Origin of the sequence: Psychrobacter sp. MES7-P7E, assembly GCF_002863645.1 — a bacterium.
Classification (GTDB): Bacteria; Pseudomonadota; Gammaproteobacteria; order Pseudomonadales; family Moraxellaceae; genus Psychrobacter.
This window is the reverse complement of record NZ_PJBU01000077.1, coordinates 1-57,671: the sequence shown is the minus strand read 5'-3', so window position 1 is coordinate 57,671 and position 57,671 is coordinate 1. Positions and strand designations below refer to the sequence as shown.

Sequence of the window (57,671 nt, the reverse complement as noted above, 5' to 3'; positions counted from 1 at the left end):
GTGATACGAGCGCTACGGTTGTTAGCGAAAGTGAGGCTACACCATCAGAGATCGACGATCAAAACGACTTGATCATGACAACGATTACGCTAGATACCGTCAACAGCCTATTGTTCGCCCCGATCATTAATAGTGGCGCGCTCAGCGAAGAGCAAGTCAGCTGCCTTGAATCGCGCGACAAGGACTTGGGCAAAACGGAAGTTGATAATTTCTATAAGAGTCAGTTTATCGACGCAGAGTTAAAAGAGTTGGATAACTTTTATACGTCAGACGTAGGAAAAAAGATGCTTGCTTTTGGAAATGAGCAATTACGCGTCATGAATGGTGAAGAAGTGGCAACGCCAATGGCTGACCCTACTCCAGAAGAAATGGCTGAAATTCAGACTTTCATGGAATCTCCGCTTGGTGTCAAATATATGGAGATCAACAATGCTGAAGGTGAAGGCAGTGCAATGGAAGTCTTGAATGGCCCTATTGAAGCTGAATTTGAGCGTTGTAACGTCGATTTAGACGGTCCACAGCCTGAACAGCCTGCTTAACGCTAAACTAGCGCTATAGTCATTAATCAATAAATTTATTATCAGAAACATCGTTTTCACTCAAAAAAAGCTACCAACAAAAGGAATGTAACCATGGCAGCACAAAACCAATCAACAAAAGTATTGTCAGGCGCAGGTCTACGCGGGCAAGTCGCTGGTAAAACCTCTCTATCTACCGTTGGCAAATCAGGCTCTGGTCTGACCTATCGCGGTTATGATGTATCAGAGCTGGCGGATAAGTGTATTTTTGAAGAAGTGGCTTATTTGCTACTGTACGGCAACTTGCCTACTCAAAGTGAACTTGATGCTTATCAAGCCAAGCTAAAGAAGCTACGCGGTCTACCACAAGCATTAAAAGATGTGCTTGAGCGTATCCCTGCTAGTGCGCATCCAATGGATGTGCTACGTACGGGTTGCTCTATGCTCGGCAACCTTGAGACTGAGACTGATTTTACTCAGCAAAATGATCAAACTGACCGTATGCTGGCTGCTTTCCCATCGATTATCAACTACTGGTATCGTTTCAGTCATGACGATGTGCGCATCGAAACCGACACGGATGACGCTACCATCGGCGGGCATTTCTTGCATTTGCTCAAAGGCGAAAAACCAAACGAGCTACACGAAAAAGTCATGAACGTCTCACTTATTCTCTATGCAGAGCATGAGTTTAACGCCTCGACCTTTACCGCTCGTGTCTGTGCGTCTACCTTATCTGACATTCACTCTTGTATCACGGGTGCAATCGGTTCCCTACGTGGTCCATTGCATGGCGGTGCGAATGAAGCGGCGATGGATATGATTGAAGGCTTCAGCTCACCTGATGACGCTGAAGAAGAAATGATGGGTATGCTGGCGCGTAAAGATAAAATCATGGGCTTTGGTCATGCGATCTATAGCGAGTCAGACCCGCGTAACGTCGTGATTAAAGGCTGGGCTGAGAAGCTAGCGGCTGACGTTGATGATGAAGTGTTGTACCCAGTATCAGTACGCTGTGAAGAAGTGATGTGGCGTGAGAAAAAACTGTTCTGTAATGCTGACTTTTTCCATGCTTCTGCCTATCACTTTATGGGTATTCCAACCAAGCTATTCACCCCTATCTTTGTCTGTTCACGTCTGACTGGTTGGGCCGCTCACGTGTTTGAGCAACGTGCTAACAACCGTATCATTCGTCCAAGTGCGGAATATACTGGTGAAGAGCTGCGTCCTGTACCAGATATGAGTGCGCGTTAAACGGCTGTTATTTAGCAATTATTAAAATGATTTGTGCTAAGTAATCTTATCAGCTAGCGGCAGTGCTAGCTGATATAGGTATGATGATTGAGCCTTGCTATGAGTTTTTCAGGTTTAATCGTCATACGCTATCTTTTTTATAAACCATGCCCTTTTAATTTTCAATATCGCTTCTTTAGCAAAGCCTACAAAAGCAAACGATGATTTTGCTAAAGGAATGAATTTTTACCCAATATAAACGCTTAACTACTTATTATAATTAGCCAACAGCCAAAGGTGACTTATGGACAACACCCTCGTACAACCCATGAATGACGACTTTAAAAAGCCGCTACCAGATACTGACCTTTATTATTTTGACACCCGCGAAGCTGTCGAGCGTATCGAGGAAGGTGCTTATGACAAGCTACCATTCTGCTCAAAAGTATTGTGTGAAAACTTAGTGCGCCGTTGCCCACCAGAAGAGCTGACCGATGCGCTAAAACAGCATATCGAAGGCAAGCAAGATCTAGATTTTCCTTGGTACCCTGCCCGCGTCGTTTGTCATGATATCTTGGGTCAGACAGCCTTTGTTGATTTGGCAGGCTTGCGTGATGCTATCGCTGAGCAAGGCGGTGATCCGTCCAAGGTAAACCCTATCGTACCCACTCAGCTGATCGTTGATCATTCATTGGCGGTTGAGCACGCAGGATTTGAAGACAATGCATTTGAGAAAAACCGTGCGATTGAAGAGCGCCGTAACGATGACCGTTTTCACTTTATCAACTGGTGCCAGTATGCTTTTGACAATGTCAACGTCGTACCACCAGGCAACGGCATCATGCATCAGATTAACCTAGAGAAAATGTCACCTGTCGTACAGGTCGTGCACAATAAAGAAGGTGAGGAAGTCGCGTTTGCTGACACGTTGGTCGGTACGGATAGTCATACCCCCATGGTTGATGCGCTAGGCGTTATCTCGATCGGTGTGGGCGGCTTAGAGGCCGAAAGCGTGATGCTAGGTAATCCATCATATATGCGCTTGCCTGATTATGTGGGCGTCAAATTAACAGGCAAATTGCAAAAAGGCATCACTGGTACGGATCTCGTACTGGCGATGACTGAGTTCTTACGTGATGCAGGCGTGGTCTCTACTTATATCGAATTCTTCGGTGACGGTGCACGCCAGCTAAGTGTCGGTGACCGCGCCTCTATCTCAAACATGACGCCTGAATATGGCGCAACTGCTGCGATGTTCTATATCGATGAGCAAACCATTGACTATCTGCGTCTGACGGGTCGCTCTGAGGAACAGATTAAACTGGTTGAGCAGTATGCCAAACAAACGGGCCTGTGGGCTGACGGTATGGAAAAAGCCGAATACGCACGCGTCCTTGAGTTTGATTTGTCATCAGTTGGTCGTAACATGGCAGGCCCATCGCGTCCCCATGCGCGTGTATCTACCGATGATTTGGTGGCCAAAGGCATCGCCCACGCGCCTGATCAAAAGCTACCTGAACCAAAAGACGGTCTGATGCCGGATGGCGCGGTTATTATCGCTGCTATTACCAGCTGTACCAATACATCAAACCCTCGCAACATGGTGGCCGCAGGTCTTGTCGCTCGTAACGCCAATGCCAAGGGACTATTACGCAAGCCTTGGGTAAAATCGTCACTCGCACCCGGATCAAAAACGGTCAAGATGTACTTAGAAGAAGCAGGCCTGATGCCAGAGTTGCAAGAGATTGGCTTTGACGTGGTTGGCTTTGCCTGTACGACGTGTAACGGCATGAGCGGTGCACTTGATCCTGACATCGAAAAAGAAATCATCGACAATGATTTGTTCACCACGGCAGTGCTATCTGGTAACCGTAACTTCGACGGTCGTATTCACCCATACGCCAAGCAAGCATTTTTGGCATCGCCGCCACTGGTTATCGCTTATGCCATCGCTGGTAACATTCGTTTTGATATCGAAAAAGACTCATTGGGCAAAGACCAAGACGGCAATGATGTGTATCTAAAAGACATCTGGTTTGATGATGAAGAAGTGGATGCCATTGTTGCTTCTGCTGTTAAGCCTGAGCAGTTTAATGCCGTATATATCCCCATGTTTGATGAGGCCAAAAAAGATACGGGCAAAGCGTTAAGCCCATTGTATGACTGGCGTGAAATGACCACATATATTCGCCGTCCGCCGTATTGGGAAGGTCAAATGGCAGCGATGAACAAACTAAAAGGTATGCGTCCGCTTGCCGTATTAGGTGATAACATCACAACCGATCATATGTCGCCATCAAATGCTATTCTTGGCTCATCAGCAGCTGGCGAGTATTTGGACACTATGGGCTTGCCTGCTGAGGACTACAACTCATACGCGACCCATCGCGGCGACCATTTAACCGCGCAACGTGCCACCTTTGCCAACCCTAAACTATTGAACGAGATGGTACGCGATGAAGATGGTGAAGTTATCCAAGGCTCACTGGCGCGTGTTGAGCCAGAAGGTCAAGTCATGCGCATGTGGGAAGCGATTGAAACCTACATGAACCGTGAGCAGCCGCTGATCATCATCGCAGGTGATGGCTATGGTCAAGGCTCAAGCCGTGACTGGGCTGCCAAAGGCGTGCGTCTCGCTGGCGTAGAAGCAGTCGTCGCTGAGGACTTTGAGCGTATTCATCGTCAAAACTTAGTGGGCATGGGCGCGCTACCTCTACAGTTCGAGGAAGGTACGACTCGCCATACGCTAAATATCGATGGTACGGAAACCTTTGATGTCACAGGTGAAGTCTCGGCTGGCGGGTTGATGACTCTAGTGATTCATCGTACCGATGGTAGTACCACTAAGACGCCTATTATCTGCCGCTTAGATACGGCTGATGAAGTAAAAATGTACAACGCTGGCGGTATGCTACAACGCTTTGCTAAAGAATTTATCGAAGGTACGTTAGATATTGCTTAAGATTATTATGTAGGTTTTAACACGATAAATAGCAGAGTACAAAATTCGCCGATGTTGTATAGCCTTATATGACATCGGTTTTTTCATTGATAGTAATAGATATTTATATGATACTTGATAGAGGTTATTACTAAGAGAAATTCTATGAAACGTATCAGCCTTTCTAAAGCAGAAAAAGACTTTGAAGCGGTTTTAGATACTGTAAATTATAATGATGACCCGATCATTATAAGTCGTCAAAATAATAATGATGCAGTTATCATGTCGCTTGCTCATTACAATGGCTTGATGGAGACACTTTACTTATTAAGGTCACCTGTTAATAGTTCACATTTAGCTGAGTCTATTCAACAGTATAATGCGGGTCAAGTTAGGGTACATGGTCTTAAGAATAATACCTCATATTAAATCAGCTCTCACCTCTTTTATTATGATTTCTGATAAGCTATCTCAGGACTAGATAGTCAACTTGAGTTTGATAAATATGATTTGGAGTAATAATGCATAAAATTAAAGAATTACACATAAAGAACTATAAATCATGCCAAGAAACAAAGATAACTCTTGAAAACTATACGCCTTTGGTTGGATATAATAACGCTGGTAAATCAAATATTCTAAAGTGTGTGGATACTTTAGTACGTGGAAAAGGTCAAAATGAATCAAGCTTTTTTGACAACACAAAACCTATCGAAATTATTGCATTGCTAGAAGGTTTAAGTGACAACTCTCTACAACATTTAAGCCAACAACAAATTACTAGCCTTGAGCCACATATTGAAGAAGGATCATTATATGTTAGATTTTTTCAAGAAAAACCTGGTACTGGAAAAAACTCTGTTGTAATGGGTATACAGAAACCTTCAGAACTACAGCTTGGTGTGTGGATAAATCCTAATGGATTACCACAAGCAATAACCACATTATTTCCTGAGCCAACTTTCATAAATTCGATGGAAGATTCAGCAGAGGACGTTTCTAAGTTCAAAGCCAGCAATACAATAGGCAAGCTCATTGCTCACCTACAAAAAGAAATTATAGATTCTAAAGCAACAGAGATAAATAGCGCTCTTGAAGTAGTGGGGAAAAAACTAAATTTAAATGGTAGTGAAAGACTGGATGAGCTATCTAGTTTTGATTCCTCCATAAATGACAAAATTGGTGATTTCTTTCCGGGATTATCATTAAATATTGATATACCGACTCCAAGTATTGCAGATTTGTTTAAACAAGGAACAATCAAAGTTAGGGAAGTTGGCACAGTAAGACAGTCCGATTTTATCGACATGGGTCACGGTTCACAGCGTGCTATTCAGATGACATTGATACGACATTTAGCAGAAATAACAAAGGATGTAGCCAAGCAAGGAAAGACAAACATACTTCTAATTGATGAACCAGAGTTGTTTTTACACCCACAAGCAGTTGAGCTATTACGATCTTCTCTTAAACTGCTTTCTAACAGAGGGTATCAAATTATATTCTCTACACATTCACCTTATATGATTGAACAATCAGATATACCTATCACGAATATTATTCGGAAGAATCATAATGGGACTATAGTCACTACAAGACTAAAAGAAGCTCTTGAACAAACCTTACTTGATAATGACTCACAAGCTAGACTGCTATTCGATACCTATAATCTTGGACAAATATTATTTTCTGATAAAATTTTAATAGCTGAAGGGGCTACAGAGAAAACAATATTACCAATACTTTTCAATAGTGTAATTGGAAAGACACTAGGTGAGCATAAATTGGCTCTAGTCATTGCAGATGGAGCAGGTAATATTCCAAAAATGATAGAAATACTTGAGAAAATGGGTATTTCTACAAAAGGTTTAGTTGATTTGGACTTTGCCTTTACAGGTGCTGTAGATCAAGGGTTAATAGAAGAAATAGATCAAGGCATAGACTCATGCCTAACTATAATACAGAATATTAGGCCAGTACATGGTTTTAGTTTAAATGGAAGAAGACCATGTAAAGGTAATGGTTTTAAGGCATGTGACGTTTATGAATTAATGGCAGCAGAAAGTAATGCAATTGCTCCTATCAATCATATAAAAGAAAATATGAAAGCTCATTCTATTTGGGTTTGGTCTAAAGGGGCTATAGAACCACACTTATGTTTAGAAACCAAAGAAAATGGAGAATGGCTTCAGTTTAGACAAAAATTAGCTACAGATCCTATTGAAAGTTGTGTACATGATTTAGGCGAGATTAGAGACTTTTTCAATTGGTGTATAAGTTGATAGTTTTAAGAGTAATACTCTTTATTGATATATCTAATAATAGAAAAAAGGACTTCTAATAATGACCCAATCAAACTCTACCTTTGCTCCGCAAATCCCCATCCCCGCAACCTATATGCGCGGCGGTACTTCAAAAGGGACATTCTTTAAATTGTCTGACTTACCTGAGCGTTGCCAAGTTGCTGGCGAGTCACGTGATAACTTCTTATTGCGCGTCGTCGGCAGCCCAGATCCTTACGGCAAGCAAATCGACGGTCTTGGCAATGGTAGCTCTAGTACCTCAAAGACGGTAATTTTATCGGCCTCTGACAGACCAGACCATGATGTGAATTATCTGTTTGGACAAGTTAATATCGCCAAGCCTATGATTGATTGGGCGGGTAACTGTGGCAACTTAACCGCAGCGGTTGGTGCCTGTGCTATTAATATGGGACTGGTTGATGCTGACAAGATTGCTAACAGCATCGATGACAATGCAGATAGCGGTATTTGTGAAGTGCGTATCTGGCAAGAAAATATTAGCAAAACCATTATTGCGCATGTGCCAGTCTATAAAGATGCGAATGATAAAGTACAGGTTCAAGAGACGGGCGACTTTGAATTAGACGGTGTCACCTTCCCAGCGGCTGAGGTTAAAATTGAGTTTATCGATCCGGTTGATGCCACCAGCGATATGTTCCCGACGGGCAATTTGGTCGATGATTTTGATGTGACGGGTTGCGGCCTTGATACTAATAGCGTCAACGCGACCTTTATTAGCGCGGGCATACCGACTATCTTTATGAACGCAGAAGATTTAGGCTTTACCGGTACTGAGTTGCAAGGTGATATCAATAGCGACAGCGAGCTAATTGCCAAGCTTGAAAAAATCCGTGCCATAGGCGGCGTGGCAATGGGACTGTTCAAAGACGTCTCTGAGGCACAAACCAGCCAACACATTCCTAAAATTGCTTGGGTTGGCGTAGCACAGAGCTATACGGCTTCTAGTGGTAAGTTGGTCGATGCAGCCGAGATTGATTTAGTCGTACGTGCCATGAGTATGGGGCAATTGCATCATGCCATGATGGGCACAGCAGCAGTTGCTATTGCCGCCGCCGCAACCACACAAGGCACAATCGTTAACGAGGCTGCTGGCGGTGGTGAGCTGACAGAGGTACGTTTTGGTCATCCATCAGGTACATTGCTGGTCGGTGGTAAGACTGAACAGGTCGATGGACGCTGGCAAGCCAAAAAAGTGTCGATGAGCCGCTCAGCAAGGCGTATTATGGTCGGTGAAGTCTTTGTGCCAGCGGATGCGTTTTAAGCATAGTCATGGCTTATTTTAATTTTTGATAGAGTGTTATGCCAACATCTCCCCAACCCCGCCGTGTGCAATTAGACAAAAAACCGCCAGTCGAGAAAAAAGAACGGCGGGCGCTGCTGTGGGATATCCTCAAAAAACTGGCGGTATTTGCTAAGCCTTATCGCTTGCTTATCATCGCCACCTTAGCGCTGACTGCTCTAGGCTCCTTTACCGCGCAAGTTAATGCCTTTGTACTACGTTATGCCGTTGATACCTTGACCGAAATCGCTACCCTCGCTGAGCCTTGGGAAGCTGGCGTGCGCATGCTGACCATTATCAGTGCGGTACTCTTAACCAAAGAGATATTATCGATATTCATCTCGTTTGGGCAACGCTTCTTCGGCGAAAAGATTCGTATCAATCTATCACGTGATTTATCGCAAAAAATCATTGAGCGCATCTTGACCTATCGGATGGCATTTTATACCAGTAGCGAAAACGACAGCGGCAAGTTGCAAACGCGTATCGATTATGGCGTCAGCAGCTTAACCAGTTTAGTGCAAAACTTTTTTATCGATATGCTACCGCTGTTTGCCAATGCGATCGTGGCGCTTATCATTATGTTTTCGACCAATTTTTGGATAGGCTTGGTCGGTCTTATTATCATTCCCATTTACTTTTTTATCAGTCAAAAACAAGCGCAGCGTCTACAAGGGTTTCGTCGGCAGATGCGCGGCTATAGAGAAGCCAAAAGCGGTTTGGTAATATCTTTGATCAATTCGATCAGCGTGGTGAAATCCTTTGTCCGTGAGTCGATAGAAGCAGAAAAGCACTTAGCCATTCAAAAGGAAATGACCGATAATCAGCTGCGTATTCGCAGTATTGGTTTTGTTTATGATGCCATCAAAACCTTTATCGAACAGATTGGTGTGGTGGTTATCATCTTGCTCACCGCTTATTTTGTCCTACAAGGTGAGATGACCATTGGTATGATTTTGTTTCATGTCATGCTGTTTCAAAATGTCGCCGCCCCTATTCGACAGCTGCATCGCATCTACGACCAGATAAATAATGCATTGACCTATGCCGAAGGGTTTTTTGATATTTTAGAAGATGACAGCCAAGTCGAGAGCATCGCTGGTATCAGTAGCGACAACCTAAAAGGTCATATCGAGCTTAAAAATGTCGACTTTACTTATCCGAATGGGACGCAAGCGCTCAAAGACGTCAGCTTCACTATTAAGCCCAACCGTATCACGGCGCTGGTTGGCCTCTCTGGCGCTGGCAAGAGCACGATTATCAATCTATTGGTCAAGTTCTATGCCCCAGACGCTGGCTCGATATGCCTAGACGGGCATGATTTGGCTGACTGTGATACTCATGAGCTGCGTCAAAACATTGGTCTGGTGCTACAAAGCAATCATATATTTTCGGGCACGATCAGTGAAAATATCCGCTATGGCAATATGAATGCTAGCATTGATGACATCATTGTAGCGGCAAAAAAAGCTTCGATACATGAACAAATCGTCGCCTTGACAGACGGCTACGAGAGTACTGCAAAGTCGTTATCAGGTGGGCAGCAGCAGCGTATCGCGCTGGCAAGGATGTTTTTAAAAGATCCGCCGATTGTGTTTTTGGACGAGCCGACCGCCAGTCTCGATGCTATCGCCAGTCAACAGGTCAAAAAAAGCCTTGATCTGATCAAAAAAGACCGAACCGTTATTATGGTTTCGCACAATATTGCTCAGATTATCGACGCCGATGATCTGGTAGTCATAGAGAATGGCGAAGTGGTTGAGACAGGTACCCATGAGGTACTTTATGCCCAACGCGGCAAATACTTTGAGATATTTAGTGCCATGTCTGATAGCTTAAATTTAGACAAAATCAGCCAGACCCTAAAGGGTTAGGAATGGTTAATGACTGCCTAAATCGTTATAATGCCCCTATTTTACCGCCTATTGCCAGAAGCTTGCCCATTATGAATTGTGAATTTTCTATCAAAACCTTTGACGAGCTGACCTCAGTTGACCTTTACCATATCCTAAAAGCACGCTCGCAGGTTTTTGTCGTCGAACAAAACTGTGCTTATCAAGATATGGATGAAGTCGATTTTGATTGCTTGCATTTGATTGCTCATCAAAACGCAGCGTTAGTGGGCTATTGCCGCATTGTTCCGCCTGAATTCAATAAACTAAAATCCAATCTATCGGTCGCCGACCCTACGATCAAGACCAACCACACTGCCATGCCTGCCATCGGTAGAGTGCTTGTGTTATCAGAGCACAGAGGTGACGGCATAGCACGCCAAATAATGACTCAGGCTATTGCTCATTGCCGCAAAAAATACGGTAAAAAACGCCCGATTATTATCTCGGCACAGGCCTACCTGCTTAGTTTTTATGAGTCTTTGGGTTTTGTACCTGAAGGTGAGCATTATCTTGAAGATAATATCGAGCACGTGAAGATGGTGCTATACGTTGCTAAGAAAAACAAAGTAAGAAAAGAAAGTGTGGATACTGCGTCAACCACGACCAAAGTTTTGAGTTTTCTGCTGTTTATTATAGCAGCGCTGTTTATTTTAGGTCTGCTCTATTTGATGATTTAAACAGCCTACAAAGTTTTACTTCTTAACACAATTCAGTCTGGTTGTTCCATATTGAGTATGCTACTTTTGAATGATAACCGCTTTAAAAGGATGACTACGAGCATGGGTCAACAAAGCGAAAAGTTAGCACACTCAAGGAAGAGGAAACAACCATGTCAAATACCAATTCAGATACAGCCCATTCAAATACAAATGAGGCAACGGTAGAGAGCAATATCCGTCCAGAATATGACGATGAAATCCAAAAAATCGCCGATTATGTGCTCAATTATTCCATAGATAACGAGTCACCAAATCCCACTGATGCATGGCGTACTGCACGCCACTGTCTCATGGATACCATCGGCTGCGGACTACTGGCACTGCGCTTCCCTGAGTGTACCAAGCACTTGGGGCCTGATTGCCCTGATCAAATAACGCCGCATGGCGCTCGCGTCCCTGGCACCTCCTATAGACTAGACCCCATCAAAGCCGCTTTTGACATCGGCTGTATGGTACGCTGGCTTGACTATAATGATACGTGGCTCGCTGCTGAGTGGGGTCATCCGTCTGATAACTTGGGCGGCATCTTGGCGGTCGCCGACTATATCAGTCAAAAAAATATCGGCCAAAGGCAAGCACCTCTAACCATGAGGGCCGTGCTCGAGGCGATGATCATGGCGCATGAAATTCAAGGCGTCATGGCACTCGAAAACTCATTCAATCGCGTGGGTCTTGATCATGTGTTTTTGGTAAAATTAGCCTCAACTGCGGTCGTCGCCAAACTCTATCAGCTGCCACGCGAGCGCATCATGGCCGCCATCTCACAAGCCATTGTCGATGGTCAGGCACTGCGCACCTATCGTCATGCACCCAACGCGGGCAGCCGAAAATCATGGGCGGCAGGTGATGCAACCAGCCGTGCGGTACGTCTGGTAGATATCACCGCACGTGGTGAAATGGGTGTCCCTGGCGCACTAACCGCACCGCAATGGGGGTTTTATGATGTGCTGTTTATCCATACCAATAAAGATCTTGCAACCAAACCCGAAGACGAGCGTCGATTTACCTTTCAGCGTGACTTTGGCAGTTATGTGATGGAGAATATCTTATTTAAAATCAGCTTTCCCGCTGAATTTCATGCGCAGACTGCTTGTGAAGCGGCGGTTATTTTGCATCCACATGTGAGAGGTCGAATTGATGATATTGAAAAAATTGTCCTAACCACGCATGATTCTGCAATTCGCATCATCTCAAAGGAAGGTGCGCTTGCTAACCCAGCTGATCGGGATCACTGCTTACAATATATGGTGGCTGTGCCACTATTGACAGGCGATTTGATGGCGGAGAACTACGAGGATGACTATCATGAAGAGCATTTATCAATCGATGAGCTACGCGAAAAAATGATGGTAGAAGAAGACGCACAGTATTCAAAAGATTACCATGACCCCAGTAAGCGCTCTATTGCCAATGCCATTCAAATATTCTTCAAAGATGGCAGTAGCACAGAAAAAGTCGCCATCGAGTATCCTATCGGTCATAAACGCCGCCGTGCCGAGGGCATTCCTATACTTGAGGCAAAGTTCCGAGCCAGCTTGGCTACTCGCTTTATCGACAGTCGGTGTCAGCAAATCATTGAGCTGTGTGACGATCAAGAAAAATTGGAGCAAACGCCAGTGAATGAGTTTATGGACTTATTTATGGCTTATTAGTGTTTTAACAGGATAGCCATCCTAAACCACCCTATCATTTGTATCATTACCAAGATATTGATTACCAAGGTATCGACTCTCCTGCCCAATCGACAAAACTGCCTGATTGGGCAGCCGTCATCCCTGATAGCACTTCCAATAAACACTCGGCGCTATAGGCTGGCGAGAATAGATGTCCTTCAGCGACATTGCCTTGAAACGGTGCGGACAGTTGGGTATTCACGGTTCCCGGTTGCATAACGACTACGCACACCTCTTTGAGTGATCGGCCCCATTCGATACTCAAGTTTTTCATCCCCATATTGAGCGCCGCCTTGCTCATTCTATAACTATACCAGCCGCCAAGTTGATTGTCCGTGATACTACCGACACGAGCTGATATGGTCGCAAAAATACCTGGATGCTCAGCGCTGCGTTCAGCTTTGGCGAGCAACGGTTTGATATGCTTGGCTATCAGCAAGCTTGCTAGTGCATTGATTTGCATGTTGTGTAAAAAGAACTCCGTTTCAATCTGCCTCAAGGCCTTTTCTGGCTGCGCACTCTTGGTATGTAATAATCCCACGCAGTTGATCACCCAATCTACATGACCCACTGTCTGCTTGATGGTGTCGGCCGCTTTTTTGATGCTGTCTTCATCACTGATATTCATGGGCAACCAGTGTAGATTTTCTGCTTCAAAGTTCGGCTCATTGCGATGATAAGTAGCAAAGACTGTTATGCCGCTTTTATCAACTTGACGATCCGTTTGATCAGCAGCGGTTTCTTGTACCAGCTGCTTGATCATGGCTTGACCGATACCGCCTGTGCCACCGATAATCAGATAGATTTTATTATTCATATCGTTATTCATATGCTACCCTCCCTCTTTTTATACAGCTCTTAGCACGTGTTGGTTTGTTTATTCATTTTGGCTGATTTTACGAGTGTTTGCTATGATAAAAATAATAGACATTATTCTCATTCTATATACGCTACAATAATTTTTAGCGATTAAACCCGCATTTTTTGCTTTCCATTACTTATATTGACGTTCTTATACGGATATCAGCGCCTTATGCTATCACCCCAAGACCAACTGACCGAGCTAGTACGTGCCTTAGAGACTGATCAGCACGTCTTTGCCACTGACCCGTTACTGATCACGGAAAAGCTACAGAGTGAGGATGGCACACCTATCCAAAAGCTGCATCGACGGGCCTCACGCATCGATAGCAATGGGGCGCTTGCGCGTGTACTGGGTAAGATTGATGGCCGCATAAAAGGCATCATGATCGTCATGAGTGTGGTGTGGTGCATCTCGGGATTTTTGGGTCTGTTCACGCTATTGCAGTCTAATGTGGTGAACTTCTTTTATGTATTGGTTTGCTTGCTTGGTTTTCATACTATTATGCTTGGTGGCTGGTTGGTCATGACACTTATCAATCGAGACCAGCAAGCGCCCAGTTGGTTTGCCAGCTTTGTCAGTCCCAGTTACCTCATACGCGGTAAAGACGATGTGACCAAGGCGGCCGTCGATCTGTATGAGCGCCAATTACAGCATAGCGGTATGCGCTGGTATTTGGGCCGGTTTAGCCATCAGTTATGGCTTGCGACGTTGACTGGCATGCTGCTTGCGATTATATTCTTGTTGGTTGTGCGTCAGTATAGCTTTAGCTGGGAGTCGACCCTACTCTCTGATCAGGCGCTGGTGAGCTTAACGCAAATACTCGGCTGGCTACCAGGCATGGTTGGTTTTGATGTGCCAGATAGTACAGCGATTGTACAAAGCAGGTTGGTCACAGAAGCGATGCCATTGTCTGTGGCGCGGCAGTGGGCAGGATTGCTAGTCGGTAGCTTGCTGATGTACGGTATTGTCCCGCGTGCGATAGCGTGGGTATTTTGTGCCTTGATGTTCCGCCGCAAAAAGATGCGCTTAGACATCAAACAACCGTATTACCAAAAGATCATAAATTTTTGGCAGCGTCAGGTGGTTGATGCAGATGACTTTACGGAAGCACCCGCACCTGTCGCGCCCAAAGCGGCGGTAAGTGCAGGCAAGAAACTGGTCGCCTTGCTTGAATATCCTTCAAATCAGGATAAATGGTGGCAGTCAGGGTTGAATGATGACCGTCATGATTTTTCAGAATTAAGTGAGATTGAGGATTTTGGTATCGTCGATGACCGTGATGATATGGCACGGCTCAAACACTACTTAGACGAGCACCCTGTGCAAGTGTTATTGGGAATTCATAGCAAAGCGCTGCCTGACCGCGGTACGCTACGCAAACTTGATCAAATCGCCGCTCATGCAAAAGATGGACTGATTGTACAGCTGCTCAGTGATACCCCCCCTTCTGCTGGCTTGACTGACGCTCGTACGGATGATGAACCAGTAGATAAACAAGCCGTTCGCTATCAGCAGTGGCAAACAGCGCTCTCTGCGCGCAAAATTGGATTGGTGGATATTAATTCTTAAAGTTTTTGAATGCGATACTTAATAATAATTATTTTTATAAAAGGGACAAAATAAACCAGTAATATAGAAGATAGTCATCTCTTGGGTAACAAAGATGTTTTATAGTGGCTAGGAGCCAAATATGTCAACAGACAACACCCTCTTAACATCAGGTGAGTATGGTCAGATATTGGATAATTACAAAGAGGCGTTAAACCAAAGTATCTTAACCGCTGCACCAGAGTCATGGCAGCCAATGCTGGCAAGTATCTTACCTGCTCACTGGCAAGAATGGCTGTTACCGCTGGCTGGTGGCCCATTTTTCTTATTGTTTTTGGCAGAGTGGTTTTATCAGTCTAAGCGTGGGAAAAATGAAAGCTTTAGCTGGCGCCGTGCGATGACCAATTTTAGCTTGGGCGGCTCTTATCTCGGATTTGAATTGATTGTCCAAGCACTTATTGTGCTGCCTATTTGCCTGTGGCTATATCAATACCGACTATTCACTATTGAGGTGACATTGCTGACAGCCATACCCATATTTGTCGCGGTTGAGTTCAGCTATTACTGGTTTCACCGTGCCTCACACCGCATGAATTGGTTTTGGTCAGCGCATGTCGTGCACCATTCAGATGATAAGATGAACCTATCCACCGCCATGCGCCAAAGCCTGCTGTACTCAGTGACAGGTTGGTGGTTATTTTTTGTTCCGCTGATGATATTGGGTGTGCATCCTGTCTGGGTATTTTTCTTTTATGCGTTAGATTTGATTTATCAGTTCTTTATCCATACCGAGACGGTGGGGAAATTTCCAAAATGGGTTGAGTATATCTTTGACACCCCATCCAACCACCGCGCCCATCATGGTACTAATGGCGAATATATTGACCAAAATTATGGCGGCGTTCTTATTATTTTTGATCGCTGGTTTGGCACTTATGTAGAAGAAGACACCGTCAATAATCCTGTCAAATATGGGGCTGTTGGTGAGACCAGTCACGATAATATTATTGGTCTGATATTTGGGGTGTTTTACCGAATGTGGCAGCGGTTTTTTCGTGCCAAGGGCATCAAGAAAAAACTCAAGGTACTGTTACGTCCACCAAGTGCAGTCTAATAGCTTATCCATGACTATGTATATCTACGAATTTTGACTCTATATGCTTTGATCTATGGATTTGACTGTACGTATCCATAACCAATACTTAACCAATACTTAACCAGAGTTGCTCTACAATAGATGGGTACTGTATATTCTAGCCATTAATAAATATAAGACGCTATTATGAATAATGATAAAAATAATCACGAGAACAATAAGCCTGCAGGTCTCTTTGCGGACAAAGCTTATGAGCCAACCCCTGATGTCTCAAGCACTCCTTCAGACAATACCTCAAAATCTACAGTAGCTCAGTCAATAGCTACTCAGGATAATCAACCTGTATCAACCGAAGCATCAGCAACGACAGCACCAGTGTCAAGGGTAACAAAGAAAACCATCGCCAGTGGTGAACCGCTCAAATTGGCCGTTGTTGGTCATACCAATACGGGTAAAACCTCTATACTGCGCACGTTATTGCGAGACGTATATTTTGGCGAAGTCAAAAACGAAGCTGCGACCACGCGTCACGTTGAGCAAGCACAGCTGACAGACAGTCGAACTGGTGAGGTGCTGGTAGCACTATACGATACGCCTGGTCTGGAAGATGCTTCAGGGCTTATGGACTGGCTAGAGGACAACACTGCCAGTCGCCGTGATGGTATTGAACGTCTGCAACAGTTTTTGGCGGCGGATGTCGCTCAAGGTTCAGACAGCTATGACTTGCCCTATGATTATAGTCAAGAAGCCAAAGTAATTCGTCAGCTGCTGACAAGTGATATGGCCATTTACGTGGTAGATGCTCGTGAGCCTGTATTGGGTAAATATAAAGACGAGCTAGCGATTTTGTCTTGGGCTGCGATTCCTGTGATGCCTGTCTTTAATTTTACCGACAGTCAGAATGCCAATATCGACGACTGGCAAACGATGCTGGCAAGACGCAATCTGCATATTTCAACGCGTTTCGATTCGGTCGCGTTTGAGTTTGAAGATGAGATGCGTCTATGGAAAAACCTAGCCACTATGCTCACCCACTCTGAGATGCTTGAGCAGCTGATGCAACGTCGAACGGAGGATTGGGCGCAGCTGTATGACGAGGCCAATATCATCATCGCTGATTTTTTATTGAATGTTGCTGCCTTTGTACGCGAGATCAACGAAGATGACGACCCACTTCCTGTCTTAGAACAAATGCAAGAAGCGGTTAGGCAAAGTGAGCGTGCGATGCAGCATAACTTACTTAACCTTTATAAGTTTTATGACAATGCCGTCGCTGCAACGCCGCTTGAACTACAAGCCTATCAACAAGATCCTTTTGACCCTGAACTACTCAAAAGCTACGGCATTCGTACCACTTCTGGGGCAGCAGCTGGTGCGCTTCTAGGACTAGGTATCGATGCAGCAGCCCTAGGTACGACTCTGGGATTGGGTGCCGCTATAGGTGGTATTGCAGGCGGGCTGCTATCGAATACCAGCAGTATTGCCGATAGGATTACTGGGGTAAAACGCTTGTATATTGATCCTGCAACGTTAACATTGCTAGCCACGCGAGCATTAGACTTGCTTACGGCCTTACGTCATCGTGGTCATGCTGCTACAGACGCCACTCAGTTATTATATAAGGGCGAAAACAGCAGTCTTGGAACGTCGCGAACTGACGACAGTAGCCATGCAGATGAAGACAATAATCCAATTACGGTATGGCCAGCACACAAACTACCAAGTGAGCTCAAAAAAGCGCGTGGTAAACCACAATGGTCGTCGCTTAGCAGCGGTAAGTCCGAACAAGCTCAGTTATTACGCACAGACATGGCATGGTCGCTGTCAGGTAAACTACAGTCGTATAAGCGTGAGTCATAAATTACTAGCGAACTATCTATGCACCCTATGCACTTAACAACGCACTTAATGCATCAGTACCGCGTACATCTGTCTGTTGCAGGTAAATCGGATACAGCGGGTACTTGGTAAAGCTTTGTTCGATATCCTGCAGCAAATGCTGCTGACGCTCAGCACGGCGTCGCCAAAACTCATCCGACTGCGCAGTTGATATCAACTGATTGATGACGATTGCTGCTGGCATGAGCTTACTATCTTCCAATTGCTCGATAGCGCGTTTGGTCTCAGCCAATGGCAAGACATCAGCGGTCATCACCAACACAATCGCTGTTTGTGTACGGTCATGTAGTAGCAACCCTGCTTGGCGGAACAATTGCTTGCGCTTTTCTAATACGGATACAGCTTGCTCCCAGCGATCTGATTTTTTTACTGCAAATGGATTGGCCACGTCGTTCTTTTCCGTGCTCTGTTTCTGATTGTGACTGTCCAAATGCGTCGCCACCGAACGTAGTTTGGCCTGTCGTCGCTGCTGTGCAAGCAGCCCATCCGTCCACGCCCCCATCATTTCTGGTAATACCAATAATCGCAAAGTATGACCTGTCGGTGCGGTATCAAAGATGATGTGTTCATACCCAGCATCTGCCGCTTCGACTAAATGGTGACACATGGATTCGAGCATCGCGGCTTCTTGAGCGCCAGGTGCCGACTTAGATAGCCTCAGATGCTCACGAATTTTTGGCATCATATCTGGGTTGGCATAAGCTTTAATCGTATTTTCGACTTGAGCGAAGTGCTCATCGACAATCACATCAGGATTTAACTCAATCGCATCTAGATAAGGTGATATTACCGTTTTATCATTATTGAGTCTTACATTTAATACATCACCCAAACTATGTGCTGGATCGGTTGAGACAATTAAGGTTTTTTGCTGCTGGCTTGCATAGTAGCTGGCTAGGGCTGCTGCAGTGGTGGTCTTCCCTACACCGCCTTTTCCACCGATAAATATAATCGGTTGTGTCGCCAGCTGCTCTACCAAGCCATGTAAAGGGTGTAATGCCATATCGTTATCTCGTCTCTTGTCTCATTGTGCAATCAATGCTTAGCTTCTTTTTATATAGTCAATCCACTACTGTTAGCAGCACCCAACGTGGTCAAATGGACATCTATCCATTCCCATACGTGTATGCCACTCATGAAAGTTTTCTAAAAACAGAGGTTGCAACTCTAATGTATAAAAGCTGGCGGGATTATCAATACCCAAGCTCTCAGCAAACATGAGCAACATAAAAAAATCTTCTTCATCACGTGCGGCGCGTGCCATCGTCTGACGATAAGGCGCATGATAAAACTCATTTAATCCACTCTTAAACCGTTGCCACCATGGTTGAGTGTTTTCTAGTGGTTGAACGTTTACTATATTATTTGATGTGTTTTCATTTTCCATAATATGCTCGTATTTTACTTAATTCTTATGATCTATCATGCCTATATGATACAAAAAACGCCAGCAATTGCTGCTAGCGTTTTTTATTAAACAGACACTCAATATGGTTTAACGTTTAAACCTCACCGCTTTTACCTTTATGTAGTGACCACTCTTTTCTTAGTACAGACAAACTCTCAAACGTCACCAAAATGGTCGCGATTAAGATAATAATATCCATAATAATAAGTAGCCAATTACCATCAGTAAAGAAGGTTTTGAGCTGAATCAATAGTGCAAAAACAGTCATAACCAACAAGAACGACAATGGTGCTAAGGTGTACCAAACTGGCTTACCCTTACGTAACAAGATAATGGTAACGATCATCAAGGTTAAAGCAGCCATTAACTGGTTGGTTGTACCAAATAGCGGCCAAATGATCATACCGCCCGCGCCATCGATACCACCAGCACCGAACGCTAATAACAAACAGCTTCCGACAGCAAGTAACGTTGCAACGACACTCTTATTGAGTACGGGCAAATTATAAAATTCACCAAATTCTTGGAAGATGTAACGTTGTAAACGTACGCCAGTATCCATCGTCGTACCAGCAAACAATGCAGCCATTACTGTAAGCATGGTCTGTGATAGCACCATATCGATACCAACGCCTGCATTCAAGATGGTTGCACCGCCATCGATAAATGCACCGATAGAGCCATCACCGAACTTTTGATAGACCGCTTGCCAATCACCAAGAGTCGCAAAACCTGCGGTTGCTGCAAGGATTGCCCCAAGTGCTAGCATGCCCTCACCCAATGCACCGAAGTAACCAACGAAACGAACGTCTTCTTCTTTATCAATCTGCTTAGAAGTAGTCCCTGTGGCGACTAAACCATGGAAACCTGATATGGCACCACAAGCAATTGTCACAAACAACAATGGCAGCAGTGACGGTGTATCGGCTGGTAATGCAGTGTTAACCGCTGGCGCAACAATATTAGGCGTGCCAATAAAAATAGCGGCATACAGTAGAATCAAACCGACAAATAACTGTAAGCCATTAATATAATCACGAGGTTGAAGCAGCATCCATACGGGCAACAACGACGCAATCGCCGCATAGGCGAACAAGATCAAGATCCATACTGCGTTATCAGGCAAACCCATGATGGTTTCAGGTAACACAATCGGGAACATAGGGCCAAGATAAATAAGCCCGTACAAGGCTGTTACCCCGATAATGGACACCCAGACCAAATTCATATTGTAGCGATAGATACACTGCCCGATGATAAAGGCAACCACTAAGGCACCCCAAACTGGCAATACCGCAGATGGCGTCTTGATCATCATATTGGCAATAGCTACACCAAATACAGCATTGACCATCAGTAGTAATAAGAAGATAACAACCATCATCAAGCTGCGGACACGTGTGCCCATGACAGTACCAGCAATAGAGCCAATCGACTGACCTCTATTACGCATACTTGCCCAAATAGCAGACATATCATGTACGCCAGCCATAAAGATAGTACCTACCACTACCCAAATAATGGCAGGTACCCAGCCCCAAATAACCGCAATGGCAGGACCGATAATTGGTGCAGCCCCTGCCACTGACGTGAAGTGATGCCCCCACAATACATACTTATTGGTGGGAACATAATCGATCCCATCTTTCATCGTATGTGCGGGTGTAGGACGGCTGTTGTCCAGTGCTAAAATTTTGGTGGCGATAAATTTTGAATAAAAAACGTAGCCGCAGAGCATAGCGGCAACGGCGAATAGTAGTACAATAGCACTATTCATCTCATCTCTCCCTAGACAAGTAGTCAATAGCCTTATAAGTTCAAGCTTTTTGAATTAAAATATGAAAAATATGCTAAATTAGTGTGCGATGAGTGACTCAGCTCATCTATCGTTTAGGTAAATTCTAGCAATTTGCAAAATTATTACCAATCAACAAAGTCATTTATCTTATAACTAGGGCATGTCACTAATCAGCATTTGGTTTGATGAGCCTGAGACTGAAACTTTGTTTGAATAATAACCGATTTGGTGATAAATGTAACGCAAGTAAGACATAAAAAACAACAAATAAAGGAAGTGCAATGGCACATTATTTTGGATTCGTACCCTCAGATAAACTAAAAGCTTTAATCAGTGAGGCCGAACAAGTCGTTGCTTCAAATGAGAATGTAGAGTACTACCCTTATCGCGATGCCCTTACGCATCAGACAGCGCGTGATCTTACTGATAATTTATTGGTTGGTTTGGTAGATATTATTCCGAACCCTGAGCGCCAAGCCTCTATGCGTAAAATTGTTGGAACGATTGAACGCGCGACAGACACTCTGCTCAACATCTTACTGGGTAAAGAAAACAACAAAGACGTGTTACCAAGTTTTCATTTTCTAAGAGATCACGCAACTTTTATTGATAACGAAGGCGTTAAACGTGTCGGCTTTAAACTATCAGAAAAAGATGCCAATACCATCACTGAAGGTTTTGCTGCTATCACGCCAGAACATGTGGATAGAGTCAAATTTAAAACAGCACTCGAAACCATGAACGAAGAAACATTGACCCACTTCATCAGTCGTTATGCCGAGACATTAAAGCTAGGCATGATAAAACGTAAGTCAGTTCCAGTTGCGAAATCAGCAATTGATAAAGGCATGAGTATGGCACTTAATAAGCTATTACCTGACCTACCAAATGACTCATTGAATAGATTGGCCAATTATTACCGTCCATTTATTATAGAAAAGCCAGAATAACCCAAAAAGTTGGATTAATTTTGTCCCAAAGGTCATATGACGTTGGGCAAATTCACTAAAATTTGCTAAAATAAGCGGCACTTTTTACCAAAGGCGCACCCGATGACCCAAATCAGTAACCAAGAAATTGAAAAAACCTTACGCAACTCAGAGTGCCTTATCAGCAGTATCGAAGTAGCTGCTGCTTATGAGCGTTTGGCCGCTCAGCTCAATCTACATTATGCTGGTCTAAACCCAATTGTTATGGTCGTGATGAACGGCGGATTGATTCCAGCTGGTCAACTACTGACTCATCTTACGTTCTACCATCGCATGCACTATATTCATGCGACTCGTTATCGTGATAACGAAGGTACTAATGAGCTTGATTGGAAATTCAAGCCTGATGTTAGTATCGAAGGTGAGCACGTATTGTTAATCGACGACATCTTTGACGAAGGTATTACCCTAAAAGCAGTTGTTGAAGAATTAAGCAAAGAAAAGCCTCTATCACTTGAGTCTTGTGTCTTGCTTAACAAACAACATGATCGCAAAGTTGCAGATTTTGATGTAGATTTTGTGGGTATTGATGTTGCAGATCGCTATGTTTACGGTTGTGGTATGGATTTCCATGGTTACTTGCGTCACCTGCCAGGTATCTATGCAATCAAAGAAGACAAAGTTTAATTCTAAACTTAATTGATTGAAATAGTTAAGTCCTAAAAAAGCATCCAAATTGGATGCTTTTTTATTGCGCTGACTTATTGCGCCGACAACAACTTGAATGAATCGTTAAAACTGTAATGCCAAACCAGTATGCCGCTCAGTTGGTGTTTGAACTGCTTTTTCTAAAGCGTGCTTGGTACTATATATCGTTACCTGCTTCTTAGCACGAGTCACTGCTGTATAGAGAAGCTCTTTGCTCAGTAACCGTGCATGGCTGTTATCAAAAGTAATAGCAACATGATCAAATTCGGATCCTTGTGACTTATGAATGGTCATTGCATACGCGGTGGCTATCACCTCTTCATTGAGCAAGTTAACAGCTATCCCTTGTGTCTTATTTTCAAAGAATACCTCTAATTGGCTCCTTTCATCTGATGTTTGTAAGCAGAAACCAATATCCCCATTAAATAGCCCAAGCTCATAGTTATTTTGTAGCACCATAACAGGACGTCCATGGAACCATGTGTTTTGACCCAATGGTAACTTTAGCTCAGCGAGATGCCATTGAGTAAGATAGTTATTGATATAGTGGTCGCCCCACTCACCATTATGGCCAGCAGTGAGGATTCTAAATTGATTAAATACCTCCATTAACGAAGAGGTAGTATTTTTAACTGATTCTGGCACGGATTTTTCTATTGGATTTTTTAGTAAATTTTTAATTTTAATTACGTATGATTGGTAATTACTGGAGATTCTTGAAATAATTTTATTTTTGCTTAGGCTATTTTCTATCTTGTTATTTGATACGGACTCTGCTTGTAACGTATTAACATATTGAAAACTCAAAGCAGCGTCTTGCCTTAATAATTGCCAAATAGCTTGAAGATTTGTCTCTGCTTTATTGATTTGAGTGGCCAGTTTACCGATACCTGACTCGGCGCTAAATCGGCGGCTCTCTGTTAGCTCTGCGTGTATGGGTTGCAATAGTGGAATACGGCATAGATCAGCCAATACTGCTCCTGCATCGACGGCTGCTAACTGATTAGCATCGCCTAATAATATCAGCCTAGCACCTGGCTTTACAGCGCTCACAAGGTAATTGGCCAACTCGACTCCGAGCATAGATGCCTCATCAACGATGATAATATCTTCACCGAGTGGGTTGTTGGCATCGTAGCGCGGTCTACCCGTTCGACCGATACCTAGTAGACGATGGATGGTTTTTGCCTCTTGCAACTGCAACTCTACATTTGCGTCATCTAAAGCCGCCTGTAGAGATTCTTGCATACGTTGGGCAGCCTTACCCGTCGGTGCGGCCAATGCCAAACTGGCACTGTCCGTACTGAATCGAATATGCTCAGCCCCATCCCCCCCACTCTCTGTCGCTTGCTGCAGCGCAATGACCAATTGAGCCACGGTATATGTTTTACCTGTGCCTGGACCACCAGTAATAATACTAAACGCATTATTATTAGCGACATTGATTGCCTTCACTTGGTGCTCATGAAGGTTTTCAGGTATTGCTATCTGTAAAGGACTTACTTGCTGATTTAAGATATTGTTGATATTTTTTGCTAAATTAAACTCTGCTTGCCAAGCACGGTGTAACCAAAATGTGATTTTTGAACTTCGAGTTTGTTCACTTTTAGCTATGTTGTAAATAATCGGTTGATTATTTTTGCTTAGGCTATTTTGATAGTTGTTATAATTAGTATTTGCCTCAACGTTAGCAAATAAAGCATGCTCATGGATTGAATGAACGAAAGTATTTAAGTCGCTATTTTTCAAGCGATGATATAACGTAGTTATCGCATTAAAACGTTTGATCAACGTCTCTTTTTCATGATTACTCAGTGCTAGCTGCGCCCACAGGTAATCTCGCTGACCAAACAAAGTATCTAGTAATACAAATAGCGATATCTCCGTTGTAGTATCATCGTCTAGTTGCGTGTTTGGTTGCGTGTCTATTTGCGTTTTTATCTGAGTATCAATCAGCGCAAAAATTGGTGTTGCTAGTATCTCTAATAATTGCTGCTGCCATGCATATAATGTGACTATTTCCCCATTAATCTGACCTTGCATGGGAGCTTCATGATCGGCCGTATCGACAGTTAATACAGTATGCCCCTCTTCCAAATGAGCCGCTAAAATAACGAATAGAGCAGTAAATAAGTCATTGTTTTCCGACTTATTGATTCTTTTGCTCTCATCATTCATATTTGCATCTTTCGCGTCATATGCTACATGTGTTTGCTGACGACGCAGCAAAATATAATCGCTGATGTTACTGGCCCAGCTCTCTTGTAAGCTAATGGCTGACTTGCTCTTATTGTTATTATTACTCATCGTATATTTATCTCTTTTTAATCTGATTAACTGCTATAACAATTTTTATCTATCTAGTTGATATATAAGGTTTATTAATCCGGCAGGCCAAATAGTGCGTCTAAACCTTTAATAAAATCGATAGGAATATCCCAAGTAACCAGTCCATAACAACTTTTATCGCTCAAGTTATCGTGATTAGACTGAACCACATCTTGCGATGTAGGCATAGTAGCTGCTTGAGCATTCGGGTCATACACACCGCGTAAAAACACGTACTCTACAGCGCCTAAGTACTTATCTTCGTTACCCGTATAATCACTAATTCTCATGGCAAGGAACCGATGTAATGCCACTTGATAAATTGCTGCTTGTAACCAGTAGCCTGCTTTGGACATTGCTTTCTTGAGGGTATCTTCATTGTAATCGCTTAGGCTATTTCCTAGAAAGTTACTCTTATAGTCGACCACATAATACTTGCCAGCATGCTCATACACCAAGTCAATCTCACCACGCAAATAACGATACAGATGCGCTTTATTTTTTGGCACTAGAGTGACGTGTTTATCTGTCTCATCAGGTAAATACTGTTGGAAAAGTTGACTGATATCCTGTGCTTTAAAACTCTCTGACAACCCCATGTTGAACTCTAACTCGGCAAATCGCTTACCTTTATCAAGAGCAATCAAAGGTTGATTAGAAGCCAACAGTGGCGCATGCAGCACCTCTTCAATCCAATTAACTAATGACTCATGCTTGGTTGTATCTATTGACTCAAGATCAAACCCATCACTATCTCTTTGTTTCTTGCCTTGTGATCTGCGGCTCTGCTGTTCCGCACTGCTATATATCAGCGGCAATTGATAGCTACTAATCGCTCTATCAATAACCTGAGGCCACTGAGCCTTATTGGTAAAGTCTATTTGTTCAAATATCTCATGCAAAAACGTACCAGCATTGGCACCCTTTACAAAGGTAAAGCGGATATCCTCTTCTGACTTGAAGCTCAGTTCACCGTCTTGTTCGAGAGACTCTTTGCTATTCAGTGAAGAAAGGTCTGAAACTGAAGACTCTGTCATATCAATGTCTATCGCATCATCAATACGCTCATCCACTATCGCCATTGCTTGTGTAGACTCATCTAGCTGACGCGCCAGAGCGGTAAAACTGGTCTTGGCCCAGCCATAAAAATAATTAGTTTTCATAATCTCGGCAAAGGGCGCGTACTCAATAGCCTCTGTTGTAGGCTTATGAGCATTTGATTTGGTTGCGGCTAGCTGAGCACTGTCATTTACGCCTGCTGAGTTAGCATTGTTGTTTGCGTAATTATTGTCATAAAACTCATTAACCTTATGCCCTCTGAGCATGCCTATGGTACCTTTTAGTCTATCAGGTAATTCAAACTTTGCTTCTGGCGATTCAAACCAATAGAACACTGGTTTTAGCTCAAACCCTGTCTTGTTACTCGGATCTCGCAGCACAACATAAAGCTGCTCACTGGCTCGAGTAAATGCCACATAGCCAAGCCGTCTTATCTCATCAAAACCTTCTTGTGTTTCGATATCGGTGTAGTAACTCTCAACCGTAGCAGAGCCTTGTAATGGTGAGAAGCGGCGCTGATTACCCGATTGATTATCTGTCGACTGCTGTACTTCTATCGACTGCCGCACTAGCGCTGAAGGCGCTTGTTGCGCGTTATATAGATACAGCCCATAGTCTTCCTTATTACCAGACTTCCTACTGGCGTCACCCATTCCCAATACGTAGACAATAGGGAACTCAAGCCCTTTTGACTTATGAATGGTCATCAGTTGCACACCAGACTCTGTCGGTAGCGGATATTGCTTAGCCCAATCACTATTAGGCGCTGCATCTATATGCTGCCTAAACCACGCCAGCAACTCATACTCACCCATGCCTAGACCATACTGCGCCAAAATGTCCATCACATGACGCAAGTCCATGATATGACGGTCACCTTCTGGATGAGCGGCTAGGGCCTGCCAAACGCCTTGCGGCTGCACAGGACTTTTATCTAATAAATGATGTAGCGCTGATAAGATGCCAAAGTGCTGCCAACGCTGTGCCCCTTCTTTTAGATAAGTAATAAAGTCTTGATAGCTTTTTTTAATATCAGTAGCTTCATTCGCTGAGAAGTCTTTCGAATTAGACTTATTTGAATGGGCGCTTGGTGCACTGCTACCTTCGGTAATGCCTGACTCATGATCCGTCATCATGGCTTTGATGTTTTTGATACTCAGTCCATATAGATGACTGGTCAATACCCGATTAATCATGTCATGACGATACGGGTATAGCATGGCACTCAGCAATGCTGCCACATCTTCTGCCATAATAGTCTCAAAGATGCTGACGTCACTGGTGGTCAAAGTCGGCACATTCAGTTTTACCAGCTCGTCTTCGACCCTTTTCAGATCTTTTTTGGCACGTGCCAACACCCCAATATCACTCGGCTGAATCGGTTTACCTTTAAGTGTCTGACCACTATTAAGCAAAGTGGCTATATGGCGAGCTGTTATTTCATGCTCATCATAATCAAATTCTTTGTCCTTGTCATAAGGCAGGTGCAATAGGCTCACTGGCTGAGCAGAAAGCACTTCTGTCACTAGCACATCATCCAGCCTATCTAACGCATTAAACCAAGACAGCTCATATTCCGGTTTTGCTGCTTTGATATGCTGGTAGTGAATCCCAGTACCTAGCTGCGACAGCTTATTCTCAGCAGTTGTTGCACTCGACATACCAAACCAACAGTTCAATGCGTTAATCACACCGGCATTAGAACGTCGGTTGATATCAAGCGTCCAAAGGGCGCTTTTATCAAACTGGGCTTTCATATAGTTATAGTTGGCCACATCACCGCCACGAAACCCATAAATAGCCTGTTTGGGATCACCAACCAATAACAGAAACTCATGATTGGCTTTCTTAATGGTTGATTGCTTGTCACTGTCCGACTGTTTACGCTTGTTCTTTGGCAAATAAATGCTTTCAATCATAATGGCTTGCTCGCCATTGATATCTTGCGACTCATCAATCAATGCCACTGGGTAGTGATGACGAATATAACGCGCCAGCTTATCCCCTTGACGACCAGTTAATGCTTGGTTTAAGCGTACCATCTGCAAGCTAAAAGTCGTCTCGCCACGCTCTTCCAAAATTACTGGCAGTCTATTACGCACAGCCAGCACAATATGACGGTTAAGATTGGCCAATACCAACAATATATGCTGATTTAAACTATCAAGCATGTCTAAGAGGGCCATTAACTTACTAATGGTTTCTAACTCAAAAAGCGTCTGATGCTCTTTTTCTTTATTCTTATTAAAGTTCTTGATTTTGCCATCTTCATCTGGATATCTAGAATCCTGCAATGATGTCAGAATCTTGTTTTCGCTCTCATTTAAATAGCTATTAAATGTCAGCTGATACTCTGATATCTTTTGATGCACTTCAATAAGGGCATCAAACTGTTTGGTTAAATTAGAACCACCACGAAACCCTTGAGACTTTCTATAGTCAGGATTCAAATAAGGCTGGATATCAGCTAAATCTAACTGAGAAAACTCATTGATTAGCTTTTCGTATGCATCAAAATCAAAGCTTTTCTCATGCCTTATCTCATCAATCGGTGCAGAGATAAAGTTGAGTGAGCGCGTCACATATTTCTTATGATCGCCAACTGCAGTCAGCTTATCTTGCTGATCCATTAGCGCGTAAAGTTTAGGCTGCTCATAATATAATCGGCTCTGAAACTGACGCAGCTCATCATGGATAATACTGTCAGTCACCTGTTCAATACTGCTGTCTTCAATAATCCCCATGCCCTGCTGGTGACCAGTCTCGCTACTGTACTCCGTCAACCATTTTTGCGCCAAACTATCGAGCGTACCTACAAACAGCTTATCCAATGTAGTGAGTACCAGTGCGGTACGTCTGATAGCTTCAGCCATTGGGTAACTGTACAAATGATCTAGCAAATAACCGACGAGATGCAGGTTGATAGGATCTTGCATAATACCGTCTAAGCGCACATATTTGGCCTGATTAACCAGCCAATCTTCACGGTCTTTTTTTGCTTGTTTACGTTTCTCAGCCGCCACTTGCTTATCAGCAGCAAGGTCTTGATTTAAATCATCAATGCCTGTCTCAGCGTTTGCATCTACATCTGAACTACTGCCTACTTGTGCGTCTTTATTACTCTCAGGCATAACCTGTAGTATGTTGGGATACAAACGCTCTTTATTGCCAGTATCAGCACTTAGGCTATTGACCCATTGTAATAGCTGATAAAAATCCACCAAACGATCATGAATACGCTGACGCATTTCGGCAGCGGCAGCTCGAGTAAAGGTTGTGGCAATGATCTGCTCTGGCGCACGTCGCGCTTCGATCAGTAGGCGTAGTACAATACCGGTCAACGTCCAAGTCTTACCCGTGCCCGCTGAGGCTTCAATTAGGTGCTTGCCCGTTAGGTCAACATCGACTGCTGGTATGACATCGGCTTTACGTTCAGGTATAGCAGACAAACAAGGCAGCTCATCTGAATATTCATCAAATAAATTCGGTTGTGTAGACAAGTCAATGGTATTGGTTGGATCGCTAATGTCTGTCATATGGGCGCATACTTTTAATTATTATTTATTAGAACAAAATAGCAAAAACTAATTAGAGGCTGTTCTAGATAATGGGCTAACCATCTAAGTTAGTTAACGCGTTAAACATCGGCTCATACAATGGCTGGGCTAATGTAGTCAACGCTGATGATAACGCCTTAAACGCATCTTGGTCACGTAGCACGTACTGCCAAATAGCATGCTGCGAGCAAGTATCGTATACCGTGTCTGAGTTATAGTTAGGTCTTAACCAGTCGGAGAAGTCGGCACGTTTTGGCCAGTATCGGTTGCCGTCATCTTCTTCATGCTTTAGATACTTATCAAGGTAATTAAATGCATATTCTGGTAATAATGTAATGGGCACTTGACCCGTTAATTTGCCAAAAACAGTCCATTTTATCAGCTCAATTACTGCATCTTCATACACAATCGGGGTTAGTTTAAATGCGATGACCTTGTCATACTTTTTGACTTGTGAGCTAGGCTTATTAAAACGCCAAATACTCACGCCATCATTTAATTCCACTTGCTGAGCGGTGGTACGTCTGGCCACTTGCCAATACAAATGTGACAACCAAAACTTGAGTAAATGCCTAGGGCTGGCAGAATTGGGCAATATATTTAACCACTGCTTGGGGGATTGCTTAGCATAAGGCACGCCCGCCTGAATAATTGATATGGGTGCCAATATTGGTACTAATCCCTTCATTTTAATAGTTTTTGGCAATAGCTTAAGCAGTGTTTCCATACCGTCTATATTCGTCTGGTGCTTTGACTCGTTGTCAGTGTTATTCAGTATATTTTTTAGCTCTATCTGGACAGGATATTCGGCAGTTGGCGTCAGTAGCTGTAATACACTGCTGCTATCTGCCTTACTCTCGTTGAGAATACTGCTTTCGTCAAAGCCATTAGCAATTAGCTGCTCTTTGAACTCCAAACACTGCTGTTGCAGTTTCTTCTGTTGATTGGGTAATGTAGTTTGGCGAGCGACTCCAGCGGGCATGATTTTTTGATACATCAGGATTGGCGTAGTGGTTTCAGCAGTTGTATCACCGCCATTGGCCTTAGTCTCATCGGCGACCAATTGCTTAATCAAATGATCTTTGATTTGATAGGTAGTTAAACTGTTTAGAAATAGCGGCTCTTGATGCGACAGTGCTTCTTCACCTTGTACCACATGCACCTTTTGAGACCGTAAGAACGCTTTGGCAGGATGGCGTACTTGGTAAGCCAATACCCCTTCAATGTCTATCTCTCCAATATTAAATACGCTATCAGATAAATTCTGGATGAGCGCCTCTGTCATGCTACTCACATTGCTAATATCAACAACCTTATCTAGCGCTAGCATATCAGCCAATGCAGACAAGGTTTTATTGTCCACTTGACCTAATTGTCCCAAGCCTTGACCTAGCACCTGAGCAATTGACTCATACTGTGCTCTTGTGGGTAAGCCAACCAGTTGCATAGGCTCACTAGCCACTCGCCCTTTCAATGTATCAAACACCGCTTGCCAAAGCGGCGCAGGTGGAAACTGTTTTTTCTGAGCCAGTTTGGTTTTACGCATCGCTGTATTTAATAAAGCATCCAGTTCATCAATCATATCAACAGGGCTTGCATCCTGAGCATTGATATTAACGTTGGCATTAGCATTGTCATCAATATCAGGAGACGCTTGCTCAGAAACATCATTGCCTTCGATTGCAGTTTCAAACAGACTCTCATGAAAAGGCAGTGCAGGATGCTCAGTCACTAGCCACTGCTTAATCAATTTAGGTAAGTAACGCTTGAGACTCTCGGTGGTGGGATCAATATTCTCAGGTAATGTCTCCAGCGAGTTCACCTGCCACTGCACCTCACCTTGCAAGAACTGCAATAGCTCGCTCACTGGGTTGGCTGGCAGATGCTCATGAGTGTCCGTCAAGCTTTGGCCGTTATAGAACATCCAACATGCACTGCGCGCACACAGTAGCGCATCTAAAAATGCGCCATTGTCATCATCTTCACTAACTCTGTCACCGCGGCGTGCATTGGTCGCTTTCATCAAATCATAGCGGTTGTCACGATCACGCCCAGGAAACTCAGAGAGATCCATATTGAGCATCACCACTAGCTCAAACGGTACGTTTCTTAGTGCACCGAATCGTCCAAAAGTAATAACCCCCGTCGGCTCCGCACTAACCTGCTGACTTTCAAGCTCGTTTTCGATACTGTCTAGCATAAAGCTCAGCTTGAGTGGCAATTGCTCCACACCTGCTAGCTTCTGCTCCACTTCTCTGTTGTCGACATCACCACTAGCGTACTGCCTATAGTGACGATTGGCTCGCAGACTTGATTTAAAGCCATTCATTGCGTTGTAGATGGCGCGCATGGTACGCGTTTGGTCCACATCACCAAAGTAGCGATGGATAACTTGTGTCTCAATCTGATCGAGCCAATCTTCCGCTTTCATTTTTTGTGTATGATCATCACGTCGTGCGACCAAGCCAGTATAAATGCGGCAAAGCGCTTCAACAATCAACGCATCATTTAGGCTAACTTGTGGTAACGGCAAGGTCATTTCTGGTAACGCAGTGCTTGGCCATTCATCGTCATTTAGATCATATAAGCAATCGCTCAACTCAGCCTCTGGCATGACCAGACCTAGGGTCAATCTGTCTAATGCCTGTGCAAAGCTAAAGCGATAGTCGTAATCATTACTGTCCAACGTTTGTTTAAGATGCAGCTCGTCAAAACCGCGAATAAAGCCCGCCTCTACCAATAAATCACAGCCACGACTCATCTGCTCATGAGTCAGTCCAAAGCTTTCAAACAAGGGCGGTAACATCAACCAGTCTAAGACTTCAGCTGCTTCAAAACGGGCACTATGGCTACCCAATAGTTTGTAAAAACCGATAATCGCTTCCCATAACTGGCGAATGTCAGCGTCAACAACACCAGTCACTTTAGCAGGCAAAGTCAAACCGTCTTGACCCTTACCATTGACGAAGATAGACCCAATCAATGCATGATGACGTTCAACATCGGGTAGCAGTACAACAATGTCGGAGATATGACGTTTCTTTTCACCTAGTTTGATAGGTTCATTTAGCCAAAGACCAATCATAATACGTAATACTTCAAGCTGACGCTGCAAACTATGACACGAATGAATGCTTAGGCTATTATCTTGGGAAGAGATTGCCCAAAAACGGTCTTTCTCAAAGCGCTTATTCTCTAACGCTTCATCTTCATACCAAGCCGTTTCTGGCTTAGCTTCATCAAAGCTTGGCTCTAGTTGCTTACTTACCGCTTGTGAGACTGTAGCAGCCGTTGCTTGCTGAGTAGATTGCTCATCAAGCATCAACACATCATTTTGCAAACGTTTTAATAAACTTGGACTATTTTGAGTATTACTAGCATCATCAATATACTCAGCAGCAACCTCATGATTAGAACCAATGCTCAGTGTATCGTCGAAATTATCTTGCCATTCAACCAGTGCATCGTCGTACTGCTCATTACCTGATAAATTGGCAAGCATCGCAAACGCATCGCGCGACTGCTTACCGAGACGCGATAGCAAACTATGACCATAATCACGCAAAAACACACTCTCAGGGTTGATAATCTGCTGGCGTTGTAACCATGATTTATCCACGATATCTGCCCAAAACAGCTTTGATGGATTGTAATGTAATAGCGTGATATTCATGTATTGCGACAGACTCTGTAGAAAGTCTAACTCGGTCTGTGGCAGTTGCTGGATGGTAAATATACGCAATACTTTGGGTAACTGATCACGCTCGTTCGCCTTGTTGCCTTTTAAAGCTGACCAAAACGCACGCTCTAGTGCTACACGGTGTAGATGGACATCGGCAAACAAATGCGACCACAAGAATCGTTGGGCAATTTCTAACTCAACATAATGGCCGACCAACCACTCAGGCGTGCCGCGCGCATACTTATCAAAGCGCAGGGATAAGGCGTCTTTATCTGCTATCAACTCACTTACGTTCAACGGCTTGTTTTGCGACCATAATGCCAACCAATCCTCACGGTGAGTCAAATAGCGGTTAAACACCCTAGCCAAATCACTTGCCAGCTGCCAAATACGCGCATCTTGTTGCACCTTATCCTGTTGTAAACTGTCCTGTTGAGCAATTACCTGTGGGTCGTCAATCAAAGACGCTAGCAACGGATGCACTGGATGCTTTTCATCTGCAACGATTGTTTCTTGGTAGTAAGTCAAATAACCAAACAATCGCCACTGCATTACTGTCGGTGATAACACCGCCACTTCGGGCACGTTTAGAGTTGTCGCTTCAGGGTTTTGCGCCAGTAAGTATGCATTATGGCGGGTCAATACATCTTGCATCAGCGTCCATTGATACTGGCCCCAAAATTTAGTACGCACCAAGGTACTAATACCAGCACGGCTAGCAATAGTTTTATCCAACCAATCACCCAATACCATTGACGGTACAATGACAATAAAAGGCTCAAAAACAGGCTGATCCTTGGACTGGTACTGTACAAGCAATTGATCAACGAGGTTTTCGGTACGGTGCGACTGAATAATAGTGAACATAGACAATAATCTGATTGAAATAAGGGTTAGATATTAGGATTAATAAAAAAGGCTTCACTTATAAATGATGCAGCTGATAAAAATAGTGATAATAGTACTACGCATAATAAAGATAAGATGAGATGTCTGTATCCAATGTCAAAAACGCCATAAAACGTCTAGACAAAACAAAAATCGATACTCATCAATCCATGTTTGATGGTCGTTACTATGATGCATTTCTGCTAGCATGAGGGCCAGAAACAAAAACAATCATAGTAGCAAATTCTACATATCCATTGATAACGTTGACTTGCCAAATTTGCTATCAGTGTGCCATTGATGGTTATCGTTTACTAGTGTAAATGCCGATATTATAATAAGCTTGCGACATTTAGTGTCGTTTTATACTATCATTCATATTTACAATGAAATAATCTCATTGCGGTTTTTAAATTGGCCTTTACAACCTGTATCTAAATAACACTTTCTATTGACGGGATTACTTAATATTATGCCACTGCGTCCCATTGATGCCATTTTTGTCCATCCAAAACAACGCTTATACGTCGTGTATTATCGCGGTGAGTTGTGGCAACTGCCACGTATGAAAATCGATGACAGATCATGGCAAAACAGACGACCATATACGGATGATAGCAGCTCACTTTATTTGAGCATCCATCAAGCTATCAGCGACCCTGTCCTTGCGCAGAAATTGAGAACGCTAGATCTACCTGTAGCAGTACGTGGTAGCACGTTGCCACGTTTTGAAGCATGGTGGGAGGCACATGGGTTTAGATGGTTAAAAGACAGATTGTTGACCGGTGAATCGCCGTTAGCAGCGCATCAAACTACTACACCCGCTGCCAAGGTATTAAACGACCAACCTGATTCTCTAATAAATCGCCAAACCAATGGCCATACTGATGAAAGTGGTGAAGTTAATGAAGAACAAGTATCTACCCCTTCTGCAGACACGGATATCTTTGCAGACATGTTGGCTGAATTAACCGATGAAGTACTAGAACAAAAGCTTTAAAAACTAGATACCACCCTGTATATAAACGTTGCTATGAATCAACTAATAATAAAAGAGCAGTAATATATGAAAGACTACAAACTACTGCTGGCTGGGCTAATTTTGCTACTGCTCACAATCTTTATCGCGGTCTTTATTTGGTTGTGGACCAGTAATCGAAAAAACACAGACCCATTGCCAATCATGGCAAGTGAAAGTGAAGCAGACCCTAGTACGAAAGGGAATGAATCAAGAGAGATTGCTGACAGTGTTTTATACATTCGAGCAGAGGAGAAGTTACAGATACCATTGGACGATATCATTGTGAGCTTTGAATCTCGTTATCCGCACGTGCAAGTGTTAGCGAGCTATGTCCCCTCTAACGACCTTCTTACAGTACCAAGTAATGGTTCTACCAAAGACAAACTCTCTGACTTCGTTTTTGATACAGATATGATTATTACCAATGACGACAGCCTATCTACAGAACGGGTATCACTCCTACAGTCAGAATTGCAACAGGCACAAGATAGAAATGGTCAAAGTCAGCAAAGTATCGAGGGTTCTGGTACAAATGATGCAGCTGATAAAAATAGTGATAATAGTACGCATAATAAAGATAAAAAGATACACACTCTAAATCCCTTTAACTATGCGCTAAAAGATGAACAAGCGCTTGAAGGTGTCATCCTGACAGACGATACAACTGCTATTAACTTCCGTAATTTTTTACTATCGAGCACAGGTCAAGATATACTAAAAAAATATGATTATGAGAACATTAGTGGTTATAAGAACAGTGTAAATGACTTATTTAAACCAAACTCACAGGCGAAAAATGCATCAGGTGATCATGCTGTAGATGTCACTGACGCGCTTAGCAATGGTGAGTAAGGATAAATTGTCTTTATTAATCTTTTGTTGATTGCTTTTATGACTGCTTTTTTCTACAATGTCACTCCATAATGCGCCTATAGCTCAACAGGATAGAGCAGTTGCCTCCTAAGCGATCGATCCGAGTTCGAGTCTTGGTGGGCGCACCAATTAAGATATGAGTAGTACCAATAAACCCTTGTAAGCCTTACGCTACAAGGGTTTTTTATTGCGTGTCTATAATACACCCTGACCTTCCATACCTTAATGATAGAGGCATCGACTAACACCTCTTAGAATACCTTTAAAATATCTGAAATTATCAAGGCGTTGACTAACTCACCACCAAAACAAGCGACCATACAGACCCTATAGTTTTATATTAATGCATAGATAAAAAAATCACCCTAACTTTTCAAGTTAAGGTGATTTTTTATGGTGTTTGCAATATCGATAATAGCTAACTATCTAATCTCTAACTTAGAAAGAAGTACGGCGATAGTTACGATATTCAGGTAACCAAAAGTTCGCTTTTAATCGGCGTTGTAAATTCTCCGATGTGATAGGTAGTGCTAGCTTATCTTGAGCCGCTTGTAATGCCACTGCATACGCTATCTTTTCACTGATCTCTCTAATAACCTTGATCGGCGGTAAGATGGCACCAGGTGCTTTTTCGTATTCCATTGATATATCTGCAAGGGCTTGGCTTGCTGCCGTTAGCATATTATCGCTGATACCTGTCGCACGTGCTGCTAAAACACCTAGACCAATACCAGGGAAAATATAGCTGTTATTACACTGAGAAACCTCAAAAGACTGACCGTTATAAGTGGTATGAGGAAACGGACTACCCGTCGCAACAATTGCCTTACCTTTACTCCAATTCATGACTTCTTGCGGCGTTGCTTCCACACGAGACGTTGGATTTGAAAGTGGTAGTACAATTGGGTGCTCAGTATTAGCACATAGCGACTCGATCACTTCTTGGGTGAACAGACCTTTTTGTCCGCTAACACCAAATAATACGGTGATTTTTGCTTGTTTAACCACTTGCGCTAAGCCGAGTTTCTTACTTTTATCCCAGCTGGCAATAGCTGATTCCTTTTGTACTAATGGTTCTTGGAATTTTTGCAGTTCTGTCATGCCATCTGTTAGCAGGCCATAACGATCAACCATGAATACTTGACTACGAGCTTGCTCTTCAGTCAATCCTTCACGTTGCATTTGGCGAATAATATGCTCAGCAATACCGCAACCTGCAGATCCTGCGCCTAAAAATGCGATATTCTGTTGGCTAAGTTTTTGACCTTTATTTAGACACGCTGCAATCAGAGTACCAACCGATACCGCAGCAGTCCCTTGAATATCATCATTAAAGCAGCACAGCTGATCACGATATTTATTCAATAATGGTGTCGCGTTTTCCTGAGCAAAATCTTCAAATTGCAATAACACTTCTGGCCAACGACGCTTAACGGCTTGAATAAATAAATCCACAAATTCATTATATTCATCGCCAGAGATGCGCGGATTCCTCCAGCCCATATACATAGGATCGTCAAGCAGCTGTTGGTTATTGGTGCCGACATCCAGCAAAATAGGTAGACAATAAGCTGGGCTAATACCACCACAAGCCGTATATAAAGACAACTTACCGATTGGAATGCCCATACCGCCAATACCCTGATCTCCTAGGCCCAATATACGTTCACCGTCAGTAACAACAATCACTTTGACGTTTTGTTTGGTGGCATTTTGTAGCATGTCGTCGATTTTGTGACGCTCAGGATATGAGATAAACAAACCACGTTTACGACGATAAATTTGCGAGAACTTTTCGCACGCCTGACCAACGGTTGGGGTATAAATGAGCGGCATGACTTCTTCGATATGCTGCTCAATTAGATGATGAAATAAGGTTTCATTGGTATCTTGGATGTTACGCAAGTAAATATGCTTATCCATCGCATCAGTGAATGAGCTTAGTTGATGATAAGCACGTAATGATTGCTCCTCAATCGTTTCAATATTATGAGGTAATAGCCCCGTTAAATTAAAGCTACTACGTTCTTCTGATGAAAAAGCACTACCTTTATTCAATAAAGGTGTCTCTAAAAGAGCGGGTCCAGCAACAGGAATATATAAAGGACGCTTATTTGACATAATGTAATCTTCTTATTAAAGGCATATGAGTGAAAGCCATACTGAGTGAAAGCTATGCTAGTGCTGCATTATACATAGCATCGACTGGTATTTAACAATAGATAACAAAATCATTTTGAATAAATGTGCTTCTGAACTCGAGGCTGCTGATACATTTACCGAGAAATAATAAAAAAGCACTACCAATCGGCAGTGCTTCTGAGGATGTATTGAACAATTTATAATAGACAAATACTGAACTATTCAGCAACTTAGCAACTGATAAATAATCAGCCCATGGCCAGTTTTAAATATCAGTTATAGAGTTCAATTATAAACAACACGAGCAATTGCGTTTGGTTTTCGACATTTTACCAATACCCGGATTAAAGGTATTGGTTGGGTCTAGACTTTTATAAAAGTTCTGTAAATCAGGTTCCGCTTCGTATAGGTGTCCGACATTATGCTCAGCAGGATATTTGGCTCCGCGTGCGCTCAGTAGCTCTAGCATCATTTTTTTAACAAGATGTGCATCACTACCCTTCTTCAGAATATAGTCTTGATGAAATACATAACAAAAGAAGTGTCCATAATAGAGTTTCTTCTCTAAGTGTTGTTCAATGTCTTCAGGTAACGTTTCAAGCCATTCTAATTCGTTACGTGGTATGGCAATATCTAATGCCAATATATCGCCGACGTCTTTTTCATGTATGACTTCATAACGTAATGCAGCACCTGCAGCGGCAAAGCGATGTAAAAAGGCGCTTTCTGATTCTTCTTGACTACATTCAAAATAGTTACCCGTATTTGAAGCGTCGAAAAACACCTTCAGAAAATCCTGTGCTTCTGCTATGCCGTCATCACTCATTTTTAAGATGAGATGATGCTCATATTGGTCGCGATACTCTAGCATTCGCTTCGGTAAATGCTTTGGAAATATATTGGCGACGAACTGCATAACTTTGTCAGTAAAGTGCTTTGGCATCCATGACCATTTATGGAACTTTGCGTCCATAGCGCCTTTGATAGAAAATAGTCTAGGTAAGGCGTTGGTACCGAGATGCTTAATACTCAGGAACGTGTCTTTTCCGTATTTAGCGGATACATCGAATATATCACGATGCATGTACTCACCCACTTCAGGGATATTATCAAAGTTTGATAATATTTGCCTTCTGAGCTGTGCAAGCTCACTCACACTGTTGGTACCTATATAAAAGGTTTTCTCTTTTACAGCCGTTGGATAGGTATCAAGACGTACTGCAAACACGGCAAGCTTGCCAGCGCAGCCACTGGCTTCATAAAGTCTTCGCCTATCCGCATTAAAGCGGCTTGGTGTGCTTGCATCAACATCTTTTACTCTAGCGATGTACTCTTTGTCAGATGCGAGCTTGCCAGTGTCAGGTAATGCTCTTTTATCAAAATTACCTGTTTGCAGATTAGTGAGTATTTCTTCTGGAGTGTCGCCTAATTCTACATCTAGGTGATTAACTAATACTAGCTGACCGTGCTTGTCTATTTGGGCAAACAAAGCAAGCTCGGTATAAGCAGGACCTCTTTTAACCAGTGCCCCACCAGAATTATTAGAGACACCGCCAATAATTGACGCACCCAACGTCGATGAACCGATGACCGAGTGAGGCGCTCTATTTACGGCTTTAAGCTGACTTTGCAATTGATGCAACGTGGCGCCAGGTAAGCTAATCACTTGCTCGTTATCATTCACCAAATACAACTGATTCATTGCAAGGGTATTGATCACAACCACTGGTCTATCGTAATCATTACCGCTCGGGGTTGAGCCTTCCGTCAGCCCTGTTTTTGCTGCTTGCATGATAATAATGCAGTCGCCTTCCACACATATTTCTAGACTACGCCAAATCTCCAGCAGCGTTTGCGGAAACAAAACAGCCAAAGCGCTGCCGCCGCCAGAACGCCACCCCATTCTATAGTGTTCGTTTTTTTCCGGATCAGCCTGTACATTGCCGGCTCCCAGTAAATGGGTTAGCTTGTCTAACACTTGCTCAGGATGGAGTGTGTCTTGATGCGCTATATTTGATGAGAAAAGGTTTGATGAAGCTCTATTTAATGACGGCATATGACGCTCTTTATTTGGTGATTGTGTGTCACTCATGATGCTAAAGGCCCTTGAAAACCAAAAATATAAACGGCAGCCATAACGATAATCCCGCAGAACAACACATAATAGATGGTAGGTAAAATAGTACGCCTAAGTGTGGCGCCCTCCATACCGAGTAGGCCCACCGTTGCTGATGCAGCCACCACATTATGTACTGCAATCATATTACCAGCAGCCGCACCAACTGCTTGAGCCGCGATGATTAGAGAAGGTGAAATATGTAAGCTCATGGCGGCTTCGTATTGGAATTGACTGAACATCATGTTGGATACGGTATTAGAGCCCGCGATAAAGGCACCTAACGCACCAATGGTTGCACTGATTAAGGGGAAAACACTACCAAAAGTACCCGCAAACAACTCTGCACTGGCGACAGGCATACTCGCCACATCTGATAAGTTTACGCCTGAATTAATAAAAATTCTAACCATTGGAATCGTAAAAATAAGGACAAATCCGGCCCCTAGTACAGTTTTACCTGATTCTTTAAAGGCATTGTTTAGTGCATTGACAGGTTTGTTCGTTTGAAAGGCCGCAGCAACCAAGGCGCTGATTAATAACAAGCCGCCTGGTAAGTATAAAGGACTAAAACTGGCACTGATATCTGCCTCACTTAAAATCGAGGTTAGGTCTACTGTCGCGCTGTTCAGCAAAGACTGAAAGCCTGTTAATACTCTAGAACACACCAATAAAAGGGCAACCAATAAATAAGGGAACCATGCCATGACCGTGGACATCTTTTTATCACTCAACGCAGGAGTGATGTCTTCTTTGCTAACTATTAGCTTACCAAGCCATTCACTTGGCCAGCTTTTTTTCGGTTCAAAATCCCATGTGGTTTTTGGTACTAAAAATCCACGTTTTGCCGCATTAACAACGATAGTGATACTGACCAAACCGCCGACCAATGATGGAAACTCTGGCCCTAAAAAAATACCTGTTAGGGTATAAGGGACTGTGAATGCCAAACCCGCAAAAATAGCAAATGGCCAAATAGCGAAGCCTTCTCTCCAGCTTTTATTTTTACCAAAAAAGCGCGTGAGCATCATCACCATAAAAAGTGGCATAAATGTACCAATGACACCATGCATAACGGCTACTTGGCTGGTAATCAGTTGTAAAAAATCGCCCCACTCTAGTCCTTGTTGTGCCAATTGGGTGCTAATGGCTACTGTATCTAATCCCTTGTTTACTCCAATAACGATAGGCGTACCGACTGCACCAAATGACACAGGCGTACTTTGTATCATCATTCCCATCAACACAGCACCCAGCGCTGGAAATCCTATCGCGACGAGTAAAGGCGCGGCAATAGCGGCCGCTGTACCAAAGCCAGCCGCTCCCTCAAGAAAGCAGCCAAAGCACCAAGCAATAATAATGGCTTGCACCCGCCTATCTGGCGATACATTGGTAAAGCCAGATCGAATAACGGCAATAGCACCCGTATGCTTTAACGTATTCAATAAGAAAATAGCGCCGAATACGATCCACAATACTGAAACCGTAATGACCATTCCTTGAATAATCGATGAAGACACGCGATTAAGCGTCATATCCCATACAAAGAGGGCAAGCGCGGCAGTAACCGCCAGAACGATTGGCATGGTTCTTTTGGCTGACCATTGCAAGCCTATCAAAAAAATACCACAGAGAACGATTGGCAGTAATGCCAACAGTCCATATATTGTTTGATTCAAAATCATAGTCCTTTTTTTATCGTGTAATCTTCCTTGAACAACTTCATTTAAGCATTTGTTTTTATAACTTCACGCTGTCGGTCAGACGAAGCCGAAGACAATCTCTGTCAGTGACATGATTAATAGAATGGTTAAATAAACAAATCCTCAAAATTCCCTAAAATATTCTACGCCTTGTCGATACATTGATATATTGCATCAAAGGATAATGTTATTTTCTTTTTTTGCTATAATCCAAAAGCTATTACACCAATTGGGGAACAAGTATGGGCAAAGCTGACGATATGGTTTTATTCGTCCAAGTGGTTGATGAAGGGTCATTTTCTCGGGTCGCTGAAAAGCTGTCATTAACTAATTCAGTGGTAAGCAAACGCATTGCAAGATTAGAAGAGAGCTTAAACGCACAGCTGCTTTATAGGACAACCAGAAAGTTAAGCTTAACCGATGCAGGAAGGACGCTTTATAACAAAGCTAAAATCGCTAAATTTGCCTTTCAAGAAGCTGAAAATGCCGTAACAGGCTATGGTGAGGACATGAAAGGCAACATACGTATAACTATGCCAGCGGTCTCTGCAAATCTAATATTGAGCGAATCCATTGCCGAATTCTGTAAACAACACCCAGAAATATCAGTAGATTTACAGATTACCAATCGATTGGTTGATTTGATAGAAGAAGGGTTTGATCTGGCGATAAGGACAGCAGAGCTTGAAGACTCATCACTCATTGCAAGACGTCTTATAGATAGCCAGTGGGTCATATGTGCGACACCAGACTATTTAGAGCGACATGGCACACCTCAAACCCCTGAACAATTACGGAGTCATGAGTGTTTGGTCTATAAGTTTGATCATACGGCGAATGGTATATGGCCGCTATATATAGATGGCACGGAGCAACTGCTTCCTGTACAGGGTCGGTTTCATAGCAATCATCTTAATGCGATTAAACAAGCGACTCTCAGCGACCTAGGTATCGCCTTTTTACCACAAGCACTTGTTTATGAAGAAATGCAGCAAAACACGCTCACTCAGATTTTGCAGCGCTTTACGCGAAAGAAAATGGGCATGTATGCGGTTTACCCCAAAGCACGGCAACCGGACCAAAAGTTGAAACTGCTTGTAGCGCATCTGCGAGAATCATTACATCAAAAACAGGCTTACTACTGCTAATAACCTTTAGACAGATCAATAGGCTTGTCCACTCTAGCTGCTTCTCCGCTAATGCAATCCTGACGCGCATAGCACAGTGGGAAAATGGCGCATGATACCAGTGTAAACCTTAAAATTCAGTAACGGATTCATACGTAAGAATGATAATAGGGATAATAGCCTTCCTTACATATCGAATGCGTTAAATGCGATTTTCATCGTACATCACTGCTTACGTCCTCCTTTACAACCTCGTCGACAATATTTTGACATCAACAGTCATTAAAAATGCCATTATGATATTAAATTAGCCTTCAGTCATTATAAAATCATTAGGTATGAAGCTAGCAATACAGTCAGCAAGTTATTGAATTATTTGATAATATAATAAGTCAAGTAGTATAAACTTATCTGATACTTGCATCGCGATATTTTTAGGTTCTCTTAAATGTTTTTATAAAAATGCAGGTTGAATAATAAGGTAAAACCATCTAATAATAGATCTATAGGTTCTAGACATTTATCTAGCAACTTATATCCACTACTATTAGGAAATAAATACAATGACGTATAAAAATGTAACTGTCGCGGGAAGCGGCATCCTAGGCTATCAAATTGCTTTTCAGGCCGCATTTCATGGTTTTAATGTCAGTGTCTATGACATCAATGATGAGGTTTTAGAAAAAGCAAAGTCAAAATTTCAATTGATGTGCAAGGCTTTTCGAAAGGATTTGAGGGCAACTCAAGAGCAGTTGGATAAGGCTTTTGACAATCTCAGCTACACTTCAGACTTAGCAGAAGCGGTCAAAGATGCTGACCTAATGATTGAAGCCATTCCCGAGATTCCTGAAATTAAAATCGAATTTTATGAAAAACTTGCCAAACTAGCGCCAGAGAAAACCATCTTTGCGACCAATACCTCTACCTTACTTCCTAGTCAGTTTGCAGAATCAACGGGACGACCTGCGCAGTTTTTAGCGCTACACTTTGCCAATAAAATTTGGATGCATAATGTCGCCGAAATCATGGGGCATCCTGGGACAGATCCTAACGTATTTGATGAGGTTGTTGCTTTTGCTACTGCCATCGGTATGGTGGCAATGCCGCTGGATAAGGAGCAACCCGGCTATATTATGAACAGTTTGTTGGCGCCTTTTATAGATGCAGCTTTGCAATTGGTTGCAAAAGAGGTCGCCGATCCACATACGATAGATAAAACGTGGATGATAGTAACTGGCGCACCGTCAGGTCCCTTTGCCATATTGGATACTATCGGTATCAATACTGCCTACAACATCACGAAGCTATCTGCTGAAAAAACTCAAAACCCTGTAAGGTTTAAGGCTGCTCAATATTTAAAAGAGCAATTAATCGATCAAAACAAACTAGGATTCGCGACTGGTGAAGGATTTTATACGTATCCAAACCCAGCCTTTATGCGCCCTGAGTTTTTAAAATAATAAATAGCTTTCAAACTGGCTCCAAAACACAAAAGGCCATTCAAGCTGTATATTGCATCGCTTGAATGGCCTTGTCAGTCGCGCATTTTATCTAACTAAATATCTTGATATTAGGGTTTACTTTCGGCGATGACTATCCAAACCTATCTACGTTATGTTTGTTCACTAAAAAGAAAAGTCATATCGCGTCAATGCAACGATCTCAATTGGCACTGCATACTTCCAAGGCATACCGCCCGTACAATAGAACTGGCCATCTTCAAAAGCCACAATGCGAGATGTGAAGTCATTACATACCTGATCTTCTATAGCGTTCTCATCACTCTCGTCACTCACAGCACACCATATACTTTGATAACCTTCCTCAAGCATTGAACGAGTTAATTCGCTTCCAACAGTTACTGTATCCATGTTGTTACTCCTATTCAATGACAATGATTAGTAAGCTAAACAAGTGGCTTCATAACAACAATTACTTGAGCATCTTCGAACCTGTTATATCTATCGTTGAAAAATATTGGTGACTAGACAGATGAGCTTATAAATAGATAGTACAGATGTATTGTCAACTAGAACAAGAAGTTGTAGATAGGTGGTAGATTTTCATGCATAGGCTGTAAAACTAATCTGCATGCAGAGTATAACAGTCATTATATTGATAGTGAGTTATAGCCCCACATCATCATGAGTAAGTGCCACTCTCTTTACTGAGACAGCATATTCCCATAGCTCACCTTTATCACAAACGAACTGATCGTTATTAAAGGCTACAATAGGGACCAATAATTCATAGTAACCATTATCTATGGTTGCGATAGCATAATCATCGCTAACGTTGCTGACAGCACACCATACATAGTTGCTGACATTTCCCAAGATGGCTTTGGTTAATTCACTGCCTTGTAATTCAGCAATCATCTTCAGGCTCCAATATCTATCAAGTTAAACTATTACTTTATAGATAAATTCGGTTTTTGCAATATATCTGTATAACCCATAAGTTCTCGAAATACGCTTACCTCACTTCAAGCAGATTTTTTATAGTTAGAATTTATGCTCAAACTATTCAAAGATATTTTTAATCTTATGCTCGATATACTGTCTTTTCGGTACGATAAACAGGCTTTCATTGGTGCTATAAAAGACTGCTTAATCGATGCTCGTTAACGCTTTACTAACATCTAAGAAATTGACAGCAGGGGTCAGCTTATACTACCATTGATAATTACTTTCATTCATCTTACTGATGTACCAATAATATTCATTCAGGAGCAATCCCATGCAGTGGACTAAACCAGCTTTTCAAGACATCCGTATTGGTTTCGAAATCACGATGTATTTCGAAGCCCGTTAAAATTTACGAGCACTAAACCCATTAAAAGCCCTAGATGACTAGGGCTTTTATTTTTTTGGAAATATTGATTTATGTATATTCACGTTTTAGGCTCAGCTGCTGGTGGTGGTTTTCCGCAGTGGAATTGCAATTGCGCTAACTGCCATGGTGTGCGTCAAGGCACGATTCAGGCAAAGACCCGTACCCAATCCTCAATCGCCATATCAGAAAATGGTATAGATTGGATCTTATTCAATGCGTCCCCTGATATTCGCCAACAGTTATTTGAATTTAAGGCAGCTCAGCCCGCACGTAACTTAAGAGACACAGGTATCACAGATGTGGTGTTGATGGACAGTCAACTTGACCATACGACCGGCCTGTTGACCCTACGTGAAGGCTGTCCAATGCCTGTTTGGTGTACGGACATGGTGCATCAAGACCTCAGCACAGGTTTTCCACTGTTTAATATGTTAAAGCACTGGAATGGGGGTCTACAATATAATCAAATCGATCCAAAACAGAGCTTTCAAATTGACGGCTACAGCAATTTAGAGCTGACGCCTTTGGTGATTAGAAGCTCTGCACCGCCCTACTCTCCGCATCGTAATGACCCACATGATGGCGACAATATTGCCCTGATTGTAAAAGACTTAAAAACACAAAAACAACTCTTTTATGCGCCAGGTCTCGGTAAAATTGATGATCAAGTGATGCAGATTATGAAAAGCTCTGATTGCGTGATGATTGACGGTACGCTATGGACGGACAATGAAATGCAAGAGTGCGGCGTCGGTACGAAGACCGGCCAAGACATGGGACATTTGCATATCAGTGGTGAAGATGGCTCATTGCATTATCTAGACCAGTTAGATAACGCTCGTAAGGTGCTAATCCATATCAATAATACCAACCCGATATTGAATGAACAGTCTGAACAGGCTGCGACATTAAAACAACATAGTGTTGAAGTAGCATTTGATGGTATGCAGATTGAGCTTTAAGACAAACGGTAAGGCAAGATAGCAATCGTAAGGTGAGAACAATGCAAGAAGAAAACACAGCGCTAAGCCCAGAAGCGTTTGAACAAGCGATTATGGCTAAGGGTCAGTATTATCATATTTATCATCCCTTTCATATCATGATGCATGAAGGCAAAGCGACCCAGCAGCAAATCCAAGCGTGGGTCGCCAACCGATTTTATTATCAGATCAACATCCCATTGAAAGACGCAGCCATTATGGCAAACTGTCCTGATCAGCGCGTACGTCAAGAATGGATCCAGCGTATGATTGATCAAGATGGCGTATATCCTGACGGCGGTGGTCGTGAAGCATGGTTGGGTCTGGCAGAGGCAGTTGGTTTGACCCGTGAGCAAGTGATTTCTGAAGATCTAGTGCTACCGGGTGTGCGTTTTGCCGTGGATGCCTATGTGAACTTTGCGCGGCGCACCTCATGGCGAGAAGCCGCCAGTAGCTCACTGACCGAGCTGTTTGCCCCGCAGATTCACCAGTCACGTTTAGAGTCTTGGCCCAAGCACTACCCTTGGATAAAGGAGCAAGGCTATACCTATTTCCGCTCACGCTTGAGTCAAGCGCGCCGCGATGTTGAGCATGGTCTGACCATCACACTCGACTCATTCAAAACCGCCGAGCAACAAGAGCGTATGCTTGAGATCCTACAGTTTAAGCTCGATATCTTATGGACGATCTTGGATGCATTGAGCTTGGCCTATGTGCATAATCAAGCCCCTTATCAAAGCGTTACCACTGACAATGTTTGGCATAAAGGATTATTCAAATGAGTATACCTGCTAGCTTACCTGAGCTGGATCAATCCATCGTACCGGTATGGCGTCACGGTTATCGTTTTCAGTTTGAGCCTGCGCAAAACGCCTATGTCCTACTTTACCCTGAAGGCATGATTAAGCTCAATGACAGTGCCAGCATCATTGGGCAACATATTGATGGTCAAGCGTCCATTGCTGATATTATCCAAAAGGTACAAGCTATGTTTGGCGATATTCCCGAAATCGAACAAGACATCATTGAATATATGCTGGTCGCCCAGCGTGAACATTGGATTGATTTAGTATGACTGCGCCAGTCGGGCTACCGCTATGGCTGCTTGCTGAGCTGACCTATCGCTGCCCCTTACAATGCCCTTATTGCTCAAACCCTATCGATTACGCTCAGTATAAAGAGGAGCTAACGACAGAGGAATGGTTTGATGTGTTTGATCAGGCGCGGCAAATGGGCGCGGTGCAGCTTGGTTTTTCTGGCGGCGAGCCACTGGTTCGTCAAGACTTAGAAGAATTGGTCGCTTATGCGCACAATCAAGGTTTTTATACTAACTTGATCACGTCGGGTATGGGATTGACCGAAGCTCGGATTGCGCATTTAAAAGAAGCAGGTCTTCAGCACATTCAAATCAGCTTTCAAGCCAGTGATCCAACGGTCAACAATGCCTTAGCAGGTTCAAAGCATGCCTTTGAGCAAAAATATGAGATGTCACGTCTGGTCAAACAGTACGATTACCCGATGGTACTTAACTTTGTCATTCATCGGCAAAACATCGATCAGATTGACCAGATTATTGACCTCTGCTTAGAGCTGGAAGCCGACACGGTCGAGCTGGCTATTTGTCAGTTTTATGGTTGGGCGTTTGAGAACATAGAGGGTTTGCTACCAACCAAAGCGCAAGTGGTCCGAGCTGAACGCATTACCAATGAATACCGTAAGCAGATTGAAGAACGTGGTATCAAGTGCAAACTTATTTTTGTGGTGCCTGATTATTATGAAGAACGTCCAAAGCCCTGTATGGATGGCTGGGGCAAGATTTTCTTAACAGTGGCCCCAGACGGTACAGCTCTACCTTGCCATGCTGCCAGACAAATGCCAATACAGTTTCCTAATGTACGACATACACCACTGTCAGATATTTGGTATGACTCTGCGAGCTTCAATCAGTTTCGCGGTGATGACTGGATGCCCGATATCTGCCAAAACTGCCCAGACAAAGAACGCGATTATGGCGGCTGTCGTTGCCAAGCCTTTATGCTGACGGGCGATGCCAAAAACGCCGATCCTGTGTGTGGCAAATCGCCTTATCATTATCTAATCGAGGAGGCACGTATCAATAGTGAAACGCCTGTACCTTTTGAAGATTTACTGTTTAGAAATCCAAAAAATTCTAAATCACTGAGTAACAAACAGCTGAATGAAGAGCAATTGATTCCTACTCGTACGGTAACGGATTAACTATGAACGCTCAGCCTGTGATATTTGATGGACATAATGATCTGTTGACTCGCCTTTGGCTAAGTTCAGCTGCCGATCCGGTACATGACTTTATTTATGGCACGTTACCGGGACATTTGGATTTACAACGCTGCAAAGAAGCGAATTGGATGGGCGGATTATTTTCTATATTTTTACCGCCCTACGCTTATGTGAAAAACAACCAACCTGACAAATTAGCCAACCCATCACATTCAGATTTTACTCCGCAAGAAATCGTCGATATCTGTTGTGAACAATTGAAACTAGCCCAGCAACTACAGGCAAGATCTGATGGTCAAATCCAGATTTGCACCTCGTTAGAACAAATTCAGGCCTGTCAGCAGAATAAGCAACTGGGCATCGTTTTGCATTTGGAAGGTGCTGAGTTTTTAGCCATACAGCCTGACCTGCTGGATGTGTTTTATGAGGCAGGACTCAGAAGCATTGGCCCACTATGGAATAGAAAGAGCCTCTTCGGTGATGGCTTAAATGCGTCTTTTCCGCATTCTCCCGATACAGGATCTGGGCTCACGACTCAAGGTAAAGACCTCATTCTTAAGTGCAGTGAAAAGCATATGCTGATCGATGTGTCGCATATGAATGAGCGTGCTTTTTGGGATACGCTAGAGATTGCCTGCCAGCCGATTGTTGCGACACATTCAAATGCACATACTCTCTGTCAGCAAGCACGGAACTTGACCGATCAACAGCTGGCTGCTATTAAACAAAGCGATGGTATGGTTGGGGTGAATTTCGATGTGGCGTTTCTTCGTGCAGATGGGCAACGTAATACGCAAACATCACTCGATGTGATTGTCGACCATCTTGATTATCTGATCGACCATCTAGGCGAAGATCACGTTGGGTTTGGCTCTGATTTCGATGGTTGCCTACTACCTGATGAGTTATCTGATATCAGTCAAATCTCTATGTTGATTGAGCGAATGCAGCAACGGCACTTCTCTGATCAACTGATTGAAAAGATAACGTCAAAAAACTGGTTTACGGTGCTTGATAAGGTATGGCAATAATTATAATAGCCATCCAGCAATTACTGTCTAGTGACTGTTGTTTTGCTCGTCTGATTAAATAGGGTAACCATTAATTTTTGTTTTACCTTAACACCTGCTCTACCCGTTCAATCAAGTATTCTTTGACCGCATTAAACAATGGATCGATTAATCGCCGTTCTGGACAAATCAAATATAGTGGATAGTTGGCCACTTGCCAGCCGTCCAACTCTACCTCAACCAGTCTCCCTGCCTTCAAATCGCCGGCTATATCTAACTGAGACTTTAATGCGATGCCTTTACCCGCCACTGCCCAGCGGCGCACAACGTCACCGTCTTTACTTCTGCGATTGCCATCCACGGCCACACGTTTAGTCTTTCCCGCTTTCTCAAAAGTCCACTCGCTCAAATACTTTTCATCATGCCCCAAACGTAAGCAATTATGCTGCGATAAATCTTCCGGCATTTTTGGCATACCAATATCCTTATCAATTTTGCTCAAATACTCCTTTGACGCACACAATATAGGGCGATTATTCAATACAATAGGTAGTGCGACCAGTGATGAATCTTTGGGCGCGCCGTAACGTAGTGCCAAATCAATCTGCTGACCGTACAAGTCCACATAGCTGTCTGACATATGTAGCTGCACCGTCACTTTTGGGTGAATGTCTATAAAATCGTCCAACCAAGGCAAAATTAAGTTTCGTCCCAAATCTGATGATGCCGACAGCCGAATGGTACCCGTCAGCTCAGCATCATTGTCATGTAGTCCTGCATAAGCGTTGTCTAAAATAGCCACCGCATCTCGGCAATGCTTTAAATATTGCTCACCCTTGCTAGTTAGACGCAGCCTACGAGTAGAGCGAACAAATAATACCGTCTCAATTTCCGCTTCTAATCGCTTGACCGCTGCACTCACAACTGCAGGCGACAGATCTAAGTGCCGAGCACAGGCAGATAGGCTACCTAAGCGAGCGGTCTCAATAAAAATACGTAAATCCTGCAAATTTTTCATCGTCATGCCTTCGTTCAATTAGCGTCTAACTTAGCAAACACCATCACTTGCTGCTGCTAGCCTCATCATTATATAAAAATTATTGAAACTATTTCTCTAAACCTGCTGATTATCAAAATCATTAATTATAGTAGCATGCACCTATAAGGTTCACTCACACATTTGGAGATACACGATGGATACTATAATACGGCCTACGAGCACACAGGACACTCAACACTATAGCGACCATGATGGAGATACTCAACAGAGCGCACTACAGCAGGCACGCAACTTACCACTACCGTCAAAATCAGATATGCTGAGACGTGCAGCATCGGTAGAGCATTTCTGGCATCAAAACAGCCAGTTACTGGAGCATGCATGGGCAGAATGGGAAACCACTGAGCATGACTTGCCTGTACTTGATGACTCATTATTTGATCCAACTCTACGTGATGTAGTGACGCAAGCATGGCGCACTCCTTCTACGGAGACGGCTGTTAAAAACTTATGGCAAGAGATACTACCTGACGTATACCAAGGGCAACTCTTTGACCCAGCACAACTATCAACGCTGCGCCGTTATCTGCAAGCAATCGCAGACGCTAACATTCCTATACGTCCTCCTTACGGTATCGCATTGAACAGTAATGGGGCTATGCTAGATGCGCGCTCGTCAGGCTATTTGGCCACCCCTAATTTTCAGGCGTTTTATCATAGAGTCATGAATCAATATATGCGCCCTATCGCTCGGTTGTTATTTGCCAATGTTTATGGCTATGACACTCAGACCTTTGGGTTCTCAATTCAATACCAGCCGGCAGGCGACACATCGCTACAACTTCATACTGATGCTTCAGCGGTGACTATGAATATTAACCTAAATTTGCCAGGCGAAGACTTTACTGGGTCAGAAGTTGACTTTGTCGATCGCCATTTAGGGCAAACCAGACGTGCCATCTTTAAACCTGGTATGGCGATTATTCATAGAGGCTCGGTGCCTCATGCCGCACATCCAATCACCAGTGGCAAACGTACCAATATGGTGCTTTGGCTGTATGGTGATAATATGCAAGTACCACGAGGAGTTGGGCTTAATAGTCATATTGATGCCAATCAACGTTGGACTGCTACGCACAGTCAGCCTGATAATTTCGCGCCGTTTTAACAGCGGTACGCTATCGTTAGGTCAGACACAGCATAAAAAGTTAAGACAAGCATAAACATCCAAATCAGTGAGCACCTCTGCGAAAATGCGTACTTAAATCAGTAGTAGCTAATAATTGATATGTTATAATGTTTCGTTTTAACTATACAAAGGCTATTGTATGGCGACACCTTTTCAACGGTTGCAAGCGATCGACGCACTTCGAGGGCTTGTGATGCTCATCATGATGGTGGATCATGTTCGAGAGACCTTTTACTTACACCATCAAGTTCCTGATCCAATGCTGATACCAGGAACGGATGAACCACTATTTTTCAGCCGAATGATTGCCCATTTATGTGCGCCTGTCTTTGTGTTACTGACGGGACTGTCTGCTTATTTGTACCAACACAAACACAATAGTATTCAAATGACCCGCGAATTTTTAATCAAACGCGGGCTTTTTTTGGTGTTTTTGGAGCTGATTGTCATTAATTTTGCTTGGACAGCACAATTTCCACCTGACGTGGTGTATCTCCAAGTGATATGGGCGATTGGATTCAGTATGATTGCGCTCTCAGCGGTTATTGGTCTGCCTAAGAAGTGGCTGTGGCTACTGAGCTTAGTGATTATATTTGGGCACAATTTATTAGATACCGTCTCCTTTGCCGACATTCCTATGATGCATCAACTGTGGCTGATACTTCATGAACGCGGCTGGATTGAGTTTGGTGAGGTGATTCGTTTCAGAACCTCTTATCCTGTACTGCCTTGGATTGGCGTTATCATACTAGGCTATTGTATCGGTACATCTGTATTCGGTGACTCTACGTCTGTGCGAAAGAGAAATCGTACGTTACTTACATTTGGCATGGTGAGTATCGCGTTATTTGTAGTACTGCGACTGGCCAATATATACGGCGATCAAGCATGGCTGATGATGCCGACTCTGAGTGAAACCTTCATGAGCTTTATGAATCTCACCAAATATCCACCATCGTTACTCTTTATATTGTGGAATGTAGGCATAGGACTGGTCTTATTAGTAATGCTCCAAAAGATTGAAACCAAATCATGGATAAAACCACTGGTAGTCATTGGTTCTGTACCAATGTTTTTTTATATCGTACATCTCTATGTATTGAAACTGCTGTATGTATTTGCCGTTCAACAGTTCGGTATGACGCATGGAGAATATTTTGGTGTAAATGACGTCAGTACACTTTGGTTCATTGCGATTGCACTGAGCATTTTACTGTATTCTTTAATGCGTGCTTTTGCTAAATTCAAACATGGCAACAAACACATTACTATCCTCAAATATTTATAGCGATAGCTCCCAACGATATAGCGACTATATAAAAGAACAACAATTCTATAAGCAGGCTTGGCCATCCTATATTGGGTGTATCACGCCTGTTTATAAGCTGTTTAAATCAATCAGCTCAACCATCTGTATTAGATGTTTGTAGACAAGTAAAATACTTCCAAACAACTCAAAAAACATCTCCTACCTTAGCACAATCTACTTTTCCTAAAATATATCGAAAACATTCTTCCATTACAAAATGTTTTGGTTAGGATCAAGCTTATCACCGACTTGAGTATAGTGATAAATAACCTTTTAATGAATTAAAAACGTCATATTATCAAAATAATATTGAAAGTGTTTACTCTTACAGCTACTGGTTCCGATGTATGAACTTTACTATTATGAGTCATCACTAGGACGGGCTAATCAGTTAACTTGATGAACAATAAGGATTGAGTAGCACCGTTTGTTAAATCCGTTTGTATTACCAGCTGACTAAAAAACTGAAACTTACTTTACTTAAGGACAATCATGAAAACCATTAATGAAGCACTAAACTGGCGTTACAGCACCAAAGTATTTGATGCCAATAAAAAGATATCTGCTGAAGATTTTGAGCAGATTAAAGACATGCTACAGATGAGTCCATCAAGTACCAATATTCAACCATGGAGCTTTGTCATTGCAGATGATGATGCAGGCAAAGCACGCATTGCCAAAAGCACGCAAGGCGCCTTTCATTTTAATACACCTAAAGTCTTAGATGCCTCACATGTGGTGGTTTTCTGTACTCGTATCCATGCCGACGATGAGTATATGCAGGCGGTGTTAGAAAAAGAAGATCAAGATGGTCGCTATGCGCAGCCAGAGTTTAAAACGCAGATGCACCAAGCACGCCAATTATTTTTAGACATTCATCGTTACGATGTCAAAGATGAGGCACATTGGCTTGCCAAACAGGTATATCTAAATATGGGCGCGGTATTATTGGGCAGCGGTCTCTTAGGTATTGATACTGTTCCTATGGAAGGCGTTGATTTACAGGCGCTTGATACGGAGTTCGACTTACGTAGCAAAGGATATTCTGCTGTAGCAGTGGTATCGTTTGGCTATCGCAGCGATGAAGACTTTAATGCCAAAATACCTAAATCACGCTTAAGTGAAGAGACTATTTTTATCAAGGCTTAAGCAATCATTAAGCGAAGTCTAGACATTATCAGATGGTCAGTAATCATCATTGTAACGTTGCTATTGACCGTTTGAGTTTCTGCTATAGATTTTCTGACGTTTTTTAATAAAATTTCTTATTGATCTATTGTATTGTTTTTAAAATAGTATAAATAAACATTCCGATCGATCCATCCATTACTTGCTACCAGTAGTGTGAACGCTTTATTTCTTCAGCGAGAAAATCAATAAACTTTCTTTGTAGTGGTGTCACCTGCTTTCGATTGGCATAAACCACATAAACACCCAAAGTTTTAGGTTTCCATTCAGGCAATAACTCAATAAGTTGGCCAGAGGCAATCAAAGATTTGACTGCGCCAGATGGCTGTAAACTAATCCCATGTCCACGCAACGTGGCAGAGAGCAAGACTTCAGAAATATTGGCGCTGATATTGCCAGAGATAGGAACAGACTCTGGACCATTTGGCCCATCAAACACCCATGCCGACCGTCCAAAATACGCAAACGATAGACAGTTGTGATGTACAAGCGACTGTACATCTGTAGGTCTGCCACGCTTTTGTAAATACTCAGGGGCAGCGCATACGACAGAGTGGCACTCACCGATACGTCTGGCAACGACATTTGGCTCCAAGTCATTGGTGATACGAATCGCCAAGTCAATACGGGCATCAACTAAATTGACCGAATCATCAGTGGTAAGAATATCAATTGCTGTTTGCGGCCAGTGAGAAACAAAGCGACCAACCACATCCATCAGAAGGCTATCAATTAGCGAAAAGCTGGCCGTGATTCTCAACTGTCCTTTTAGCTCCAAAGTATTTTGATTGCGTATCTGATCCAACGAGTCGGTTAATCCAAGTAACTGATACGCCACCTCAAGGGTCTGCTCACCAGGTGCAGTGAGGCTTAGACTTCTAGTCGTGCGATGTAATAAGCGCATATCCATCCAACCCTCAAGCTCTGTCAGATAGCGCGTTACCTTAGCTCTAGACATGTCTAAATTGTCCGCGGCACGGCTCAAGCTACCTTGTTCAACGATCGTAACAAACACCTGCAACGCGGTCAGCCTGTCCATCTCTCCATCCTTATTTGCGCGAAAACTGAAACAGTAAATGCCGAATTATAGCGTATTTAAACGAAATACAATCGAATAGAATAGCCATTAACAACGAATACCGCTATTAACGCGGTCTATTTACTCAAACGAAAATATAGGTGAACTATGAAAAAATTAATGACAGCTTCTATGGCGGCCAGTGTGCTACTGCTCGCAACCCAAGTAAACGCAGCCGATCTACAACTGCAAGCATATAAACCAGATCAAAATGCTATTTTCCCAGTGACCTCTGTGCTGGCAAGTGGCGAGAAAGATGCTATCTTGTTCGATGCACAGTTTGGTGTCAAAGATGGTGAAGCTTTGGTTGATATGATCAAAAAAAGTAATAAAGACCTAAAAATGATTTATATCACGGCAGGCGATCCAGATTACTATTTCGGTCTTCAGCCTTTAGTCAAAGCCTTCCCTAATGTGAAGGTTATGTCTAGCCCTTCTATTATTAAACACATTGAGGCGACTAAAGATGCAAAATTAAAGCATTGGGGTCCAATCCTTGGCAAGCATGCGCCTACCAAGATCACAGTACCGCAAACCCTTGATCAGTCTACACTGACCCTAGAAGGTCACAAAATTGAAATCAAGGAGATGGGAACCCATCAAGCATACATGTGGGTACCAAAGTCAAAAACTGTTTTCGGCGGTGTGTCGGTAACATCAGGTATGCATGTGTGGACTGCGGATACCCAAACTAAAGAAGCTCGTAGCGAGTGGATGCAATCGTTAGAACAAATGAAGCAATTAAAGCCAAACCTTGTGATACCAGGTCACTATTCAGGCAACCTACTCAAAAAAGACTATGCTGTTGATTTCACCCTCAGCTATCTAAAAACCTTTGAGCAAGCACTAGATGAGGCAAAAAAGCAAGACTCCAAGCAGTCAGAAAAAGTAATTTCTACCATGAAATCGGCTTATCCAGCGTTGCCCGGAGGAAGTGATTTAGAGTTGAGCAGTCAAGTCAATACAGGTGAGATAGAGTGGTAAATACAGGACAACTATTAAGTAAAAAACACTAATACTTTACTAAACCCACTAACCAGATATTAGTAGCAAAGTACTGGCGTATGCTGGGTCAATCAGCATACGCCAGTACTTTTAATGATAAATGAGAACAACTGATGACAATACAGTATCGTCGTGCTACGCCTGAAGACTTTGCAGCCATTGTTGACCTTTTTGTCGTCAATATGAATTTGAGTGTATTTACTACTGCAACAGATAAGCAGGTTCTAAAGCAACTGGCTACCCTATTTCTAGCTAAAGACTGTCATCATGCTACTTTTATACAAGTTGCAGAATATGGTGACATTATTTGCGGTGTGGTGATAGGGATCACTAGACAAGATCCACATAAAGCTTTGTCATTCGATGATAAGCCCATTATTGATCAGATAGAAAACAAGCTGCGTTTATCTGATCAAGGTCGACAGGTATTAAGTGATTTACAGAAAAAAGAATCGGCTGGCGCGAAACAAAAGAAAGTCGATTTTGATA

At 43.0% G+C, this 57,671-nt stretch carries 43 protein-coding genes and 1 tRNA gene (1 of these 44 running past the window's edge); 30 read left to right on the top strand and 14 right to left on the bottom strand.

What is annotated here, in order from left to right:
- From CXF62_RS04680 to CXF62_RS04640, 9 genes are all read left to right on the top strand, one after another.
- Positions 1-539: the 3' portion of a DUF2059 domain-containing protein gene (locus CXF62_RS04680; RefSeq protein ID WP_102093101.1), read on the top strand. 118 nt of this gene lie to the left of the window's left edge; the window shows 539 of its 657 coding nt (coding positions 119-657); the start codon falls outside the window, past its left edge; its stop codon occupies positions 537-539.
- A gap of 93 nt (positions 540-632) precedes the next feature.
- Positions 633-1,772 carry a bifunctional 2-methylcitrate synthase/citrate synthase gene (prpC, locus tag CXF62_RS04675; protein WP_102093100.1) on the top strand — a complete coding sequence of 380 codons (1,140 nt, stop codon included), beginning with the start codon at positions 633-635 and terminating at the stop codon, positions 1,770-1,772.
- 307 nt (positions 1,773-2,079) lie between these two features.
- Positions 2,080-4,713 carry a Fe/S-dependent 2-methylisocitrate dehydratase AcnD gene (acnD, locus tag CXF62_RS04670; RefSeq protein ID WP_185156597.1) on the top strand — a complete coding sequence of 878 codons (2,634 nt, stop codon included), beginning with the start codon at positions 2,080-2,082 and terminating at the stop codon, positions 4,711-4,713.
- Positions 4,714-4,857: 144 nt separating this feature from the next.
- Entirely contained in the window at positions 4,858-5,121 is a 264-nt protein-coding gene (locus tag CXF62_RS04665) for a type II toxin-antitoxin system Phd/YefM family antitoxin (protein WP_102093098.1), read from the top strand.
- A gap of 92 nt (positions 5,122-5,213) precedes the next feature.
- Positions 5,214-6,974, top strand: a complete 1,761-nt coding sequence (locus tag CXF62_RS04660) for an ATP-dependent nuclease (protein ID WP_102093097.1) — start codon at positions 5,214-5,216, stop codon at positions 6,972-6,974.
- A gap of 61 nt (positions 6,975-7,035) precedes the next feature.
- Positions 7,036-8,277, top strand: a complete 1,242-nt coding sequence (prpF, locus tag CXF62_RS04655) for a 2-methylaconitate cis-trans isomerase PrpF (protein WP_102093096.1) — start codon at positions 7,036-7,038, stop codon at positions 8,275-8,277.
- A 38-nt stretch (positions 8,278-8,315) separates the two neighbouring features.
- Positions 8,316-10,169, top strand: coding sequence for an ABC transporter ATP-binding protein (locus tag CXF62_RS04650; protein WP_102093095.1), 1,854 nt, complete (start codon positions 8,316-8,318; stop codon positions 10,167-10,169).
- A gap of 71 nt (positions 10,170-10,240) precedes the next feature.
- A complete protein-coding gene (locus CXF62_RS04645) occupies positions 10,241-10,867 on the top strand; it encodes a GNAT family N-acetyltransferase (protein ID WP_102093118.1) in 627 nt (208 codons plus the stop codon).
- 152 nt (positions 10,868-11,019) lie between these two features.
- Complete coding sequence (locus tag CXF62_RS04640) at positions 11,020-12,561, top strand: bifunctional 2-methylcitrate dehydratase/aconitate hydratase (protein ID WP_102093094.1); 1,542 nt, start codon at positions 11,020-11,022, stop codon at positions 12,559-12,561.
- Between the two features lie 61 nt (positions 12,562-12,622).
- On the opposite strand, the gene CXF62_RS04635 is transcribed toward CXF62_RS04640, so the two are convergent.
- Positions 12,623-13,411, bottom strand: a complete 789-nt coding sequence (locus tag CXF62_RS04635; protein ID WP_228153166.1) for an SDR family oxidoreductase — start codon at positions 13,409-13,411, stop codon at positions 12,623-12,625.
- 204 nt (positions 13,412-13,615) lie between these two features.
- Here CXF62_RS04635 and CXF62_RS04630 point away from each other — a divergent pair, with 204 nt between their 5' ends.
- The 3 genes from CXF62_RS04630 to CXF62_RS04620 all read left to right on the top strand — a co-directional run bounded on the left by CXF62_RS04630 (position 13,616) and on the right by CXF62_RS04620 (position 17,951).
- Entirely contained in the window at positions 13,616-15,016 is a 1,401-nt protein-coding gene (locus CXF62_RS04630; RefSeq protein ID WP_102093093.1) for a DUF2868 domain-containing protein, read from the top strand.
- Positions 15,017-15,137: 121 nt separating this feature from the next.
- Entirely contained in the window at positions 15,138-16,109 is a 972-nt protein-coding gene (locus tag CXF62_RS04625; protein WP_102093092.1) for a sterol desaturase family protein, read from the top strand.
- 168 nt (positions 16,110-16,277) lie between these two features.
- Positions 16,278-17,951: a DUF3482 domain-containing protein gene (locus tag CXF62_RS04620; RefSeq protein ID WP_102093091.1), complete on the top strand. Its 1,674-nt coding sequence runs from the start codon at positions 16,278-16,280 to the stop codon at positions 17,949-17,951.
- 25 nt (positions 17,952-17,976) lie between these two features.
- On the opposite strand, the gene CXF62_RS04615 is transcribed toward CXF62_RS04620, so the two are convergent.
- The 3 genes from CXF62_RS04615 to CXF62_RS04605 form a co-directional block, all read right to left on the bottom strand.
- The gene (locus tag CXF62_RS04615; protein ID WP_102093090.1) at positions 17,977-18,993 is read right to left on the bottom strand and encodes an ArsA family ATPase; all 1,017 of its coding nucleotides are present in this window, start codon (positions 18,991-18,993) and stop codon (positions 17,977-17,979) included.
- Positions 18,994-19,065: 72 nt separating this feature from the next.
- Positions 19,066-19,377 (bottom strand): cory-CC-star protein, encoded by a 312-nt coding sequence (locus CXF62_RS04610; RefSeq protein ID WP_101205857.1) that lies wholly within the window; start codon positions 19,375-19,377, stop codon positions 19,066-19,068.
- Positions 19,378-19,492: 115 nt separating this feature from the next.
- Positions 19,493-21,175: a carbon starvation CstA family protein gene (locus tag CXF62_RS04605; protein ID WP_102093089.1), complete on the bottom strand. Its 1,683-nt coding sequence runs from the start codon at positions 21,173-21,175 to the stop codon at positions 19,493-19,495.
- A 302-nt stretch (positions 21,176-21,477) separates the two neighbouring features.
- Between CXF62_RS04605 and CXF62_RS04600 the strand changes: the two genes are divergently transcribed.
- Both CXF62_RS04600 and CXF62_RS04595 read left to right on the top strand, forming a co-directional pair.
- Positions 21,478-22,146 (top strand): hypothetical protein, encoded by a 669-nt coding sequence (locus CXF62_RS04600; RefSeq protein WP_102093088.1) that lies wholly within the window; start codon positions 21,478-21,480, stop codon positions 22,144-22,146.
- Positions 22,147-22,248: 102 nt separating this feature from the next.
- The gene (locus CXF62_RS04595) at positions 22,249-22,812 is read left to right on the top strand and encodes a hypoxanthine-guanine phosphoribosyltransferase (protein ID WP_057760160.1); all 564 of its coding nucleotides are present in this window, start codon (positions 22,249-22,251) and stop codon (positions 22,810-22,812) included.
- 105 nt (positions 22,813-22,917) lie between these two features.
- Here the strand turns inward: CXF62_RS04595 and recD are convergent, their stop codons facing one another.
- The 3 genes from recD to CXF62_RS04580 all read right to left on the bottom strand — a co-directional run bounded on the left by recD (position 22,918) and on the right by CXF62_RS04580 (position 34,326).
- Complete coding sequence (recD, locus tag CXF62_RS04590) at positions 22,918-25,140, bottom strand: exodeoxyribonuclease V subunit alpha (RefSeq protein ID WP_102093087.1); 2,223 nt, start codon at positions 25,138-25,140, stop codon at positions 22,918-22,920.
- Between the two features lie 74 nt (positions 25,141-25,214).
- On the bottom strand, positions 25,215-29,756 hold the full coding sequence (locus CXF62_RS04585; RefSeq protein WP_102093086.1) for a UvrD-helicase domain-containing protein: 4,542 nt from the start codon (positions 29,754-29,756) through the stop codon (positions 25,215-25,217).
- 76 nt (positions 29,757-29,832) lie between these two features.
- Positions 29,833-34,326: an exodeoxyribonuclease V subunit gamma gene (locus CXF62_RS04580; protein WP_102093085.1), complete on the bottom strand. Its 4,494-nt coding sequence runs from the start codon at positions 34,324-34,326 to the stop codon at positions 29,833-29,835.
- A gap of 493 nt (positions 34,327-34,819) precedes the next feature.
- Here CXF62_RS04580 and CXF62_RS04575 point away from each other — a divergent pair, with 493 nt between their 5' ends.
- The 3 genes from CXF62_RS04575 to CXF62_RS04565 all read left to right on the top strand — a co-directional run bounded on the left by CXF62_RS04575 (position 34,820) and on the right by CXF62_RS04565 (position 36,369).
- Positions 34,820-35,347 (top strand): hypothetical protein, encoded by a 528-nt coding sequence (locus tag CXF62_RS04575; protein ID WP_102093084.1) that lies wholly within the window; start codon positions 34,820-34,822, stop codon positions 35,345-35,347.
- 66 nt (positions 35,348-35,413) lie between these two features.
- Entirely contained in the window at positions 35,414-36,220 is an 807-nt protein-coding gene (locus CXF62_RS04570) for a hypothetical protein (RefSeq protein WP_102093083.1), read from the top strand.
- 73 nt (positions 36,221-36,293) lie between these two features.
- Positions 36,294-36,369 (top strand) — tRNA-Arg (locus CXF62_RS04565).
- 310 nt (positions 36,370-36,679) lie between these two features.
- Here CXF62_RS04565 and CXF62_RS04560 read toward each other — a convergent pair.
- The 3 genes from CXF62_RS04560 to CXF62_RS04550 form a co-directional block, all read right to left on the bottom strand.
- Positions 36,680-38,362, bottom strand: coding sequence for an NAD-dependent malic enzyme (locus tag CXF62_RS04560; RefSeq protein WP_101205849.1), 1,683 nt, complete (start codon positions 38,360-38,362; stop codon positions 36,680-36,682).
- Between the two features lie 310 nt (positions 38,363-38,672).
- Entirely contained in the window at positions 38,673-40,439 is a 1,767-nt protein-coding gene (gene dld, locus CXF62_RS04555) for a D-lactate dehydrogenase (RefSeq protein WP_102093116.1), read from the bottom strand.
- 32 nt (positions 40,440-40,471) lie between these two features.
- Entirely contained in the window at positions 40,472-42,178 is a 1,707-nt protein-coding gene (locus tag CXF62_RS04550) for an L-lactate permease (protein ID WP_102093115.1), read from the bottom strand.
- A 266-nt stretch (positions 42,179-42,444) separates the two neighbouring features.
- Here CXF62_RS04550 and CXF62_RS04545 point away from each other — a divergent pair, with 266 nt between their 5' ends.
- Both CXF62_RS04545 and CXF62_RS04540 read left to right on the top strand, forming a co-directional pair.
- The gene (locus CXF62_RS04545) at positions 42,445-43,350 is read left to right on the top strand and encodes a LysR family transcriptional regulator (RefSeq protein WP_057760117.1); all 906 of its coding nucleotides are present in this window, start codon (positions 42,445-42,447) and stop codon (positions 43,348-43,350) included.
- A gap of 542 nt (positions 43,351-43,892) precedes the next feature.
- Positions 43,893-44,789 carry a 3-hydroxyacyl-CoA dehydrogenase gene (locus tag CXF62_RS04540; protein ID WP_101205846.1) on the top strand — a complete coding sequence of 299 codons (897 nt, stop codon included), beginning with the start codon at positions 43,893-43,895 and terminating at the stop codon, positions 44,787-44,789.
- A gap of 165 nt (positions 44,790-44,954) precedes the next feature.
- Here the strand turns inward: CXF62_RS04540 and CXF62_RS04535 are convergent, their stop codons facing one another.
- Complete coding sequence (locus tag CXF62_RS04535; protein WP_101205845.1) at positions 44,955-45,200, bottom strand: hypothetical protein; 246 nt, start codon at positions 45,198-45,200, stop codon at positions 44,955-44,957.
- Positions 45,201-45,455: 255 nt separating this feature from the next.
- Complete coding sequence (locus CXF62_RS04530) at positions 45,456-45,707, bottom strand: hypothetical protein (protein ID WP_101205844.1); 252 nt, start codon at positions 45,705-45,707, stop codon at positions 45,456-45,458.
- A 361-nt stretch (positions 45,708-46,068) separates the two neighbouring features.
- On the opposite strand from CXF62_RS04530, the gene pqqA reads away from it, so the two are divergent.
- The 6 genes from pqqA (at position 46,069) to CXF62_RS04500 (ending at position 50,434) form a co-directional block, all read left to right on the top strand.
- Complete coding sequence (gene pqqA / locus CXF62_RS04525; RefSeq protein WP_075107140.1) at positions 46,069-46,143, top strand: pyrroloquinoline quinone precursor peptide PqqA; 75 nt, start codon at positions 46,069-46,071, stop codon at positions 46,141-46,143.
- 71 nt (positions 46,144-46,214) lie between these two features.
- Positions 46,215-47,126: a pyrroloquinoline quinone biosynthesis protein PqqB gene (pqqB, locus tag CXF62_RS04520; RefSeq protein ID WP_101205843.1), complete on the top strand. Its 912-nt coding sequence runs from the start codon at positions 46,215-46,217 to the stop codon at positions 47,124-47,126.
- 41 nt (positions 47,127-47,167) lie between these two features.
- The gene (pqqC, locus tag CXF62_RS04515; RefSeq protein WP_101205842.1) at positions 47,168-47,926 is read left to right on the top strand and encodes a pyrroloquinoline-quinone synthase PqqC; all 759 of its coding nucleotides are present in this window, start codon (positions 47,168-47,170) and stop codon (positions 47,924-47,926) included.
- Complete coding sequence (pqqD, locus tag CXF62_RS04510) at positions 47,923-48,219, top strand: pyrroloquinoline quinone biosynthesis peptide chaperone PqqD (protein ID WP_057760106.1); 297 nt, start codon at positions 47,923-47,925, stop codon at positions 48,217-48,219. The genes pqqC and pqqD overlap by 4 nt, the downstream gene beginning before the upstream one ends.
- A complete protein-coding gene (gene pqqE / locus CXF62_RS04505) occupies positions 48,216-49,382 on the top strand; it encodes a pyrroloquinoline quinone biosynthesis protein PqqE (protein ID WP_101205841.1) in 1,167 nt (388 codons plus the stop codon). The genes pqqD and pqqE overlap by 4 nt, the downstream gene beginning before the upstream one ends.
- A 2-nt stretch (positions 49,383-49,384) precedes the next feature.
- Positions 49,385-50,434, top strand: a complete 1,050-nt coding sequence (locus tag CXF62_RS04500; protein ID WP_185156596.1) for a dipeptidase — start codon at positions 49,385-49,387, stop codon at positions 50,432-50,434.
- 82 nt (positions 50,435-50,516) lie between these two features.
- Here CXF62_RS04500 and CXF62_RS04495 read toward each other — a convergent pair whose 3' ends face one another.
- On the bottom strand, positions 50,517-51,431 hold the full coding sequence (locus tag CXF62_RS04495; protein ID WP_102093082.1) for a LysR family transcriptional regulator: 915 nt from the start codon (positions 51,429-51,431) through the stop codon (positions 50,517-50,519).
- 175 nt (positions 51,432-51,606) lie between these two features.
- Here CXF62_RS04495 and CXF62_RS04490 point away from each other — a divergent pair, with 175 nt between their 5' ends.
- The 3 genes from CXF62_RS04490 (at position 51,607) to nfsB (ending at position 55,060) form a co-directional block, all read left to right on the top strand.
- Complete coding sequence (locus tag CXF62_RS04490) at positions 51,607-52,581, top strand: 2OG-Fe(II) oxygenase family protein (protein WP_197707689.1); 975 nt, start codon at positions 51,607-51,609, stop codon at positions 52,579-52,581.
- A gap of 160 nt (positions 52,582-52,741) precedes the next feature.
- A complete protein-coding gene (locus tag CXF62_RS04485; protein WP_101205839.1) occupies positions 52,742-53,890 on the top strand; it encodes an acetyltransferase domain-containing protein in 1,149 nt (382 codons plus the stop codon).
- A 513-nt stretch (positions 53,891-54,403) separates the two neighbouring features.
- The gene (gene nfsB / locus CXF62_RS04480) at positions 54,404-55,060 is read left to right on the top strand and encodes an oxygen-insensitive NAD(P)H nitroreductase (RefSeq protein WP_101205838.1); all 657 of its coding nucleotides are present in this window, start codon (positions 54,404-54,406) and stop codon (positions 55,058-55,060) included.
- Between the two features lie 184 nt (positions 55,061-55,244).
- On the opposite strand, the gene CXF62_RS04475 is transcribed toward nfsB, so the two are convergent.
- Positions 55,245-56,138 (bottom strand): LysR family transcriptional regulator, encoded by an 894-nt coding sequence (locus tag CXF62_RS04475; RefSeq protein WP_101205837.1) that lies wholly within the window; start codon positions 56,136-56,138, stop codon positions 55,245-55,247.
- Positions 56,139-56,285: 147 nt separating this feature from the next.
- Between CXF62_RS04475 and CXF62_RS04470 the strand changes: the two genes are divergently transcribed.
- Both CXF62_RS04470 and CXF62_RS04465 read left to right on the top strand, forming a co-directional pair.
- Entirely contained in the window at positions 56,286-57,161 is an 876-nt protein-coding gene (locus CXF62_RS04470) for an MBL fold metallo-hydrolase (RefSeq protein ID WP_101205836.1), read from the top strand.
- A gap of 134 nt (positions 57,162-57,295) precedes the next feature.
- The coding region (locus tag CXF62_RS04465; protein WP_145990533.1) for a GNAT family N-acetyltransferase at positions 57,296-57,671 on the top strand (376 nt) is incomplete at its 3' end.

What these genes read in the sequence shown, in the direction of transcription:
- CXF62_RS04575 (WP_102093084.1), top strand. Translation starts at nt 34,820, where the DNA reads ATGCCACTGCGTCCCATTGATGCCATTTTTGTCCATCCAAAACAACGC.
- CXF62_RS04645 (WP_102093118.1), top strand. Translation starts at nt 10,241, where the DNA reads ATGAATTGTGAATTTTCTATCAAAACCTTTGACGAGCTGACCTCAGTT.
- CXF62_RS04610 (WP_101205857.1), bottom strand. Translation starts at nt 19,377, where the DNA reads ATGGAAAATGAAAACACATCAAATAATATAGTAAACGTTCAACCACTA.
- CXF62_RS04585 (WP_102093086.1), bottom strand. Translation starts at nt 29,756, where the DNA reads ATGACAGACATTAGCGATCCAACCAATACCATTGACTTGTCTACACAA.
- CXF62_RS04640 (WP_102093094.1), top strand. Translation starts at nt 11,020, where the DNA reads ATGTCAAATACCAATTCAGATACAGCCCATTCAAATACAAATGAGGCA.
- CXF62_RS04580 (WP_102093085.1), bottom strand. Translation starts at nt 34,326, where the DNA reads ATGTTCACTATTATTCAGTCGCACCGTACCGAAAACCTCGTTGATCAA.
- pqqE (WP_101205841.1), top strand. Translation starts at nt 48,216, where the DNA reads ATGACTGCGCCAGTCGGGCTACCGCTATGGCTGCTTGCTGAGCTGACC.
- nfsB (WP_101205838.1), top strand. Translation starts at nt 54,404, where the DNA reads ATGAAAACCATTAATGAAGCACTAAACTGGCGTTACAGCACCAAAGTA.
- CXF62_RS04485 (WP_101205839.1), top strand. Translation starts at nt 52,742, where the DNA reads ATGGCGACACCTTTTCAACGGTTGCAAGCGATCGACGCACTTCGAGGG.
- recD (WP_102093087.1), bottom strand. Translation starts at nt 25,140, where the DNA reads ATGAGTAATAATAACAATAAGAGCAAGTCAGCCATTAGCTTACAAGAG.
- CXF62_RS04475 (WP_101205837.1), bottom strand. Translation starts at nt 56,138, where the DNA reads ATGGACAGGCTGACCGCGTTGCAGGTGTTTGTTACGATCGTTGAACAA.
- CXF62_RS04625 (WP_102093092.1), top strand. Translation starts at nt 15,138, where the DNA reads ATGTCAACAGACAACACCCTCTTAACATCAGGTGAGTATGGTCAGATA.
- pqqB (WP_101205843.1), top strand. Translation starts at nt 46,215, where the DNA reads ATGTATATTCACGTTTTAGGCTCAGCTGCTGGTGGTGGTTTTCCGCAG.
- CXF62_RS04490 (WP_197707689.1), top strand. Translation starts at nt 51,607, where the DNA reads ATGGATACTATAATACGGCCTACGAGCACACAGGACACTCAACACTAT.
- CXF62_RS04620 (WP_102093091.1), top strand. Translation starts at nt 16,278, where the DNA reads ATGAATAATGATAAAAATAATCACGAGAACAATAAGCCTGCAGGTCTC.
- prpC (WP_102093100.1), top strand. Translation starts at nt 633, where the DNA reads ATGGCAGCACAAAACCAATCAACAAAAGTATTGTCAGGCGCAGGTCTA.
- prpF (WP_102093096.1), top strand. Translation starts at nt 7,036, where the DNA reads ATGACCCAATCAAACTCTACCTTTGCTCCGCAAATCCCCATCCCCGCA.
- pqqC (WP_101205842.1), top strand. Translation starts at nt 47,168, where the DNA reads ATGCAAGAAGAAAACACAGCGCTAAGCCCAGAAGCGTTTGAACAAGCG.
- CXF62_RS04540 (WP_101205846.1), top strand. Translation starts at nt 43,893, where the DNA reads ATGACGTATAAAAATGTAACTGTCGCGGGAAGCGGCATCCTAGGCTAT.
- dld (WP_102093116.1), bottom strand. Translation starts at nt 40,439, where the DNA reads ATGCCGTCATTAAATAGAGCTTCATCAAACCTTTTCTCATCAAATATA.
- CXF62_RS04635 (WP_228153166.1), bottom strand. Translation starts at nt 13,411, where the DNA reads ATGAATAACGATATGAATAATAAAATCTATCTGATTATCGGTGGCACA.
- CXF62_RS04470 (WP_101205836.1), top strand. Translation starts at nt 56,286, where the DNA reads ATGAAAAAATTAATGACAGCTTCTATGGCGGCCAGTGTGCTACTGCTC.
- CXF62_RS04595 (WP_057760160.1), top strand. Translation starts at nt 22,249, where the DNA reads ATGACCCAAATCAGTAACCAAGAAATTGAAAAAACCTTACGCAACTCA.
- CXF62_RS04650 (WP_102093095.1), top strand. Translation starts at nt 8,316, where the DNA reads ATGCCAACATCTCCCCAACCCCGCCGTGTGCAATTAGACAAAAAACCG.
- CXF62_RS04560 (WP_101205849.1), bottom strand. Translation starts at nt 38,362, where the DNA reads ATGTCAAATAAGCGTCCTTTATATATTCCTGTTGCTGGACCCGCTCTT.
- CXF62_RS04495 (WP_102093082.1), bottom strand. Translation starts at nt 51,431, where the DNA reads ATGAAAAATTTGCAGGATTTACGTATTTTTATTGAGACCGCTCGCTTA.
- CXF62_RS04500 (WP_185156596.1), top strand. Translation starts at nt 49,385, where the DNA reads ATGAACGCTCAGCCTGTGATATTTGATGGACATAATGATCTGTTGACT.
- CXF62_RS04600 (WP_102093088.1), top strand. Translation starts at nt 21,478, where the DNA reads ATGGCACATTATTTTGGATTCGTACCCTCAGATAAACTAAAAGCTTTA.
- acnD (WP_185156597.1), top strand. Translation starts at nt 2,080, where the DNA reads ATGAATGACGACTTTAAAAAGCCGCTACCAGATACTGACCTTTATTAT.
- CXF62_RS04530 (WP_101205844.1), bottom strand. Translation starts at nt 45,707, where the DNA reads ATGATTGCTGAATTACAAGGCAGTGAATTAACCAAAGCCATCTTGGGA.
- CXF62_RS04535 (WP_101205845.1), bottom strand. Translation starts at nt 45,200, where the DNA reads ATGGATACAGTAACTGTTGGAAGCGAATTAACTCGTTCAATGCTTGAG.
- CXF62_RS04615 (WP_102093090.1), bottom strand. Translation starts at nt 18,993, where the DNA reads ATGGCATTACACCCTTTACATGGCTTGGTAGAGCAGCTGGCGACACAA.
- CXF62_RS04605 (WP_102093089.1), bottom strand. Translation starts at nt 21,175, where the DNA reads ATGAATAGTGCTATTGTACTACTATTCGCCGTTGCCGCTATGCTCTGC.
- pqqD (WP_057760106.1), top strand. Translation starts at nt 47,923, where the DNA reads ATGAGTATACCTGCTAGCTTACCTGAGCTGGATCAATCCATCGTACCG.
- CXF62_RS04665 (WP_102093098.1), top strand. Translation starts at nt 4,858, where the DNA reads ATGAAACGTATCAGCCTTTCTAAAGCAGAAAAAGACTTTGAAGCGGTT.
- CXF62_RS04545 (WP_057760117.1), top strand. Translation starts at nt 42,445, where the DNA reads ATGGGCAAAGCTGACGATATGGTTTTATTCGTCCAAGTGGTTGATGAA.
- CXF62_RS04660 (WP_102093097.1), top strand. Translation starts at nt 5,214, where the DNA reads ATGCATAAAATTAAAGAATTACACATAAAGAACTATAAATCATGCCAA.
- CXF62_RS04570 (WP_102093083.1), top strand. Translation starts at nt 35,414, where the DNA reads ATGAAAGACTACAAACTACTGCTGGCTGGGCTAATTTTGCTACTGCTC.
- CXF62_RS04630 (WP_102093093.1), top strand. Translation starts at nt 13,616, where the DNA reads ATGCTATCACCCCAAGACCAACTGACCGAGCTAGTACGTGCCTTAGAG.